The sequence below is a fragment of the Flavobacterium sp. 40-81 genome (genome assembly GCF_001898245.1).
GTDB classification, from domain to species: domain Bacteria; phylum Bacteroidota; class Bacteroidia; order Flavobacteriales; family Flavobacteriaceae; genus Flavobacterium; species Flavobacterium inviolabile.
Map to the genome: position 1 here is coordinate 57672 of NZ_MKTM01000028.1, position 55758 is coordinate 113429.

The following is a 55758-nucleotide window of genomic DNA, read 5'->3' on the forward strand; positions in this document are numbered from 1 at the left end:
CCGTGATGCTGAAAAGAAGATAGATTACAAGATAAATAGATTTCATGGCGTTGAATTTTGTTAACAATATACTGAAAATTTACCGCTTTTAAAGATTCTGGAAATGATAGTGATAATTTGTTCCGTTTCTTTATTTTTGAGTTATGAAGCAATTGGGTTATATTTTCTTTTTACTGCCGTTAGCGGTTTGGTCACAGGGGAATTTTGAAAAGGGAGAACAGCTTTTTAAACAGGAGCAATATGCTTTGGCAGCGCCTTATTTTGAAAGCTTTTTAAATGAAAACCCGAATAATCCCCAAACGATGGAGTATTTAGGAGATATTGCGGCACATCAGAAAAAATGGGACAAAGCCATTGCTAATTATAAGAAATTAAAAACACAGTTTCCTAAAAACACAGGCTACCAATACAAATATGGCGGTGCTTTGGGAATGAAAGCAAAAGAAAGCAGTAAATTCAAAGCTTTGGGAATGATTGGCGAAATTGAAGATTCTTTTAAGGCAGCAGCAAAACTGGATGCCAGACACATAGAATCCCGGTGGGCATTGGTAATATTGTACCTGGAATTACCCGGAATAGTAGGCGGTAGTGAAAAGAAGGCACAATATTATGCCGGCGAATTAATGGCCATTTCGCCGGTGGACGGAAACCTTTCCAAAGGACATATTGCCGAATATTTCAAACGTTATACCGAAGCGGAAAAATACTATCTGAAAGCAATAGCCATAGGACAGTCCAAAACAACCTACCAGCGATTGGCAGACTTGTATAAAAATAAAATGAATTTGCCGGAAAAAGCAAAACAAACCTTAGATTTGTATCAAAAGAAAAGAACATAAAAATGCGTACACATTTTATCGCAATAGGAGGCAGTGCCATGCACAATCTGGCATTAGCGCTACACAATAAAGGATACCACGTTACCGGAAGTGATGATGCTATTTTTGAACCTTCCAGAACCAGGTTAGAAAATAAAGGATTACTACCGGAAGAAATGGGCTGGTTTCCTGAAAAAATAACGGCCGATATTGAAGCGGTTATTTTGGGTATGCACGCCAAAGCGGACAATCCGGAATTATTAAAAGCGCAGGAATTGGGATTGAAGATCTATTCATATCCTGAATTTTTATACGAACAGTCCAAAAATAAAACCCGCGTGGTTATTGGCGGTTCTCATGGAAAAACAACCATAACCTCGATGATACTGCATGTTATGCATTACCACAATATTGAAGTGGATTATATGGTGGGCGCACAATTGGAAGGTTTTGATACGATGGTTCATCTAACGGAAGAAAACGATTTTATTGTTCTGGAAGGAGATGAATACCTGTCGTCACCAATGGACAGAAGACCGAAATTCCACCTGTATCAGCCCAATATCGCTTTGATCAGCGGAATAGCCTGGGATCATATTAACGTGTTTCCAACCTATGAAAATTATGTGGAGCAGTTTGAAATTTTTATTGAAAAAATAACAAACGGCGGTATCCTGGTCTATAATGAAAATGATGCTGAGGTAAAAAGAGTAGCGGAAGCGGCAACAAATCCGATCCGTAAAATTCCATACCACACTCCGGAATATACGGTAGATAATGGCGTTACTTTATTAGCAACACCGGAAGGCCCTATGCCGATTGAGGTTTTTGGCGCACACAACCTGAATAACCTTGCCGGAGCCAAATGGATCTGCCAGAATATGGGTGTTGATGAAGCCGATTTCTATGAAGCCATTGCCAGTTTTAAAGGAGCCTCCAAACGTTTGGAAAAAATAGCCGAGAGCAAGAGCAAAGTAGCCTATAAGGATTTTGCACACTCTCCAAGTAAGGTGGCGGCTACAACCAAAGCTGTAAAAGAACAATACCCGAACCGAAAACTGATTGCCTGCCTGGAACTGCACACCTACAGCAGCCTGAATGCGGAATTCCTGAAAGAATACCAGGGCGCTCTGGAGTATGCCGATGAAGCGGTTGTTTTCTATTCGCCTGATGCGGTTAAAATCAAACAGCTGGAAGAAGTTACCTACGAACAGATTGCAAAAGCATTTGAACGGGAAGACCTGATTATCTATACCAATCCGGAAGACTTTAAAAAATACCTCTTCGATCTGGATCTGGAAAATACAGCCTTATTGTTAATGAGTTCCGGAAATTATGGCGGACTTAATTTTGACGATGTAAAAGAGCTGGTAAAATAGCTTACAATAACAATAAAGGTTAGCATTGGCTAACCTTTTATTTTTTATACCGGTAATGACCGGTTATCGCATACTGAAACAAAAAATCTTCCAGCACCTGACCGGCGCCCACATTGTGGACAATCATGTTGCGTTTGCCATCTCTTGATTTCCGGTTTACCACTATCCCGATATGCGGAAGCGAACCCGGAAGCATCCACGTTACGATATCTCCGGTTTTATAATCGGAAGCCACTGCCGTTACCGGAATTGCTTCGCCATGGCGGGAAAAGAAAACCTCCAGATTAGGAACCCGGCGATGGTCGATGTTGGTATCCGGTTTTTTTAGTCCCCACCGGGTCGGGTATTTCGAAAAATGCTTTTTCATGTCAAGATGAACCTCCTGCTGTAAGTCTATGCCGAGCTTCCGGTAGGCTCTTATGACCACATCTGTACAAACACCTTTGTCTTTAGCCACATCGCCGTTTGGATAGGCTATTTTGGTATAGCCGGAATCGTAAGTCACCTTGTCTTTTGTTAAGGTCAGGGCTGCTTCTGACAATCTGGAATAAAAATTATCCGGAATCCAGGATGTTGAAAACGAACAGCTTAGTAGTAATAAGATTTGAAAAACTTTCATTATATTTAAGGTTTGCTAATAGGTATAACGGAGATCGGATAACTTTGTTATACATTTTATAATCAAATATATACGCCAAAATGAAAGTTATAAGCTACATCCCGATCAAAGGCTGGGCAACCGATGATAAACCCAGAGAAAAACTGATCCACAAAGGAGAATCGGTTTTGAGTGATACCGAACTGCTGACCATTTTAATACGTTCCGGAAGCAGGGAAGTGAGTGCTTTGGAAGTTGCCAAAAAAATCTTGTCAAGCCTGGACAACAATCTGAATAATTTAGGGAAACTTTCGGTGAAAAAGCTGATGTCTTTTAAAGGAATCGGCGAAGCCAAAGCGGTAACCATTGTTGCCGCTCTGGAACTCGGCCGCCGCAGGAGAGAAGAGGAATTTGTGCGCTGTGATAAAATTACTTCCAGTAAAGCTGTTTTTGAAATCATGAAGCCGTTAATCGGAGAATTGCAGCATGAAGAATTCTGGGTTATTTTTCTGAACAATTCCAATAAAGTAATCAGCAAATCCCAGATCAGCAAAGGCGGCATGGAAGGAACCATTGTTGATGCCCGTTTGATTTTTAAAACAGCTTTGGAAAACAATGCCACCGGAATTATTTTATGCCATAACCATCCTTCCGGTGTTTTAAAGGCCAGTGAGCCGGATAAAAAAATCACCTTAAAACTAAAAGAAGCCGGAAAGAGCCTGGATATTAAAGTGCTGGATCACGTGATCATTGCCGAACGGAATTATTATAGTTTTTTAGATGACGGGCTGTTATAGCAGTATGCTCAGGAATAAGTTATAAAAATCACAATAAAAATAAGAAGATATTTTTTTTTGTTATTTTTGAAAAAGATAGTGGAAAGCTCTTTTAAAGAGCTTTTTTTATGGCATGGCGTTTCGCCGGAATGTTTATTTATAACTGCTTATGATTAATACAAAAGATATCACTTTTTCGTATGGGAAAGAAACTGCGTTTGCTTTTCCCGATATTCAATGCCGGGATGGGGAAGCTATCCTGATTACAGGCGGTTCCGGAAAAGGAAAAACAACATTGCTGCATTTACTGGGAGGATTGTTACGGCCGCAAAGCGGAGCGATTCAGGTGAACAATACCGATATTGGTGCGCTTTCCGAAAAAAAGCTGGACCATTTCAGAGGGGAAAATATCGGACTGGTTTTACAGCAATCCCATTTTATTGAATCTTTTTCGGTTCTGGAAAATGTAGCCCTGGCCTCCTGGCTGGCAACCGGAAAACAGCGTATCGAAAAAGCAAAATCATTATTGAAACACCTGGATCTTGAAAAACAAATGCATAAACTGCCGTCACAGTTAAGTATCGGGCAGCAGCAGCGTGTTTCTATTGCAAGAGCACTTATTAATGAACCCAAAGTTTTATTAGCCGATGAGCCGACTTCGAGCCTGGATGATGAAAATGCCTTTAAGGTAGCCGATCTTTTGGATAACTTATCAAAAGAATTCCAATCGGCATTAGTGATCGTAACCCACGATTCCCGATTAAAACAACGTTTCACCAATCAAATTTCCTTATCATGATTACGAAATTAGCCTGGCGAAATACATGGTTTAAGCCGCTAAACACCACTTTAAGTATTATTTTGCTCACGGCGAGTGTGGCGATTATTACCGTTTTGATCTTATTGCAAAAACAGTTTGAAGACCAGTTTTCCAGTAATGCAGACGGGGTCGATTTAGTACTGGGAGCACAGGGAAGTCCGTTGCAGTTAATACTGTCTTCGGTGTATCAGGTGGATGCACCAACCGGAAACATCGACTATTCTGAAGCTAAAAAATGGATGGAAAACCCGTTTGTAAAAACCGCTATTCCATTAGCCTTTGGCGACAATTACCACGGATTTAAAATTGTAGGAACCACACCGGATTACCTGACAAAATATGACGCAAAGATTGTTTCCGGAAAAATATTCGAAAACAATTTTGAAGTCGTTATCGGAAGTGAAATTGCTAAAAAGCTAAACCTGAAAGCTGGCGATACATTTTTCGGTTCTCATGGTGATGCCGAAGAAGGCGAAGTACATGAGGAACATGCCTATAAAATTGTAGGTGTGGCATCAAAAACAGGAAAAGTGATCGATAACCTTATTCTGTCCAATATACAGAGTGTCTGGGCAATGCATGACAGTCACGAGCATGCTGAAGAAGCTGAGCATGATCACGGGCACGAAGAAGGACATGTACATGAAGAAGGAGAAGCGCATCATCACGATCACGATCATGACCACGAAATGCCGCAAATTAGCGAAGAAGGAAAAGAGATTACCGCAGTATTGTTAAAGTTCCGGAACAAAATGGGAATTGTAACCTGGCCGAGAATGATTCCGCAAAACACAAAAATGCAGGCGGCCTCGCCGGCTATTGAAATAAACCGCTTGTTCACCTTGTTTGGTATTGGATTGCAGGCATTGCAATACCTGGCTTACGGGATTATGCTGATTTCCGGGATCAGTATTTTTATAGCGCTGTACAATACGCTGAAAGAAAGAAAATACGAATTTGCCTTATTGCGGGTCAATGGTGCAACACGTTTTCAGCTGCTTTACCTTGTGGTTATTGAGAGTTTGATTTTATGTGTGCTCGGATTCCTTTTTGGAACAATTGTTGGAAGAATAGCCCTGACCTTTATCTCGGGATCATCGGAAGAAGAGTTTAAAATGTCCTTTAACCCTTTTGAGTTTGTTTGGGAAAAGGAAGGATTTTTATTTTTAGTAACTATATTTGTCGGGATTTTAGCGGCTGTTATTCCGGCGGTTAAAGCCTACCGACTTAATATTTCAAAAACATTAGCAAATGCGTAAAAAACATATTTTAGCAGTGGCTCTGATGGCAGTATTGCTGACATTGGAATACGTTTATCAGACAGATAAAAGCGAACAGCCTGAAGCACCGGTAAACCGGGTAGCGAAAGCCGGTTTTTTAGACTTTGACCATAATAGTCCGCTATTGGCAGCGAATCCGGATACACTTAGCTGGAAGCTGTTAGGCGATATAAAATATGTCAAAAAACAGGATAAAACCTATGGAGAAGTAATGTTTCCGCAGGTGAATACCAAACTGAAACTGACAAACAAAAGACGAATTGTGATGAGCGGGTTTATTATCCCGATCGATAATAAATCGTATGCCTTGAGCAAAAACGTATTCGCGTCTTGTTTTTTCTGTGGAAAATCAGGACCGGAAACCATCATGGGGATAAAATTTAAAGGAAGTACACCAAAATTAAAAACAGATCAGTATGTTACTATAGAAGGTAATTTCAGATACAATGATACAGATGTAGAGGATTGGGTTTACCATGTTGAAGATGCTGTTATTGTGAAAGGTGCTAAATAGAAGATTATTAAATGAGATTTACAGATAAAACGGATATTTTTTTTGATCTTGACCATACACTTTGGGATTTTGAGAAAAATTCAGCATTGGCTTTTCAGGCTATTTTTGAAAAACATGAAATTAAAATTCCGCTGGATGACTTTCTGAAACATTATGTTCCGGTTAATACAAAATACTGGAAATTATACCGTGAAGAAAAGATCAGCCAGAAGGATCTGCGTTACAACAGGTTTAAAGAGGTATTCGATTTGTTGGCTTTTCAGATTGATGATGAGAATATCAATTTCCTGGCACAGGAATACATCCTGTACCTGCCGCAGTTCAATTACCTTTTTGATGGAGCCATCGAGATTTTAGACTATCTGAAAGCGAAATATAATCTGCATATTATTACAAACGGTTTTCATGAGGTGCAGCAGGGAAAATTGCGGAATGCCAATATTGAACATTATTTTGTAACGATTACCAACTCGGAAAATGCAGGTGTTAAAAAACCGAATCCGAAAATATTTGAATATGCTTTGGATCTTGCCCGTACGGAAAAACATAAAAGCATTATGATTGGCGACAGCTTTGAAGCCGATATTGAAGGGGCGCTCAGCGTAGGACTGGATGCTATCTTTTTTAGTGACGGTAATATGGAAATTCAGAATACCGTACCGCAGGTCGGGCATTTACTGGAGCTTAAAAACATGCTCTAATCAAAAACAAAAGTTATACTAAACGAATACAAATGAAAAAGACCTTTATTTTACTGACGTTGCTGCTGTTGTCGATTACAGGATTCTCGCAAAAGCTAACAGAATATAAATATGTAATTGTACCGGCTAAATTTTCTTTTCTGAAAGATGCCAATAAATACAACCTGAATGCGTTGACCAAAATGGTTTTCGAAAAGAAAGGTTATGTGGTGTTGTATGATACCGATATACTGCCTGATGATCTGGCGAAAAACCGCTGCAAAGCTTTAAGTGCGGACATGTTAGAGGATAACACGCTTTTTTCTACGAAAATAAAGATCGAGCTGAAAGATTGTAAAAACCAGACCGTCTTTTTTTCGGAAGAGGGAACAAGCAGGCTGAAAGAGCTTGATAAAGCCTATATCCAGGCTTTCCGTATTGTTGGCAAGTCAATAGACGAAGGATTGGCAATGGCTAAACCTGCAACAAACCAAGAGGAAGAAGTGGCTGTTGTAAAAGAAGAGGCCGCGCCTAAAGCTGTCGAAACGGTAAAAGCTGTTGAAACAACAACACCTGTGGCTACAAAAACGGTAATTTTTTCAGGTGCGCTTTATGCTCAGCCTATTGCCGAAGGCTACCAGCTTGTTGATAGCACTCCGAAGATTGTAATGAAACTTTTAAAAACCGGAAATGCCGATATGTTCATCGCTAAAAAAGATGCCATTCAGGGTGTTCTGATTAAAAGAAATAACGCGTGGTATTTTGAATACTACCAAAATGAGAAATTGTTATCCGAAAAAATGGATATCAAATTCTAATAGTTGTATTTGTCTTTCCAGCGATTCTTTAAAAACTCCCGGGTCGAATTTTCACGGGAGTTATTTCCCGGTTCATAGAATATGGTATTTTGAAGGTCTTCAGGCAGAAATTCCTGATCTACAAAATTGTTGGCATAATCATGAGCATATTTATACTCTTCCCCATAACCAAGTTCCTTCATTAACCTGGTCGGCGCATTCCGCAAGTGGATCGGTACCGGTAAATCGCCGGTTTGTTTCACGAATTGCTGCGCTTTTCCAATAGCCATATAGCTGGCATTACTCTTAGGCGATGTAGCCAAGTAAATAGCACACTGGCTTAACAGTATCCGGCTTTCGGGATAACCGATAGTGGTTACCGCCTGAAAGGTATTGTTGGCCATGATTAATGCGGTAGGATTGGCATTTCCAATATCTTCCGAAGCTAAAATAAGCAAACGGCGGGCAATGAACTTCACGTCTTCACCACCTTCAATCATACGGGCTAACCAATATACGGCACCATTAGGGTCGCTGCCGCGGATGGATTTTATAAAAGCAGAAACAATATCATAATGCTGTTCGCCGGTTTTGTCATACAAAACGGTGTTTTTCTGAACCAGCTGCATTACCTTGTCGTTTGTAATCTCAATCGTATCGCCTTCGGATGCATTGATCACCAATTCGAAAATATTTAAAAGTTTTCTTCCGTCACCGCCGGAAAGTCTTAGCAGGGCTTCGGTTTCTTTCAGCGAGATGTTTTTGGCTTTTAAGATAGTGTCCTGTGCTATCGCGCGGTGCAATAATGCTTCCAGATCTTCTTTGGAAAACGCATTTAAGATATAAACCTGACATCTTGACAATAAAGCGGGAATAACTTCAAAACTCGGATTTTCGGTAGTTGCCCCAATGAGCGTTACCCAGCCTTTTTCGACAGCTGCTAGTAAGGAATCCTGCTGCGATTTGCTGAAACGGTGGATCTCATCAATAAATAAAATAGGGTTTTTAGCCGTAAACAAACCGCCGCTTTGTTTTGCCTTGTCGATCACTTCACGCACGTCTTTTACTCCCGAATTAATAGCACTCAAAACATAGAAAGGACGTTTGCTTTCCTGTGCCATGATTTGTGCCAGAGTTGTTTTTCCGGTACCCGGCGGTCCCCACAAAATAAGGGATGGAATGATCCCGCGGGAAATCTGAAGGGTTAAGGAACCTTGTGGTCCTACTAAATGCGACTGACTGATATATTCGGATAAATGCTGTGGACGTATACGTTCTGCTAAAGGTGCTTCCATGATGTAAAATTACAAAAAAGATTTTTTTATAAGGCGGGAATACCGGGCTTAATAGTGATGTGTTTTGTCGGAAATGCGGTGCGGAAAGTTTTTTTAACAACTGCTTGTAAAGAATGAACTGACAAAAAAGCATTAAAAAACTTTTGGTTATGTTTTTGTTGGTGTTTGTGTAGAAAAAAAGAATACATGAAAGATATTGACTTTAAATTTTCACCTTCTGTAATTGCCTGGCCGTTATATTTCGTCCTGAGTTTATGGCTGGTTTTCTGGGTTGAGGTGAAATTCAAAATAAGCCTTTCGGAATATGGTATTTATCCCAGAACCTTATCCGGTTTGAAAGGCGTGCTCTTTAGCCCTTTCCTGCATGGCGATCTCAAACATTTATACAATAACTCCATTCCGCTGTTAATGCTGATCGCTTCCCTGCGTTATTTTTACAGAAAGCAGGCATTGGAAGTGATGGTTTACGGTATCCTGCTTTCCGGATTCGGAACCTGGCTGATCGGGCGGGAGAGCTACCATATTGGTGCCAGCGGACTGATTTATGTACTGGTAAGTTTTATGTTCTTTAAAGGAATACAAACAAAGTATTACCGCCTGGTGGCGTTATCGCTTACCATCATTGTACTGTATGGCGGAATGATCTGGTATGTTTTCCCGAGTGCCGAACAGAATATTTCCTGGGAAGGGCATTTAGCTGGTTTTATTACAGGTTACCTGCTGTCCTTTTTCATGAAAACACCGGAATATCAAAAGTCTATTCGGTACGATTGGGAGCGGCCAGATTTTGATCCTTCAACCGATCCGTTTATGAAGCATTTTGATGAAAACGGCAATTTTGTAAACCTGCCGAAAGAGGAGGAAACAGCGATAGAACCTGCCGATGAAAGCCCGGGGCATTATGCCACTCCGAGTATGCCGGTGTATTACCGGATCATTTACCGAAGCAATGAGGAAAGTACAGGAGAAAATAAGGAATAAAAAAAGGATTGGGTACCCAATCCTTTTTTTGTGTTATATATGTTTTTATAAATTTCTCTGACGTACGGTTTCGTATAAAAAGGCACCGCAGGCAACGGATACATTTAAAGAGGAAATGGTTCCGAACATTGGCAGTTTGGCTTTCTCGTCTACAATTTTTAAAACTGAAGGATTCACACCACGGTCCTCACTACCCATGATAATGGCAAGGGGCTCATTCAGGCTAATGTCATAAATGTTGTGCTCTGTTTTTTCGGTAGCCGCTATGGTTTTAATACCGGAACCCTGTAAATAGAAGATCGCATCTTTAATATGGTCTACTTTACAGATAGGCACGTTAAAAACGGCACCAGCCGATGTTTTAACCGTATCACCGTTTACCGGAGCCGAACCTTGTTTCTGAACAATAATACCATCCACACCGGTACATTCTGCCGTACGGATAATCGCTCCGAAATTTCGGGCATCCGATAGCTGGTCCAAAATTAAGAATAATGGTTTTTTACCACTTTCAATTACTGATTCAACCAGGTTTTCCAAAGTGTAAAAAGAAATAGGAGCAATACTTGCCACCGCTCCCTGGTGGTTATTGTGGGTTAAGCGGTTTAGTTTTTCTACCGGGACATAAGAAAAATTAATGTTGTTTTTCTTAAGTGTTTTCATCAATTCCTGCATCAAATCACCTTGCGCATCTTTTTGAATAAAAACCTTGTCAATCTCTTTTCCTGCATGTACGGCTTCAATGATTGCCCTGATTCCGAATATCTGATGTTCTTTTTCCATGGGGCAAAGATAAAAAAACCATCACAAAAATACTGTGATGGTTTTTAAATAACTCAAATAAAAGACAGCGGGTTAAGTTAATTTGTATCCCAGATTAACTTCGTGTCTAATTTGTCTCCTCCGATGTTTTGGGAAGCTTCAAGGTATTTTGCCGGGTTGAGATCTTTCTGGTTTACCGGATAGGTGAGCCTTGAAGGCATTTCTGTTAATTGTTTCAGAGGTGTAAAGATATAGGTGTAAGATCCGTTGATAGGATTGATGAGCGTGCCGGTTCCGCCCGGCTGGATCAGGATGTTCGGAAAACCGGTTCTTCGCCATTCTGCCCAGGTTTCATAAGGCTGCATAAACAGGGCGATATATTTTTGTGTCAGTACCGTTTCCTGGGTTGCTGCCGGAAGTGCTGCAATATAGGCATCGATGGCTGTTTGCGTAACATTCCATTTTGCCATCGAGGCCCGAATGCCTTTTTCGTAGTGGCTCTGGTTCCAGCCGTTCACTTCGGATAACAGGAATTCAACTTCGGCATATTCCATTAGGTACTCGGTATAATCCGGTCTGAAAATGCTGTAACTGTAATGACAGACACCGCTAACCTGGCTGTTTGTCTGGCCGGAAGTGATTCCGTATGGCATTCCCTGGTATTTGCTCAGGTCGCTGGTTTCCGTATAATTATTGTTTAGCGAATTGATTTTTGAAGTACCTCTCGGTGCCAGTATTTTTTGTAATCTCGGGTCGGTGCTAAAAGGGCCGATCTGTCCTTTTAAAAGATCGGTAAAGGTTTTGGAAACGGTATAATCGGTTCTGTTGTCTACAAAAAAAGCACGGTAGGTGGGTGCCGGGTTTACAGAATTGGCTTCGAACCGGACACCTATATTGTCATTGGCAGAGAGCATTACTCCGGAAGCAATGGCTTCCTGAATATGGGCATTTGCCGATGGGATAACGTTTTTTACCCGGTTGGCGATTCGTAAGCGCAGGGAATTTCCAAAGCGTTTCAGCTTTACAGCGGTACCAAAAAAGTTATCCTGGTTGTTGTAAAAAACATTGTCGGTAAGGTCAATCATCGCTACAGCCTCCTTTAGTTCTTTTAGCAAATCGGCATAGATTTTTTGCTGTGAGGCAAATTTCGGCGTGAGGTTATTAATGTCCAAAGCCTGGAAATCGGGATCGTCACTCCCAAAAGAATAATAGGGAATGTCGCCGTAAGTATCCACGAGATTGTGAAAGATATACGCGAGCATGATCCGGGCGGCAGCTATCTGATTGTTGGTATTGCCATAAACAGACATTCCGGAAGCCGTAGCGGGATCGGTATTGAGTTCAAGTACCGATTTGAAATTTTTCGCCTGTAAATAGTAGCTGTTAAACAAAGAGGTGTTGGTGGTTTCCCTGAATTGAAAACGGTCTTCCTCGGTATAATTCCGCTGCGCAGAATATTGTACCCAGGGTAAGGTCATCCGGGCAGAACCAAACGATCCTCTCATGTTGACATCAACAATATTCCGGGTAGCGCTGTTAAACAAACCGGGAGTAGTAACATTCGTGGGATTGTTCGGGTTGGTGTTAATCTCGTCAAATCGGTCTGTACAACCGGTAAAGGTGAGAAGTGTGAGTAATAGTATTAATTTATTCATGATGTTTAATTTGAAAAGGTTAGATCTTAATTTCTATGTTCATACCGTAGGTTCTGGTTGAGGGTAATGAACCTCCTTCGATACCCTGAATGTTACCGCTTCCGTAACTGGTATTTTCAGGATCCATTCCTCTCCAGGCTAAGTTCCAGGCAAACAGGTTTCTTGCAAAAGCCGCAAAAGTGACACTGTTTATTTTCTTTCCAAGGAATTTTTTAGGCAGGCTGTACCCCAGAGTGGCTTCTCTTAATTTGATGTAACCGGCATCGAAGACGTTTTGGGCATCTACACCATTATAGTGTGCTCTTGCCCAGTTATACCCGGAAAGTACGGTGGTGTTCGGAGAACCGTCTGCCTTGACACCTTCCAGTACAATTCCGTTTTCGCGAATCCCGTTTGCAGCTGTGGCTTCTAAAAGCCCGGAATAGGAACCCCACATGTGTGAGGTGGAAAAATAGCTTCCTCCTTTTTGAATATCAATTAAAAATCCGAGGTTGATGCCTTTGTATTGGAAAGCATTTCGGATTCCCATATTGTAATCCGGAATTATGGAACCTAATGCTTTTCGTTCGCCAACTTTATAGGTTCCGTTTGCGTTGATTATTTTGTTGCCATTCTCATCATAAGCATAATCGTTGCCGTATATCTGTCCGTATTTTTCACCAACCACCGCTAATAATGAAACACTGAAAGGGGCATTTACCAGCGTTAAGGATTGGGTGTCTTCATATAAGGAAAGCAGTTTGTTGTTGTTTTTTGAAAAGTTCCAGGTTATGTCCCAGCTAAAGTCGTTTGTTTTTATGGGTGTAAGGTATATTGATGCTTCAATACCGCGGTTGCGCAGTTTACCGGCATTTATATATTTTGATGTAAACCCGGTGGAAGAAGTAATCTGTAAAGGGGTGATCAGATCCTTGGTGATGTCTTCATAAAGCGAAATGTCGAATCCGATCCGGTTGTTCAGCAGTTTCATTTCCAATCCTATTTCTTTGCTGGTTTTTATTTCCGGAACTAAATCGGGATTGTTTGCTGTTGACTGATTGGAATAGGAAGGGATGTCCTGAAACGGCGTGCCGATGTTGTAATAATTGGCAATTACATAAGGCGAAGCACCATTACTCACCCGTGCCCAGCCGCTTCGGATCTTTCCATAGGAAAGCCAGGAGGTGTCTTTTAGCAGTTCGGAGAAAATAAAGCTTCCGGTTACAGAAGGGTAGTTGGCTGCTTTTTTAACGGTTGAAAACCAGTCTTTCCTGTTGGTCGCTTCAAGAAACAGCATGTCTGCATATCCTAAGGATACCATGCCATACAGGCTGTTTACCCTTTCCTGTGAATCATAATTGGAAGAACGGGAAAGGTTTCTGGAATTGGAAAGGCTGTACAGGTTCGGGATAATCAATCCTCCGGAAGTAGTTCCGGATAAAGAGCTATAGCTTGAATGTCTCCGGTTTACCCCGACAAAAGTGTTCAGGCTTAATTTGTCCCAGCGTTTGTCAAAATGAAGGCGTCCTTCATAATTCATTTCGGAGACATTTCGCACTACCTGTGAATAGCCCGACTGAGCCTGTGAGTAAACGGCAACCCGTTCTCTGGTGGTAAGGTTGTACAGGTCGCCGTAAACATTTCCAACCACATAAAGGTTTGTTTGTTTGTTTGTTTGTTTGTTTGTTTGTTTGTTTGTTTGTTTGTTTGTTTGTTTGTTTGTTTGTTTGTGTTGTGTCCACTGGAAAAATTTCTGGGCTACAGAGTTGTCACCATATCCCTGCTCGGGTCGGTTAAAGCCTTTTGTTCCGGTATAGGTTAGCATACCGTCAAAGCGCAGCTGTTTGTTTAACTCTGCCCCGCCATTTATAGAAAATGTGTTTTTAGACAGCTTGGAATTGGGAACAATCCCTTCGGTAGTCTGGTTGCTGAAAGAAGTCCGGATGTTGTTTTTTTCGGTGGCATGACTCATCGCAATATTGGTTGTGGAGGTATAACCGGTATTGAAAAACGATTTGACCCCTTTTCTGGGGGCGACCCATGGTTTTGTGACCATATAATCGTTGGAAAACTCCGGATCGAATGCATTCCAGGGAAGATACATCAGGTTCGGATCATATCTTGGTCCCCAGCTTTCATCGGCACTATAATCCGCTAAGTTATAAAGCTGACCGTTAATGGTAGCAGTAGGTAAGGTGGTCGAAGAACCGCCGCCGTATTCGTTTTGCAGTACCGGCATTATATTAATGCTTTCCAGCGTTAATCCTGTTTTTAATGATACTTCCGACCGGCCTTTTTTACCGGATTTTGTGGTGTACATGATTACCCCGTTAGCCGCTCTCGATCCGTATAAAGCAGCGGCAGGACCTCCTTTCAGGACGGAAACGGATTCGATGTCGTCCGGATTGATATCGGCAGAAGCGTCACCGTAATCCCTTCCGCCGGCACCTCTCTGGGTTGCTGTGCTGTTGTAGTTTGAATTGTCCATCGGAATACCGTCAATAACAATGAGCGGGCGGTTGTTCTGGGTAACAGAGCCGATACCCCTGATGAGGATTCGTGCCGAGCCGCCCATAGAAGAAGGTGCCGTTACCTGAACTCCGGCAATATTTCCCGATAGCGCACTGAGGGCATTGGTTTGTCCGGCCTGATTGATGACATCACCTTTTACTTCCTGAGCCGAATAGCCAATGGCCTTCTTTTCCCTTTTTATGCCTAATGCCGTTACTATAATGTCCTGAAGTTCTGTAGTGTTTTCTTCCAGTGTGATGTTCAGGGTAGTGGAGGCCGCCCTGACTTCCTGCGTTTTCATTCCGATAAACGTAATGACTAATGTTGCGACCGGACTTACCCGGATAGAAAAATTCCCGTTAATGTCGGTTTGTGTACCGTTAGTTGTTCCTTTTTCCATAACACCGGCTCTTGGAATCGGGAAATTATTCAGATCGGTAATTTTACCGCTAACCAGTCGTTCCTGTGCAAAAAGATTTTGGAGGACTAATACAAAGATTAGTGTGACATAAAATTTAAACTGTGTTTTCATCGTAAATATGTTATGGTTTTATCGCTAACATAGTTAAAATGATTGTTGATTGTCAGTTGTTTAGCTACTCAAATATACACAGCTGTGTTTTTTTGGATATAATGGATTAAAGAATTGATTTTACTGCTGTAATTGTGATAATTTTCGATTTAAATGATGAAATAGCAATGAAAATTGAAATGGATATTGGTAGTTTTGTTTTTAAAATACTGATTGTTAGTTTGTTGAGTGTGATATGAGTGTTTTGTTGCGGCAGTATTGTGACAAAGCGGAATAAAACGGGGTATGTTTTTGTTTTTTTAATCAATGCATAAGGGATAAACATAAAAAAACCATCACAAAAATGCTGTGATGGTTTTTAAATAACTCAAATAAAAGAACTAAGTTTTAATTTACGTCCCAGAAAACTTTTGTGGTAAGCTTGTCGCCGCCAATAGCAGCACTTGCCGCCTGGTAGCTGTTACCGTTAACGGTTTGTTCGTTAACAGGGTACGTTAGCCTAACCGGTATTTTGCCTTCTGCAACAGGGAATGCACTGGGAGGAGCAGTAAGCCCGGGTGCATCTAATCTTCTGAAGGAGTTCCAGGATTCAAAGCCTCTGTTATACAGTGCTATCCATGCCTGTTTTCCTATTTTTTCTTTCCAGGTTCCGGCTGCCGTAGCATAGGCTACCGTACTTTGTCCAAGATAGGTCGAGATATCGCCGGTTGGGATGTTCCAGTAATTTAATGATGCGGTAATGGCCGCACTATAGTAAGTATCTGGTGTACCGCCCACGTTATAACCTCTGGCTGCTGCTTCTGCTAAGTAGAAGTTAACTTCTGCCGCATCGAATAGCACTCCTTTGGCATCTGCCTTTTTGATTTCGTTCCCTATGTGGGAATAAGACGTTTCATAAGGTTGTGTATTGGTATATCCGTATGCACCGCCCACATAGCTTCCGTCTGCCATTGGGGTGAAAAATACAGGTCTTCTGGGATCGTTTAGGGTGTTCAGCTCATCAACAAACACAGATGTGGGAACAAAGTCATTTCTGTTGCTGGCAACCAATTCTCCGAAAATCTGGTTGTAGTTTGGCGAAAAGGAATTGAACTGTACCAGAGCGTTGTCGCTATTTGCTGTGATCACACCGGCTGTATAAGCACTTTCAATGGTGGACTGAGCCAGGGAGTTGTTTACATCCGAAATGTTGATCGCTAGTTTTACTTTCAGGGAATTGGCAAACAGTTTCCATTTGGCAATGTTACCATTATATAGTAAATCGCCTTTGCTGAAAGAAGCAAAGTTGGCATCCAATTGTGCTGTGGCGGCATTCAGCCTGCTAAGCAAATCAAGATAGATTGCCTGGTCGTCGTCATATTTCGGTAAAACAATGTTAACCGGCTGTAAGGCTTCCGTGTAGGGAACATCTCCAAAGGAGTCTACCAGTATCTGGTAAGTGTACACATTTAAAATTTCTATAATAGCCGATTTGTTGATCTGTATTTTATCCCATGTGGCCTGATCGATGTTTTCCGGTTTTGCTTCGGCATCAACTACTTCCTTGGCTGTTTTTAAGTTTCCTAAAACACGGGTATATAAAACTCTCCAGTGGTTGTCCGGAATTCTTCTGCTGGTAAGATTGTATCGGGATTCGGCTCTGTATAAGGTTGCCGCCCAATATTGCGAAAAATAGCGGAATACGTTCAGGTTAACACTTGGTGTTGTCATCTGGTCGGTTAATTCTTTTTGCGAGTTCGATAATAACGCTTCGGCACTGGCGGTATAAGTCTTGCTGGTGTCGTCGTTAAAGTCGATATCATCATTAACACATCCTGTAAAGAATAATGATGCGATTGCTAGTATCGGGATTAATAACTTTTTCATCTTTTAGAAGTTTAATTTTACATTAAATGAATATACTTTAACCGAAGGCATTACACCAGACTGGTATCCTTGTATGTTTCCACCGGATGATCCGGCTTCCGGGTCTGAATATGGAGTGTTTTTATGAATGATCCATAAGTTGTTGCCCAGCAGGCTGAAAGAAGCTCCTTTGATAAAAGAACGACCCAGTAATTTTGCAGGCATGGTATAGGTTAAACCAACTTCTCTTAATTTTACAAAAGACGCATCATAAACATAGGCTTTTTCAGGAGTGGAATCTGCTCCGAAAACATTGGCAGATGCTGTCGCGTCTACACGGATGTCATTTGGCGTTCCGTCTTCTTTTACACCCGGAAGGATGATACCACCACCCTGGCTTAACGGGCTTCTGACAGGGTTTCCTAAATCGTTCAGCCCTGCTGTTTCCGGATATAAACCGGTTTCCTGTCCGTATGCCTGGTCAAGTGAGAAGATGCTACCGCCTTCTCTAACGTTAATCAGGAAGCTTAATGATAAATCTTTATAGGTTACTTTGTTGTACACACCGCCAATCCAGTCCGGTTGGATGTTACCCAATACCTGATCCTGTTTTTGAAGGTATAATCCATCATCGCCAACTACCGGATTTCCGCTGCCATCATATACATAGTCTGTACCTCTGATGGTTCCGTATGGTTCGCCTACCGTTGCGTTCAGGGAAGTACGCTGGAAAGTAGTCAGTAACAGGTTAGTTCTTCCGGCATCTAGCGATAACAGTTTGTTGACGTTTTTAGACCAGTTCACATTGATCTGCCATGAGAAGTCGTTTGTTTTGATAGGGGTAGCCGTTAAAGCAACCTCGATACCTTTGTTTTCCAATTCCCCGGCGTTGATCTGTTTGGAGATATATTGTGTTGCCGGCGATTGCGGAACAAAGAAAATCTGGTCTTTGGTATTGGTTTTGTATACCGAAGCATCCAGGCTCAATCGGTTTTTGAATATGGAAGCTTCCAGACCTAATTCCCATGAATGGGTGATTTCCGGTCTTAGTTTTTCAAATTCAATCAGCTGGTCGCTGTTTCCGAAAATCGGGTTGTTGTTAACGGAACCGTTGTTTTGTTTGGCACCAAGTCTTCCGTATAACGGGTCGTTACCCACTCTTGCATAGTTCAATCTTAGTTTTGCAAACGAAAGCCAGTCTGCTTTTATCATTTCTGATAGGATGATACTGGTTCCGGCTGAATAGTAGTCATAACCACGGCTTGATTTTGGTAACGCGGTTGATTCGTCATGACGGAATGAACCTTCCAGGTAAACCATTTTTTTGAAGTCGATATTGGCCTGTCCGTAAACACCTGCTTTTTCATATTTAATGGTCGATTCCACCGGCGGAATGAATACGCTCGAATTGGAAAGGCTGTAAATACCCGGAATTAATAATCCACCGGCAGTTGCTCCTTCAAAAGAGTAGGAGTCGGCCCGGATAAAGTTAAAACCTCCGATTATTTTTGCAGACAGGTCCGAAGACAGGCTTAAGTCGTAGGTACCAATGATGTCGTAGTTTTGTTGCAGGAAGTCCCGGGTGAACATTACATATCCTGATGATTCTGTTGCCTGGTTTGTAACCTGCGAGATTCCAAATTCTTCGGCGTGGCTGCCTATTGCTTTTCTTAATTCCTGTTTGTCATAAGAATAGTCAATACCTACACGGCCTAACAGGTTGAAGTTTTTGGTGACATCAAAACTGATACTGGCTCCGGTTAACAAACGTTTTCTGTTATCGGTCGTATAGTTTTCATATCTTTCAAAGTAGGGGTTGTTCCAGAAGTTAGGTCTTAAGTCGCCGTTTGTCGGGTCGATCATGTTCCAGGTTACGTTACGTCCGGTTCTGAAATATTCGGAACGCAATTCCTGTACATCTACGTTAACAGGCCACCATTGTCTGAAACCGGTTAAGAGGTTATCACCATATCCAACGCTGTTTCTACCGGTTACACTCTGATGGGAGAATGTCATAAAAGAGTTTATCTTGATTTTGTCATTCAGATCTCTGGAGTAGTTACCGCTAATAGCGTTTTTAATTAATTTACTGTTTGGCATAATCCCGGTTTCGGAATTATTGGTATAGCTCAGGTTGAAAGCACTGTTGCTGTCGCCGCCATTCAGGGAAACGTTGTTCACATAGGAGGTTGAATTCTGGAAGAAAGTGCCCGGATCGTTCTGTGCCGCTACCCATGGGGTTGCCTGTCCGTAGTGTGGATTACCGGGTACGAATGCATTCCAGTTATACACCATTAAGGAAGGATTGAACGCATTACCATAGGAGGCATCATCACCGGTTGAGGCTACTAAATCAGGAATCCCGTCTCCGTCTACATCAGCCGAATAGATACTGTCTTCTCCGGCATATCCCTGTCCGTATTCTTTCTGGTATTTCGGGAATGTGGATTTGTCATAATACCCTACCGATACTGTTGAGCTGACAGCGATACCAATATCGGAATTTTTTCTTCCTTTTTTAGTGGTAATCATGATCGCTCCCTGTTGGGCTAAACTTCCGTATAGCGCTGTAGCAGCAGCTCCTTTCAATACGTTTATCGACTCGATATTGTTCGGGTCAATATCGGCTGCAGCATTACCAAAGTCATAACCGTCTCTTCCGTTTACGGCATCTTTAGTGTTCAGGTTGGCATTACTGATCGGAATACCGTCTACGACTATTAATGCCTGGTTGTTACCGGTTATGGATTTCGATCCACGCAGTACAATGTTTGTGGATCCTCCAAAGTTGGAGTTGGTTTTTACATCCAGTCCGGCTACTTTACCGGCAAGATTGTTTACGAAATTTGTGGTTGGTGAGGAGTTTATCTGGCTTCCTTCTACTTTTTGAGAGGAATATCCTAAAGATTTTTTATCCCGGGTAATCCCTAAAGCGGTTACTACCACACCTTCTAATACTTTTGCTTCTTCATCTAATTTTACATTCATAACTGTAGATGCTGCCCTGATTTCTTGGGTCTTCATCCCAATAAATGAATAAACCAAAACTGCTGTAGGGCTTACTTTTATTTTATAGTTGCCATCAAAATCAGTTTGTGTTCCATTTGTGGTGCCTTTTACAATGACACTAACACCAGGTAGCGGTAAGCCACTTACATCTGTTACTTTACCGGAAACTGTTCTTTCTTGGGCAAAGAGATTTTGCACAAGTAACACCAATACAAGTGTTAAAAAAGCTTTGAATTTTGCTCTCATTTGTAGTTCTAATTACGGTTATGCGATCAAATTTCTTAAAAATCTCTTAAAAAAACAAGTGAAATGCAAATATTTTATTAAAATAATGAAATACTGATAATTTAAATCTTAACATTTGAGGGATTTTTCTTTCCTTTTAGATTTGGTTATAAAAAATAATCGACCCTTTATTTAAGTGTTAAATAGTAGTTAATTGTTATGAAATGTGTGTTTTTACTGATGTTTTGTTATGATGAAAAAAAACGCAACGGATTTGGTGTAATAATTTTGGAAGGGAATTTTAAGAGTTGTTAAAATCTTGTTTTGACACTGATGTGGATAATGGAGTTGGAAAGTTTTATTTCCTGGTTTTTTGTACTTCCGTTAGCATAAACGATATTGAAGAGTCCGTTTTTGGTTAGCAGTCCGAAGCCGAAACCAAGACCGAGTAAGTTGTCTTTTAAATTGGAGGTCTTGTCCTGGAAATAGGCGAAGTCGGTAATGGAATGAACGTAAATGTTGGAAGCCAGTACGTAGCGGTACTCGATGAGTAGTCCGGAGTATAAATTGGCCTGCAGGCTGTTTTCGTTAAATCCGCGGATGGAGTTGATTCCTCCGAAGCGGTATAATTCATTAATGATGTAGTTGTTGCTTTGCAGGTAAAAAGTCTGATTCCGCAGGTTAAAGATGTTTCTCCTGTTGAGGTAAATGTTGTGGGCGGCATTGATCTGGAAAAAATACTGATCGTTGCTTTCTATTTTTGATTTCCGGGAGCCGATACCGCCTTTTAACAGTAGGCTGGTTCTTTCCGGGAAAAGGAAATCGTCCGGGTTATAGGCGTAGTATTCGTAGGAGCTGGTAATAAAGGAATTGTTGTAGTTGCTCAGTGTGCTGGAATTTGCTTTTTGAATGTCTACAGATTCGGTTTCCTGGTAGCCAAGGAATACTTTTGAGTTGTAATTAAAGTAATAACCGAGATTGATGTCGGTTGAGGTGTTTTGAAAGGTGCTGTCCTGTTTGAATATTTTTAAATTCCCTTTGATCCCCAGCGGACTTTTAAAGAGGTACGGGATTTCTGCGCCCAGATTGAAGGTGGTTTGTTCTTTTCCGTCGTTTTTCCAGTACAGGTTGAATTTCTCTCCGGAGTTCAGGATGTTGTTCAGCAGCAGGTCAAGGTAACCGTTAAATTTTACAGCACCGTTGTCGTCATTGGAAAAGCCTACAAAACCGTCAAAGCGATTGGGTTTTGCTTTTTCCAGGTAAACGTAAACTTTGGTGCTGTCTTTTGTGAAAAGGATTTCCGGATATTTTGTCTGGTTAACAAAAGGCAGTGCATTAAAGCTGTTGTGGATTAGTTTCAGGTTTTCCTGATTAAAGGTTTTCTTCCGGTTTTGTTTTAAAATGTTTTTGCGGATGCCTTCCGGGAATTTGGTGTATCCGGCAATGACGATGTCGTTCAGGCTGCGCTTTTTTTCTGTGTGGATTTCCAGCTGTGCGGTTAACGCGTGATTTATTTTTTTATAGTCTGTTAATTGAAGTGAGCTAAGGGAGTATCCTTTTTTTTCGAGTGTCTGTATTCCCTGGTTCATAAAGGCTTCTGTTTCGGATAAAGGAATCTGCAGCGTATCGTTTTTGAAATGTAGCAGTTCTTTTTCTTCGGCGGTTATGTTACCTATATATATATGTATAAGGCTGGTTTTCTTTCCGATAGCATACGTGAAGGTAAAAGTACTGTCGTTTGTTTTGGATTGCTCCAGCAGTCTGCTTTCCAGGTAGCCTTTCTTAAAAAGGGAAGTGGCGAAGGTGTTGTTCTCGTCCAGTATGGATTTGGCATTGGCGTGCTTGTGTTGGTAGCCGATGCTGTCGATGGTTTTGTTTTCGGAGATGGCTGCTCCTTCAATTTTCAGGTACAGATTTTGGGCTTTACCGGAGTGGCAGAGGAGTATGAAAAATGAAAGTAGGAGTAGCTTTTTCAAAGACTAAATTGTTTTGGTAAAAATAACGTAAAAATTACAAAAAAGTATGCCGGAGTTATTTGTGTATTAATGTGGTTGAAAATTAATGTTTTATGATTTGATTTTTGAAAATTAATTTATACATTTGCAACCCCGTAAAAAGCGGGAATTTAATAACGTTAGAAATTTTATTAAAAAATTATGCCAACAATTCAACAATTAGTAAGAACAGGGAGAGCCCAGATAACTAAGAAGAGTAAATCGGCTGCTTTAGATTCTTGTCCTCAAAGAAGAGGGGTTTGTACGCGTGTTTACACTACTACGCCAAAGAAACCAAACTCTGCAATGCGTAAAGTTGCGCGTGTACGTTTGACAAATGGTAATGAAGTGAATGCTTACATCCCAGGAGAAGGACACAATCTACAAGAGCACTCGATAGTATTAGTTAGAGGCGGAAGGGTAAAAGATTTACCAGGTGTTAGATACCACATCGTTCGTGGTGCTTTGGATACTGCCGGAGTTAACGGTAGAACTCAAAGAAGATCTAAATATGGTGCTAAACGCCCTAAAGACAAAAAGTAATTTTTAAAAACTTTTAAAGAAAAGACATGAGAAAAAGACAGGCCAAAAAAAGACCTCTTTTACCAGATCCGAAATTTAACGATCAGTTAGTAACACGTTTTGTGAATAACTTAATGTGGGACGGTAAAAAATCGACTGCTTTCAAAGTATTCTATGATGCTTTAGAGATCGTTGAGACTAAAAAGCAAGATGCAGAAAAATCTTCATTGGAAATCTGGAAAGATGCATTAACAAATGTTATGCCTCACGTAGAAGTAAGAAGCCGCAGAGTTGGTGGAGCTACATTCCAAATCCCAATGCAAATTCGTCCGGATAGAAAAATTTCTATGGCGATGAAATGGATGATTCTTTATGCCAGAAGAAGAAATGAGAAATCTATGGCAGGGAAACTTGCTTCTGAAATTTTAGCTGCTGCAAAAGAAGAAGGTGCTGCTGTTAAAAAGAGAATGGATACTCACAAAATGGCAGAAGCGAACAAAGCATTCTCTCACTTTAGATTTTAATTCATAAGAAACATTAGAAATGGCTAGAGATTTAAAATATACTAGAAATATTGGGATTGCTGCTCACATTGATGCTGGTAAAACAACAACAACAGAGCGTATCTTATTCTATACGGGAAAAACACACAAAATTGGTGAGGTGCACGAAGGTGCTGCAACAATGGACTGGATGGAGCAAGAAGCAGAAAGAGGTATTACTATTACTTCTGCTGCAACAACTTGTACCTGGAATTTCCCTACAAATCAAGGAGCTTCTACTCCTGATACCAAAGACTACCACTTTAATATTATCGATACTCCGGGACACGTTGACTTTACAGTTGAGGTAAACCGTTCGTTACGTGTATTAGATGGATTAGTTTTCTTGTTTAGTGCTGTTGATGGTGTTGAGCCACAGTCAGAAACTAACTGGAGACTTGCTGACAACTATAAAGTTCCTCGTATGGGGTTTGTTAACAAGATGGACCGTCAGGGTTCAAACTTCTTAGCAGTTTGTCAACAAGTAAAAGATATGTTGAAATCAAACGCTGTTCCATTGGTATTGCCAATTGGTGATGAGGCTGATTTCAGAGGAGTTGTTGATTTGATCAAAAATCAGGCTATTGTTTGGCATGATGAGACTCAAGGAGCTACTTTTGATATCGTTCCTATCCCTGAGGATATGGTTGCTGATGCAAAACAATACAGAGCACAGTTAATTGAAGAAGTTGCTGCGTATGACGAAAACCTTTTAGAGAAATTCATGGAAGATGAAAGCTCTATTACTGAGGAAGAAATCAATAATGCATTAAGAAGAGCAACTATCGATATGGCTATCATCCCGATGTTGTGTGGTTCTTCATTTAAAAACAAAGGAGTTCAGTTCATGTTGGATTCAGTTTGTAAATTCTTGCCTTCTCCATTGGATAAAGAGGCAATTGAAGGAACAAATCCTGATACCGAGGAGCCAATTTCTCGTAAGCCATCTGTTACAGAGCCTTTCGCTGCTTTAGCATTTAAAATCGCTACTGACCCTTATGTTGGTCGTTTAGCATTCTTCAGAGCTTATTCCGGACGTTTGGACGCAGGTTCTTATGTGTTGAATAACCGTTCTGGAAATAAAGAGCGTATTTCCCGTATCTACCAAATGCACGCTAACAAACAAAATCCTATCGAATATATTGAGGCAGGAGATATTGGAGCTGCTGTTGGATTTAAAGATATCAAAACGGGTGATACCTTATCTGATGAGAAACACCCTATCGTATTAGAATCTATGGATTTCCCTGATCCGGTAATTGGTATTGCTGTTGAGCCTAAAACTAAGGCAGACGTTGATAAAATGGGTATGGCTTTAGCTAAATTAGCTGAAGAGGATCCTACGTTTACAGTGAGAACTGACCATGCTTCAGGACAAACTATTATTTCTGGTATGGGTGAGCTTCACTTAGACATTATCGTGGATCGTATGAGACGTGAGTTTAAAGTAGAAGTAAACCAAGGTGAGCCTCAGGTTGAGTACAAAGAAGCTTTCACAAGATCTGCTCAACACAGAGAAACTTACAAAAAACAGTCTGGTGGACGTGGTAAATTCGGTGATATCGTATTTAGAATTGAGCCTGCTGATGAAGTTGACGGAAAAGTGCCGGTTGGATTACAGTTCGTTAACGAAGTTAAAGGTGGTAACGTTCCTAAGGAATATATCCCGGCTGTAGAAAAAGGATTTAGAGAAGCTATGAAATCAGGTCCGTTAGCTGGATATGAAGTTGATAGTTTAAAAGTTACTTTATTGGATGGATCTTTCCACCCGGTGGATTCCGATGCACTATCTTTCGAATTGGCTGCTAAAATGGGATATAAAGAGTCTGCTAAAGCTGCAGGAGCTGTTATCCTTGAGCCAATCATGAAATTAGAGGTATTAACTCCGGAAGAAAATATGGGTGATATTGTTGGGGATTTGAACCGTCGTAGAGGTCAGATCAACAACATGGATGATAGAAATGGTGCTAAAGTTGTTAAAGCTAGTGTGCCGCTTTCTGAAATGTTCGGATATGTAACAACATTGAGAACATTATCTTCAGGTAGAGCAACTTCTACAATGGAGTTCTCTCACTATGCTGAAACGCCAAACAATATTTCTGAGGAAGTAATTAAAAAAGCAAAAGGTAACGCTTAATTTTTAGGAAAATGAGTCAAAAAATCAGAATAAAATTAAAGTCTTACGATCACAGCTTAGTAGACAAATCTGCTGAGAAAATCGTAAAAACTGTAAAGAGTACAGGTGCTGTGGTAACAGGTCCAATTCCGTTGCCAACACACAAAAAGATTTTCACTGTATTGCGTTCTCCGCACGTAAACAAAAAATCTAGAGAACAATTCGAAGTGAGTTCATACAAAAGATTATTAGATATCTACTCTTCATCTTCAAAAACAATTGATGCTCTAATGAAGTTAGAGTTACCAAGTGGAGTAGAGGTAGAGATCAAAGTGTGATAAAAATCGCATTTTAAAGTATTTAAGCATTAAGTTTTTTTATTTAAAACTTAATGCTTACTTTTGCGCACTCAAAAAATAAATATTTCAATAAGTAATTAATAATTAGTTTTATATGTCTGGGTTAATTGGTAGAAAAATCGGCATGACTAGTATTTTCGATGAAAACGGGAAAAACATTCCTTGTACAGTAATCGAAGCTGGACCATGCGTTGTTACCCAAGTCAGAACCAATGAGGTTGACGGGTATGAAGCGTTACAACTTGGTTTCGATGACAAAACAGAAAAACACGCTACTAAAGCGGACTTAGGTCACTTTAAAAAAGCGGGTACTGTTGCGAAAAAGAAAGTCGTTGAATTCCAAGATTTTGTAACTGAACACAAATTAGGTGATGTGATCACTGTAGATTTGTTTGAAGAAGGTGAGTTTGTAGACGTACTAGGTGTGTCAAAAGGTAAAGGTTTCCAGGGGGTTGTTAAACGTCACGGTTTTGGTGGTGTCGGACAAGCTACTCATGGTCAGCACAACCGTTTGAGAGCGCCAGGTTCTGTTGGAGCATCATCTTATCCATCTAGAGTATTCAAAGGAATGCGTATGGCTGGAAGAACAGGAGGAGAAAATGTAACAGTTCAAAACCTTAGAGTTTTAAAAGTGGTTGCTGAAAAGAACTTACTTTTGGTTAAAGGAGCTATTCCTGGACACAAAAACTCTTACGTAATCATTCAAAAGTAATGGAAGTAAAAGTATTAGATATCAACGGAAAAGATACTGGAAGAAAAGTTCAACTTTCTGATTCAGTATTCGCAATTGAGCCTAATAATCACGCAGTATATCTTGATGTTAAACAATATTTAGCAAATCAAAGACAAGGTACTCATAAAGCTAAAGAAAGAGCTGAGGTTACTGGAAGTACGCGTAAGATTAAAAAACAAAAAGGAACCGGTACTGCTCGTGCAGGAAGTGTTAAGTCTCCTTTGTTTAAAGGTGGAGGTACAGTTTTTGGACCAAGACAAAGAAGTTATTCTTTCAAATTGAACAAAACTTTAAAGAGATTAGCTAGAAAATCTGCTTTCTCTATCAAAGCAAGTGAGTCCAATTTAGTAGTTCTTGAAGACTTTACTTTTGAAGCTCCAAACACTAAAAATTTCATTAATGTATTGAAAGCTTTAGGGTTAGAAAATAAAAAATCTTTATTTGTGTTGGGTGAATCAAATAAAAATGTATATTTGTCGTCACGCAATTTAAAGGCTTCTAGCGTTGTAACTACTTCAGAATTAAGTACTTATGCTATTTTAAATGCAAATAGTTTAGTGCTTTTGGAGGGTTCTTTAGAAGGAATTGAAGAAAATTTAAGCAAATAATAGGGTATGAGTATCATAATTAAACCTATCATTACTGAAAAAATTACCAAAGAGGGTGAAGTATTCAACCGCTTTGGTTTCGTTGTTGATAAGAAAGCAAACAAAATTCAGATCAAAAATGCAGTTGAGGCTGCTTACGGAGTGAATGTAGTTGCTGTAAACACAATGAATTACAGAGCTGATAGAACGGTTAAATTTACTAAGAGTGGTTTAATCAGTGGAAAGACTAATGCTTACAAAAAAGCAATTGTTCAAGTACAAGAAGGAGAAACAATAGATTTTTATAATAATATCTAATAGAACATGTCAGTTAGAAAATTAAAACCTATTACCCCGGGTCAGCGTTTTAGAGTTGTTAATAGCTTTGACACTATTACAACTGATAAGCCGGAGCGTTCTTTGATCGCACCGAAAAAAAACTCTGGAGGTAGAAATAGTCAAGGAAAGATGACCATGCGCTACACAGGTGGTGGTCACAAACAAAAGTATCGTATTGTTGATTTCAAAAGAACTAAAGTTGGAATTCCGGCTACAGTGAAAACAATCGAATACGATCCGAATCGTTCAGCGTTCATTTCGTTATTGTACTATGCAGATGGTGCTAAAACGTATATCATCGCTCAAAATGGTTTACAAGTGGGACAAACTGTAGTTTCTGGTCCTGAAGCGGCTCCAGAAATTGGTAATACTTTACCTTTAAGTAAAATTCCTCTAGGAACTGTTATTTCTTGTATTGAGTTAAGACCTGGTCAGGGAGCTGTAATCGCTCGTTCTGCTGGTACTTTTGCTCAATTAATGGCGAGAGACGGTAAATATGCTACAATTAAAATGCCTTCAGGTGAAACAAGATTAATCTTGTTAACTTGTTCTGCAACTATTGGAGCAGTATCTAACTCAGATCATCAATTAGTTGTATCAGGAAAAGCTGGTAGATCTAGATGGTTAGGAAGAAGACCGAGAACAAGACCGGTTGCAATGAACCCAGTAGATCACCCGATGGGTGGTGGTGAAGGACGTTCTTCTGGAGGTCACCCACGTTCTAGAAAAGGTTTACCTGCTAAAGGTTATAGAACTCGTTCTAAAGTTAATCCGAGTAATAAGTATATCGTAGAACGTAGAAAGAAATAATAAGTAAGATATGGCACGTTCATTAAAAAAAGGACCTTTTGTACACTATAAATTAGATAAGAAAGTTCAGGAAAATATCGAAAAAGGTAATAAAGGAGTTGTTAAGACTTGGTCTAGAGCTTCAATGATTACTCCGGATTTTGTTGGACAAACTATCGCAGTTCACAACGGTCGTCAATTTGTACCTGTTTACGTAACAGAAAACATGGTAGGTCATAAATTAGGAGAGTTTTCACCAACAAGATCTTTTAGAGGTCATGCTGGAGCAAAAAATAAAGGTAAAAAATAATAAGAAGCTATGGGAGTTCGTAAAAGAGAAAGAGCCGAGCAGATTAAAGAAGCTAACAAGCAAATTGCATTTGCTAAGCTGAATAACTGCCCTACTTCACCTAGAAAAATGCGCTTAGTGGCAGATTTAGTTAGAGGTCAGAAGGTAGAAAAAGCTCTTAATATATTAAGATTTAGTTCAAAAGAAGCTTCTCGCAAATTAGAGAAATTGTTGTTATCGGCTATTGCTAACTGGCAAGCTAAAAACGCAGACGCTAATATGGAAGAAGCAGGCTTATTTGTAAAAGAGATCCGTGTTGATGGTGGTATGATGTTGAAAAGACTTCGTCCGGCTCCACAAGGTCGCGCACACAGAATCAGAAAACGTTCTAACCACGTTACAATCGTGATTGGAGATATTAATAACACACAAAGCAATTAATAAAGATGGGACAAAAGACAAATCCAATCGGAAATCGCCTTGGTATCATCAGAGGATGGGATTCTAACTGGTATGGTGGAAATGACTACGGTGATAAACTTGCCGAAGATCACAAAATCAGAAAGTACATTCATGCTCGTTTATCAAAAGCTAGTGTATCTAAAGTAATCATCGAGAGAACTTTGAAACTTGTAACCGTTACTATCACTACTGCCAGACCTGGTATCATTATCGGAAAAGGTGGTCAAGAGGTAGACAAGTTAAAAGAAGAACTTAAGAAAATTACTGACAAAGAGGTTCAAATTAACATCTTTGAAATTAAAAGACCTGAACTTGATGCTTATTTAGTAGGTACAAGTATCGCTCGTCAGATTGAAAGTCGTATTTCTTACAGACGTGCAATTAAAATGGCTATTGCTGCTGCTATGCGTATGAACGCTGAAGGTATCAAAGTTATGATTTCTGGTCGTTTGAACGGTGCTGAAATGGCACGTTCAGAAATGTTCAAAGAAGGACGTATTCCTCTATCAACTTTCAGAGCTGACATCGATTACTCACTAGCTGAAGCACATACTACTTATGGTAGAATGGGTATCAAAGTGTGGATCATGAAAGGTGAAGTTTACGGAAAAAGAGATCTTTCCCCGTTAGTAGGTATGGACAAAAAACAGTCTAAATCTACAGGATCTTCTTCTTCTCCAAAAGGAAATGGTAGACCTAACCAACGCAAAAGAAAGTAATTTTTAAACTAAAGAAAAATGTTACAGCCTAAAAGAACAAAATACCGTAAGGTACAGAAAGGTAAAATGAAAGGCATTTCTCAAAGAGGACATGAACTTTCTAATGGAATGTTTGGTATCAAATCTTTAGATTCGTCATTTATTACTTCTCGTCAAATCGAAGCTGCGCGTATTGCTGCAACTCGTTACATGAAAAGAGAGGGACAATTATGGATTAAAATTTTCCCAGATAAACCTATCACCAAGAAACCTCTTGAAGTACGTATGGGTAAAGGTAAAGGTGCAGTTGAATACTGGGCTGCAGTTGTGAAACCTGGAAGAATTATGTTTGAAGTTGGAGGAGTTCCTCTTTCTGTTGCAAAAGAGGCTTTACGTCTTGCTGCACAAAAACTTCCTGTTAAAACTAAGTTTATCGTTGCTAGAGATTTCGAAGCATAATCAATTTTTATTATGAAACAATCAGAAATTAAGAATCTATCTGCAGCTGAGTTACAAGGACAACTTAGTCAGTTAAAGAAGACATATGCCGACCTAAAAACAGCTCACGCTATTTCTCCAATTGAAAACCCGTTACAGTTAAGAACTGTAAGAAGATCGATTGCTAGAGTTGCCTCTGAGCTAAGCAAAAGAGAGTTACAATAATTGTATTCTGCTGAAAGATGGAAAAAAGAAATTTAAGAAAAGAAAGAATAGGTGTAGTTACAAGCAACAAAATGGAAAAATCTATTGTTGTTTCTGAAACAAGAAGAGTAAAACACCCGTTATATGGTAAGTTCGTGTTAAAGACTAAAAAATATGTTGCGCACGACGAAACAAACGATTGCAATATTGGAGATACTGTAAGAATTATGGAGACACGTCCATTAAGTAAATCTAAATGTTGGAGATTAGTTGAAATCATTGAAAGAGCGAAGTAATTATGGTACAACAAGAATCTAGATTAAAAGTAGCAGATAACACGGGAGCTAAAGAAGTTTTAACTATCCGTGTTTTAGGAGGAACGAAACGTCGTTATGCCTCTGTTGGAGATAAAATTGTAGTGTCAATTAAAGATGCAACACCAAACGGAAACGTTAAGAAAGGTGCTGTATCCACTGCAGTTGTTGTACGTACCAAAAAAGAAGTGAGAAGAGCCGACGGTTCATACATCAGATTTGACGATAACGCTTGCGTATTGTTAAATGCTGCTGGTGAAATGAGAGGAACTCGTGTTTTTGGTCCTGTAGCAAGAGAACTTCGTGAAAAACAATTCATGAAAATTGTATCATTAGCACCAGAAGTGCTTTAATTCGTTGTAAAAATGATAAAGCTAAAAATTAAATCAGGAGATATCGTAAAAGTAATCGCTGGAGACCATAAAGGTGCTGAAGGTAAAGTTTTACGTGTACTTCGCGAGAAAAATAAAGCGGTAGTTGAAGGTGTTAACATGGTTTCGAAACATACTAAACCAAGTGCAAAAAACCCTCAAGGTGGTATCGTTAAAAAAGAAGCTCCAATTCATATCTCTAATATCGCTCTAGTTGATCCTAAAACTAAGGAAGCAACAAGAGTAGGAGTTAAAGTAGAAGGAGATAAGAAAGTGAGATTTTCAAAAAAATCTAATCAAGTATTATAGTGATGGCTTATATACCTAGACTAAAAGAAGAATATAAGAGCAGAGTAATTGCTGCTCTTACAGAAGAGTACGGTTACAAAAACGTTATGCAGGTTCCTAAACTTGAAAAAATCGTTGTAAGCCGTGGTGTTGGTGCAGCTGTATCAGATAAGAAATTAGTTGATCATGCAGTTGAAGAATTAACAAAAATTACAGGTCAAAAAGCAGTATCTACCATTTCTAAAAAAGACGTTGCGTCTTTCAAATTAAGAAAAGGTATGCCAATTGGTGCTAAAGTAACTTTACGTGGAGAAAGAATGTATGAATTCTTAGATCGTTTGATCACTTCTGCATTACCACGTGTAAGAGATTTCGGTGGTATCAAAGCAACTGGATTTGATGGTAGAGGTAATTATAACCTAGGAGTTTTGGAGCAAATCATTTTCCCTGAAATTGATATTGACAAAGTAAACAAAATTGCTGGTTTCGATATTACTTTTGTAACTTCAGCATCAACAGATAAAGAAGCGAAGTCATTATTAGTACAATTAGGATTACCTTTTAAAAAGAATTAAGTTATGGCTAAAGAATCAATGAAAGCCCGCGAGGTAAAAAGACAAGCGTTGGTAGACAAGTATGCTGAAAAAAGAAAAGCTTTGTTAGAAGCTGGAGATTATGAAGGTTTACAAAAGTTACCAAAAAATGCTTCTCCTGTTCGTTTACACAATCGTTGTAAATTAACCGGAAGACCAAGAGGGTATATGCGTCAATTCGGTATTTCACGTGTAACTTTCCGTGAAATGGCTAATAATGGATTGATTCCAGGGGTTAGAAAAGCTAGCTGGTAATATAAAAGAATTATAAATTGATTAAAGGTTCGGTAAATGAGTATTTACCGAAAACCATAATCGCAAATTAATACATATGTATACAGATCCTATTGCAGATTTTTTGACAAGAGTTAGAAATGCGGTACGTGCTAACCACAAAGTGGTTGAAATTCCTGCTTCTAATTTGAAAAAAGAAATCACAAAGATTTTATTTGATCAAGGCTATATTTTAAGCTACAAATTTGATGACAGTACTGTTCAAGGTACCATCAAAATCGCTCTTAAGTATGATAAAGAAACTAAAGAGTCTGTAATTAAAGATATCCAAAGAATTAGTAAACCAGGTTTACGTAAGTACGCTGGTGCTGCTAACCTACCGAGAATCTTAAACGGTTTAGGTATTGCTATCGTTTCTACATCAAAAGGTTTGATGACTGGAAAACAAGCGAAGCAATTAAATGTTGGTGGTGAAGTAATTTGTTACGTATACTAATTAAAAGACTTACACATGTCAAGAATAGGTAAAAATCCAATTGTAATTCCAGCTGGCGTAACTGTAGAAGTTAAAGAAGGTGTAGTTACAGTAAAAGGAAAATTAGGTGAACTTACTCAGGAATTTTCAGATGTATCTGTTAAAATTGAGGATGGTCAAGTAATCGTTGAGAGATCTTCTGATCATAAAGATCAAAGAGCAAAGCACGGTTTATACAGAGCTTTAATCAGCAATATGATTGTTGGTGTTGCTGAAGGATTTACAAAACAATTAGAATTAGTTGGAGTTGGATATAGAGCATCAAATCAAGGTCAAAGACTTGATGTTGCTTTAGGTTTCTCTCACAACATCGTTCTTGAAGTAGTTCCAGAAGTAATTGTAGAAACAGTTTCTGAGAAAGGTAAAAACCCAATCATTAAGTTAGCTTCACACGACAAACAACTTTTAGGTCAAGTTGCGGCAAAGATTCGTTCTTTCCGTAAGCCTGAACCATACAAAGGAAAAGGTGTTAAATTTGTGGGTGAAGTATTAAGAAGAAAAGCAGGTAAATCAGCTTAAAAATTAAGACTATGTCATTAACAAAATCTGAAAGAAGACAAAGAATACAGTTCAGAATCAGAAAGATTGTAAGCGGAACTGCTGCTAAACCAAGACTTTCTGTTTTTAGATCTAATAAAGAAATCTATGCGCAAATCATAGATGACGTTAACGGTGTAACCTTAGTTGCAGCTTCTTCAAGAGAGAACGGAGTAACTAAAGGAACGAACGTAGAAACAGCTGCTGCAGTTGGAAAACTAATTGCAGAGAAAGCTTTGAAAGCAGGTATTGATACCATCACTTTCGATAGAGGTGGTTATTTATACCATGGACGTGTTAAATCATTAGCCGAAGGAGCTAGAGAAGCTGGACTTAAATTCTAAGAATTATGTATCATAATTATAAAAATGTAGAACTAGTAAAACCAAGTGGTCTTGAATTAAAAGACCGTTTGGTAAGTGTTAATCGTGTTACTAAAGTTACAAAAGGTGGTAGAGCTTTCGGTTTTTCTGCTATTGTAGTTGTAGGAGACGAAAACGGTGTAGTAGGTCATGGTCTAGGTAAATCTAAAGATGTGTCTGAAGCTATTGCTAAAGCAGTAGAAGATGCAAAGAAGAATCTGGTTAGAATTCCTTTGGCAAGTCATACTATTCCTCACGAACAAAAAGGTAAATTTGGTGGAGCACGTGTATTCTTGATGCCTGCATCACATGGTACCGGAGTTATTGCTGGTGGTTCTGTAAGAGCCGTAGTAGAATCTTTAGGTATTCATGATGTATTGTCAAAATCACAAGGTTCATCAAACCCACACAATGTTGTTAAAGCTACTTTTGATGCTTTATTACAATTGAGAAGTGCTCACACTGTTGCAAAACAAAGAGGTATTTCTTTAGAGAAAGTATTCAAAGGTTAATTCAAGGAAATTATGGCAAAAATTAAAGTAAAACAAGTAAAAAGTCAAATCAACTGTCCTCTTACACAAAAGAGAACATTAGAAGCTTTAGGTCTTCGTAGATTAGGACAAGTTGTTGAGCATGAAGCAACTTCTGCTATCCTTGGAATGGTAAATAAAGTTCAACACTTAGTTTCTGTAGAAGAAACTAAATAATAACAGTATTCGTTATGAATTTAAGTAATTTACAACCAGCTGAAGGGTCAACACACAATCAAAATAAAAGATTAGGTAGAGGAGAAGGTTCTGGTAAAGGTGGTACTGCTGCACGTGGTCACAAAGGAGCTAAATCTCGTTCTGGTTATTCTAAAAAGATTGGTTTTGAAGGAGGTCAAATGCCTTTACAAAGACGTGTACCTAAGTTTGGTTTCAAAAACATCAACCGAGTAGAGTACCAGGGTGTTAATTTAGACACACTTCAATTATTAGTTGATAATGGAGTTGTTACTGATACTGTTGATTTTTCAGTTTTAGTAGACAATCGTTTAGCAACAAAAAATAGCTTAGTAAAGATTTTAGGAAGAGGAGAGCTTAAAGCAAAACTAAAAGTAACTGCTCACAAATTTACTGCTACTGCAAAAGCGGCTATCGAGGCTGCAGGTGGAGAAGTAGTAACTTTATAATCTTTATAGACAGATGAAGAAATTTATAGAATCATTAGTAAATGTTTGGAAGATAGAAGAACTAAAAAATAAAATTTTAGTTACTCTAGGATTGTTATTAGTTTATCGTTTAGGTGCGCAAGTAACACTTCCAGGTATTGATGCTACTAAATTGCAAAGTTTATCTAGTCAAACAGATCAAGGTATTGGTTGGTTAATCAATGTATTTACAGGTGGTGCGTTCTCGCAGGCATCTGTATTTGCATTGGGTATCATGCCGTATATTTCAGCGTCAATTGTAGTTCAGTTAATGGGAATCGCGGTTCCTTATTTACAGAAACTACAAAAAGACGGTGAGAGCGGAAGAAAAAAGATCAACCAAATCACAAGATGGTTAACTATTGGTATTACCCTATTGCAAGGTCCAGGTTATATTTATAACTTGTATAAACAATTGCCTGCTGATGCCTTTTTATTAGGATTTAGTTCATTCTCATTCTTATTCTCATCTGTAATCATCTTAGTTACAGGTACGATTTTTGCAATGTGGTTAGGTGAAAAAATTACTGATAAAGGTATTGGAAACGGTATTTCTTTGTTGATCATGGTGGGTATTCTTGCCCGATTGCCTCAGGCTTTCATTCAGGAATTCTCTTCCCGTGTAACAGAAAATAACGGAGGGCCTATGCTTATCGTTTTAGAAGTAATTATTTGGTTATTAATCATAATTGCTTGTATTTTATTAACCATGGCTGTTAGAAAAATACCGGTACAATACGCTCGTCGTACAACAGCCGGAGATTTCGAACAGGACATGATGGGAGGTAACAGACAATGGATTCCTTTAAAGCTTAATGCTTCAGGAGTTATGCCGATTATCTTCGCACAAGCAATTATGTTTATTCCTGCTGCAGTTGCTGGTTTGTCAACTTCAGATGCGGCTCAAACTATCACTACGAGCTTCCAAAATATCTTTGGATGGCAGTATAATTTAGTTTTTGCCTTATTAATCATAATTTTTACTTACTTTTACACCGCAATTACAGTACCTACAAATAAAATGGCAGATGATCTGAAGCGTAGCGGAGGTTTCATCCCTGGGATTCGTCCGGGTGTTGAAACAGGAGACTACCTGGATAAAATCATGTCACTTATAACTTTTCCAGGTTCGTTATTCTTGGCTTTAATAGCTGTGTTCCCAGCTATTGCAGTAAGCCTTTTAGGAGTACAACAAGGGTGGGCAATGTTTTATGGCGGAACATCGTTACTTATTATGGTGGGTGTTGCAATTGATACTATTCAACAAATAAATTCTTATTTATTGAATAAACATTATGATGGTTTGATGAAAAGTGGTAAAAATAGAAAAGCAGTAGCTTAATTTTTATGGCAAAACAATCAGCAATAGAACAAGACGGATCAATCATTGAAGCATTATCAAATGCGATGTTCCGTGTAGAATTAGAAAATGGACACATAGTAATTGCTCATATCTCTGGTAAAATGCGTATGCATTATATCAAATTATTACCTGGTGATAAAGTGAAGTTAGAGATGAGCCCTTACGATTTGTCTAAAGCAAGAATTACTTATAGATACTAAAGGCTATTAAAATGAAAGTAAGAGCATCAGTTAAAAAAAGAAGTGCCGAGTGCATTATTGTGCGTAGAAAAGGAAGATTATACGTTATTAATAAAAAGAATCCTAGATTTAAACAAAGACAAGGATAGTTATGGCAAGAATTGCAGGGGTAGATATACCTAAAAACAAAAGAGGAATCATCGCTTTAACCTATATCTTCGGAATTGGGAATAGTAGAGCTAAAGAGATTTTAGAAAAAGCTAACGTAAGCGAAGATAAAAAAGTTCAAGACTGGAATGATGACGAGATCGGAGCGATCCGTGAAGCCGTTTCTTATTTCAAGATTGAAGGTGAACTACGTTCTGAGATTTCATTAAACATCAAACGTTTAATGGATATCGGATGTTATAGAGGAATTCGTCACAGAGCTGGACTTCCATTAAGAGGTCAAAGAACTAAGAACAACTCTAGAACAAGAAAAGGTAAAAGAAAAACTGTTGCTAACAAGAAAAAAGCAACTAAATAATAAGTAGTAGTATGGCTAAGGCAAGTACAAAAAAACGTAAAGTTATCGTTGAATCAACAGGCGAAGCTCATATTAATGCTACCTTTAACAACATCATCATCTCGTTAACAAACAAGAAAGGTGAAGTTATTTCTTGGTCTTCAGCTGGTAAAATGGGCTTTAGAGGTTCTAAAAAGAACACTCCTTATGCAGCTCAAATGGCAGCAGAAGATTGTAGCAAAGTAGCGTTAGAAGCAGGTCTTAAAAAAGTAAAAGTTTACGTAAAAGGTCCTGGAAATGGTAGAGAATCTGCCATCAGATCTCTTCATAACGGAGGAATAGAAGTTACAGAAATTATTGATGTAACTCCAATGCCACACAATGGTTGTCGTCCTCCAAAAAGAAGAAGAGTTTAATTATAATAGTATAACCTAAGGTAGGAATAAGATTATCGGAGGAAAGACCTGAATTCATAATCCCTACCTTTTTTTAATTTTTAGCAATGGCAAGATATACTGGTCCACAAACTAAAATTGCTCGTAAATTTGGCGAAGCAATCTTCGGAGATGATAAAGCCTTCGAAAAAAGAAATTACCCTCCAGGGCAACATGGTTTAGCGAAAAAAAGAGGTAAAAAATCTGAGTACGCTATTCAGTTAATGGAAAAGCAAAAAGCTAAGTACACTTACGGAATTTTAGAACGTCAGTTCAGAAGTTTGTTTGAAAAAGCATCTGCATCAAGAGGTGTTACAGGTGAAGTTTTAATCCAATTATGTGAGTCAAGACTTGATAACGTAGTATACAGAATGGGTATCGCTCCTTCTCGTCGTGCTGCACGTCAAATCGTTTCTCACAGACATATCACGGTTAATGGAGAAGTAGTAAACATTCCTTCTTATCACTTAAAACCTGGTGACAAAGTTGCAGTTCGTGAAAAATCAAAATCTCTTGAAGCTATCGAACGTTCGTTATCTAATTCTAGCACTGTTTACGAATGGATTACTTGGAACAATGAAACTAAAGAAGGTACTTTCGTTTCTGTACCTGCTAGACTTCAGATTCCAGAAAACATTAAGGAGCAGTTAATCGTAGAGTTGTACAACAAATAATAATTAGACATCAGTCGAAATAAATATGGCAATATTTAATTTTCAAAAGCCCGATAAAGTTATCATGATCGATTCAACCGATTTTGAAGGTAAATTTGAATTTAGACCTTTAGAACCGGGATATGGATTGACTGTTGGTAACGCATTAAGACGTGTTTTGCTTTCTTCTTTAGAAGGATATGCAATCACTTCGGTTCGTATTGAAGGAGTGGATCACGAATTCTCTACAATATCAGGAGTGGTTGAAGATGTAACAGAAATTATATTGAATCTTAAACAAGTACGTTTCAAACGTCAGATCGAAGATATCGATAACGAATCTGTTTCTATCTCTTTTTCAGGTAAGGATCAATTGACAGCTGGAGATTTTCAAAAGTTTATCTCTGGTTTTCAGGTACTAAACCCGGATTTGGTTATCTGCAACCTTGATAGCAAAATTACCATAAACATGGAATTAACTATTGAGAAAGGTCGTGGTTACGTTCCTGCAGAAGAAAACAAAAAACAAAACGCACCTATAGGAACTATTTTTACAGATTCTATTTACACACCAGTAAAGAACGTAAAATATTCAATAGAAAATTTCCGTGTTGAGCAAAAAACTGACTACGAAAAATTAGTTTTTGAAATCATTACAGATGGTTCTATTCACCCTAAAGATGCATTAACAGAAGCAGCTAAAACGTTGATTCATCACTTTATGTTGTTCTCTGACGAAAGAATTACACTTGAGGCTGATGAAATTGCACAAACAGAGTCGTATGATGAAGAGTCATTACATATGAGACAATTGCTTAAAACTAAGCTTGTTGATATGGACTTATCTGTAAGAGCATTAAATTGTTTAAAAGCGGCTGAAGTTGATACACTTGGCGATTTAGTATCATTTAATAAAAATGATCTGATGAAGTTCCGTAATTTCGGTAAAAAATCATTAACAGAACTTGATGAATTAGTTGCTGTTAAAGGTCTTACTTTCGGGATGGATTTAACTAAATATAAATTAGATAAAGAATAATCTAGTCCGCTTTATGCGCGATTAAATTGTATAGCAATGAGACACGGAAAAAAAATAAATCATTTAAGCAGACAGTCAGGACATAGAAAATCTATGTTGGCTAATATGGCTTGTTCTCTAATCGAGCACAAGCGTATCAATACTACTGTTGCTAAAGCTAAAGCTTTAAAGCAATTTGTAGAACCATTGGTAACGAAATCTAAAGAAGATACTACTCACAATCGTCGTGTTGTTTTCTCTTATTTGAGAAACAAATATGCGGTTACTGAATTGTTCAGAGAAGTTGCAGCAAAAGTTGGAGATCGTCCGGGTGGATATACTCGTATTATTAAATTGGGTAACCGTCTTGGAGATAACGCTGATATGGCAATGATCGAACTTGTAGATTTCAACGAATTGTACAACGGAGGTAAAAAAGAAGTTAAGAAAGCAACTACCCGTCGTGGTAGAGCAAAAAAAGCTGAAACAACTGCTGAAGCTCCCGCTGCTGATACTACTGAAAATACAGAAGTTACTGAATAATCATGAAACAATTGATTCTTCAATAAAAAATAAGGATGAACTTTTTAAGTTTGTCCTTTTTTTTTGCCCTTTTGAAACCGTTTGAGCCACTAGCACGCATAATTATAAAATCTTTTTTACTTGTTTTAATCGAATCGTTTCAGAAAGAAATAATTTAGATTAAATTTGCAAAATTTTACAACACAACAAAAAATGAAATATTCAAATCGAAATCAAGCCATCCTTTTATTAAGCGACGGAACTGTTTTTTATGGTAAATCCATAGGAATCGAAGGAACTACCTTCGGCGAAGTCTGTTTTAATACCGGAATGACGGGATATCAGGAAATTTTTACAGACCCTTCTTATTTTGGTCAATTAATGGTAGCTACCAATGCTCATATCGGTAACTACGGAGTTCATGAAGACGAAGTTGATTCAGACGGGATCAAAATTGCCGGACTGGTATGCAAAAACTTTAGTTTTAATTATTCAAGACCTGATGCTTCTGAAAGTCTTTTCGATTATTTCGATAAAGTAAAACTGGTTGCCATTTCCGATGTCGATACCAGAGCTTTAGTGAGCTATATCCGTGACAACGGTGCCATGAATGCAGTGATCTGTACAGACGGTACACCGCTTGAAGATTTGAAAAAACAACTGGCTGGAGTTCCGAATATGAAAGGTCTGGAACTGGCTTCTACCGTTTCTACTAAAGAAGCATATTACTTTGGTGACGAAAAGGCAACCTACAAAATTGCCGCACTCGACCTTGGAATCAAAACCAATATCCTGCGATGCCTGGCAGAAAGAGATGCTTATATTAAAGTATTCCCTTATAATGCTTCTTTTGAAGAGCTGAAAGCATTTAACCCTGATGGTTACTTTTTGTCGAACGGACCTGGTGATCCGGATCCGTTAAAAGATGTACAGGAAGTGGCACGCCAGATTTTAGCAACCGATACACCTGTTTTCGGAATTTGTTTGGGACACCAGATCATTGCCCTGGCAAATGGTATCTCAACCTATAAAATGTTTAACGGTCACAGAGGGATTAACCACCCTGTAATGAATGTTATTACCAATAAAGGGGAAATTACCTCACAGAACCATGGTTTTGCAGTGGTGCGTGAAGAATTGGAAAAACACCCGGATTTTGAAATAACACATGTTCACCTGAACGACGGCACTGTTGCGGGTATGCGTATGAAAAACAAAAGCTGTTTCTCGGTACAATACCACCCGGAAGCAAGTCCCGGACCTCACGATGCACGTTATTTATTTGACCAATTCATCGAAAACATTAAATTAGCTAAAAAATAAATTCGTTACACACCTAACGAAAGAAGTTAACCAAATTAAAGTATCAGATTATGAGCATGATTATAAAAGTTCACGCAAGACAAATATTAGATTCAAGAGGTAATCCTACCGTAGAAGTAGATGTATATACAGAAAATGGTGTTTTAGGAAGAGCAGCAGTGCCATCCGGAGCATCAACCGGAGAACATGAGGCTGTAGAGTTGCGCGATGGCGGAAAAGCCTACATGGGAAAAGGAGTTTTAAAAGCAGTTGAAAATGTAAATACAACTATTGCTTCGGAAATTGTTGGGATGTCGGTTTTTGAGCAAAATGCGATTGATAAAATGATGATTGAATTGGATGGAACACCAAATAAATCCAATTTAGGAGCAAACGCTATTTTAGGAGTATCGCTGGCAGTGGCAAAAGCAGCCGCTAACGAATTGGGAATGCCGTTGTATCGTTATGTTGGTGGTGTATCTGCCAATACCTTGCCGGTACCGATGATGAACATTATTAACGGAGGATCACATTCTGATGCGCCTATCGCTTTTCAGGAATTTATGATCATGCCGGTAAAAGCTCAGAACTTTACACATGCTATGCAAATGGGTACGGAAATATTCCATAATCTTAAAAAAGTATTACACGACAGAAAATTAAGTACTGCTGTTGGCGATGAAGGTGGTTTTGCACCAAATTTAGCCGGAGGTACCGAAGATGCTCTGGATTCTATCAAATTAGCGGTAGAAAATGCAGGGTATACTTTCGGGGAAGATATTAAAATTGCATTGGACTGTGCCGCTTCTGAATTTTATGTAGACGGAAAATACGATTACACTAAATTTGAAGGCGCCACCGGGAAAATCAGAACCTCAGAAGAGCAGGCGGCTTATTTGGCTGAATTAGCGGCTAAATACCCGATTATTTCAATCGAAGACGGGATGTATGAAGACGACTGGAACGGCTGGAAACTGTTAACAGAGAAAATCGGTGATAAAGTACAATTGGTAGGGGACGATTTGTTTGTAACAAACGTACAACGCCTGTCAAGAGGAATTGAAGAGAATATTGCCAATTCCATTTTAATTAAAGTAAACCAGATCGGAACCTTAACCGAAACGATAGCAGCGGTAAATATGGCACATAATGCCGGATATACTTCTGTAATGTCACACCGCTCCGGAGAAACGGAAGACAATACCATTGCCGACCTGGCTGTGGCGTTAAATTGCGGTCAGATCAAAACCGGATCGGCTTCCCGTTCAGATCGTATGGCAAAATACAATCAATTGCTTAGAATAGAAGAAGAATTAGCCGAAGTGGCTTATTTCCCTCAGGAAAGAGCTTTTAAAGTGAAATAAAGCAATTAAAACGATATTTGAAAAAACCTGATAGTTATTATCAGGTTTTTTTGTTTGTAAAAGGGGATTCCTGTGATAAAGCTAACTTTTTTAAGGGATAAATAACGGTTTGAAAGAGCCTGTATTTTGAGGCCGGTTTTCCGGTGGTTAAAAATGTGAAAAATGTAATTTTTACCCCCAATTTTTACGGAATAATTAACGATTTCCTTATGTGATTTTCTTGAGATATCCGTTGGAATTTCTTAAATTCGCAGATAACAAAAATATTTTACATTTAATTCCTAATACAAACATGTCAAAAACTGCAATATTAGAAATTGATGGCAACAAATATGAATTTCCGGTAATCGAAGGAAGTGAGAAAGAGGTTGCTATCGATATTGAGAAATTACGTGCTGCAACTGGCGCGATTACGCTTGATCCGGGGTATAAAAATTCAGGATCTTGTAAGAGTGAAATTACTTTCCTTGACGGAGAAGAAGGTATCCTTCGTTACAGAGGTTATGCTATTGAAGATTTAGCTGAGAAAGCCAACTTTTTAGAAGTTTCTTATTTGGTTATTTTCGGTGAATTGCCAACAGCTGCTCAGTTAGAAAAATTCGAAAACGATATTCGAAAATATACTTTGGTAAATGAAGAAATGAAAAACATCATTGATGGTTTTCCTAAAACGGCTCATCCAATGGGTGTTTTATCTTCATTGACAAGTGCTTTAACCGCATTTAATCCGAAAGTTGTCAATGTAGAAAACGAAGACGAAATGTACACTGCTGTTTGTAAAACAATGGGTAAATTTTTAGTTTTAGCTACATGGACTTTCAGAAAAACATCTGGTTTCCCATTAAACTACTACGATAACACCAAAGGTTATGTAGAGAACTTTTTACGTTTAATGTTCGAATTGCCAACAAGTCCTTATACAATTAACCCGGTTATCGTGGATGCATTGGATAAATTGTTTATTCTACATGCTGATCACGAACAAAACTGTTCTACTTCAACTGTGAGAATGGTTGGATCTTCACATGCAGGTTTATTCGCTTCCATTTCGGCAGGAGTTTCCGCTTTATGGGGACCACTTCACGGAGGAGCAAACCAGGCAGTATTGGAAATGCTGGAAGAAATCCAGAAAGATGGTGGTGATGCAGATAAATACCTTGCAAAAGCGAAAGATAAGAACGATCCTTTCCGTTTAATGGGATTTGGTCACCGTGTGTACAAAAACTTCGATCCGCGTGCTAAAATCATTAAAAAAGCTGCAGATGAAGTATTGGCAACATTAGGTGTTAATGACCCAATCTTGAACATCGCTAAAAAACTTGAAGAATCTGCTTTACAGGATGAGTATTTCAAATCAAGAAACCTGTATCCAAACGTAGATTTCTATTCCGGAATTATCTACCGTGCTTTAGGAATCCCTACGGATATGTTTACGGTACTTTTTGCTATCGGACGTCTTCCGGGATGGATTGCACAATGGAGAGAAATGCGTGTTAACAAAGAACCTATCGGTCGTCCGCGTCAGGTATATGTTGGACACCCGTTGCGTTCTTTTAAACCAATGAACGAAAGATAGTAAGCTGTCAATATTGAATAAAAAAAGCCCCGAAGTACTTCAGGGCTTTTTTATTGCTTTATTCTGCCGGTTTTTCCGCCTCTTCAGCGGCATCACCGGTTACCTCTTCAATTTTGTTTTCCGTCTTCTCGATCACGTCCGATAAAGCTTCTTTAGCATCCGTAGCCTTGTCTTCGATCCACTCGCCGGCATCGGCTATTTTTTCTTTGGCAGTATCGATAAAATCATTGACTTTTTCCGAAACACCCATTTCCTCCAGTTTTTGAGAAGCGCTGTCGGCTACTTCCGAAACTTTTTCTACTACATCCTCCGTGAAGGATTCTACCTTGTCAACCGCGGTATCGGCTGTGCTGCTGACCTTATCTCCTAAATCTTCCGTACTCTGCTTTGCTTTTCCGAAAAGTGAACTAAAAAAACTCGATAATCCCATAATTTTATATTTTTAAAAGTAAATGTATTAAAAAAAATAATATTTGTCAGCTTTTTAAAAGTATACTTGACGATTATTTAGTATTGAAACAGAGCGGATTAAGGATAAATTAACACTGTAATGCTTAGATTTCAAGGGGAGTTTTTCGTTTATCAAAGCCCTTTGTTTATATTTGCCAAAAGCCAAAAGCTATGTTGAATTTAAATGTAAAAAACGAAACGTCACGGCTTAGAGCCGTAGTTTTAGGAACAGCCGTAAACAATGGACCAACGCCCTCGATAGAGGAAGCGTATGATCCGAAATCATTAGAGCATATAAAAGCAGGGACCTATCCGGTTGAAGCAGATATGGTAAAAGAAATGCAGGCTCTTGATGAAGTTTTTCAGAAATATGAAGTAAAAGTCTTCCGCCCGGAAATAATTGAAAACTACAACCAGATTTTTTCCAGAGATATTGGATTCGTTATTGACGATGTTTTTGTAAAAGCAAACATTTTACCCGACAGAGAAAGAGAATTGGATGCTATCCAGTATGTAATAGATCAGATTGATCCCAAAAAAGTTGTTCGCCCGCCGGAAGAAGTACACATTGAAGGTGGCGATGTAATGGTTTGGAACGACTATGTTTTTATAGGAACTTATAAAGGAAGCGATTATAAAGACTATATCACGGCAAGAACCAATATGGCCGGTGTGGACTATATTAAAAAACTATTCCCGCATAAAATCGTAAAAGAATTTGATCTGGTAAAATCGAAGATTGAACCAAGAGATAATGCACTGCACCTGGATTGTTGTTTCCAGCCGGTAGGAACAGATAAAGGAATCATTTATAAAAGCGGATTCAGAGAAGAAGCCGACTATATGTTTTTAGTGAACCTTTTTGGTAAAGAAAACCTGTTCCACATTGAGCGGGAGGAAATGTATTATATGTTTTCAAATGTGTTTTCTATTGCGCCGGATGTTGTGGTTTCGGAAAGAAATTTTACAAGATTGAATAATTGGCTGAGAAATAAGGGAATTACCGTTGAAGAAGTTCCTTATGCCGAAATTGCAAAACAGGAAGGGCTTTTGAGATGTTCTACATTGCCTTTAATCAGGGACTAATAAAAGGAAAAAATAAAAAGTATGAAACAGACTACTAACACGATATTGATGATTCGTCCTGTTGCGTTCAGGATGAATGAGCAGACAGCAGTAAATAACTATTACCAAAAAGTACTGGACAATTTATTGCCGGCTACGGTAAACGCAAAAGCACAGGAAGAGTTTGATAATTTTGTTGAAAAACTAAAAAATGCAGGCGTTAATGTTATTGTTGTTGAAGATACGGTAAGTCCGGACACTCCGGACAGTATTTTCCCGAATAACTGGATTTCTTTCCATGAAAACGGTGATGTGGCCTTGTATCCGATGTTTGCCGAAAACAGACGTATGGAGAGAAGAGAGGATGTACTGGATATCCTGGAAGATCACGGTTTTGAAATTAACAACATTGTGGACTATACCTCTGCAGAAGAAGATGAATTGTTCCTGGAAGGAACGGGAAGTTTGCTGTTAGACCGTGAAAACGGGAAAGCGTACTGTGCGTTATCACCAAGAGCGAATGAAGAGCTGATGATTGAATTTTGTGAAGACTTCGAAATGAACCCGGTTATTTTTGAAGCTTTTCAAACGGTGGACGGAGAGCGAAAACCGATTTATCATACCAATGTCATGATGTGTCTGGGAGAAACTTTTGCGGTAATCTGTGCAGATAGTATTGATGATGCCAAAGAACGCAAAATGGTTTTAGACTGTTTAAAATCGGATGGCAAAGAGATTGTCTTGATTACAGAAGATCAGGTTAACAATTTTGCCGGAAATATGCTTCAGGTAAGAGGAGCGGAGGATAAGCGTTATTTGATTATGAGTGCTGCTGCACATCAGAGTTTAACGAAAGATCAGCTGGCAAAACTGGAAAAACACTGTGAGATCTTAAGTTCGAGCCTGGATACTATTGAAGCTTGCGGCGGTGGAAGTGCCCGTTGTATGATGGCGGAAGTATTTTTGCCGAAAGCAGAGTAGTACGTTAAAAAAGAAAATAAAAAAAACCGCTTATTAAGCGGTTTTTTTATTGTTTAATCAATGCTTAGTTTTTTACAAAACTGTCAATAATTTTATCGGTTTCAGCTTTAGGAGTGTCCCCTTTCAGGTCGAACAAATAACCGAATAATGATTTACGGTTTACTTTGTCTTCTAAATTAAGATCTTTGTTTCTGTCGAAAATAGATTGCCATTTGTCACGAACGTTTTTCCACATAGCTTTGTTCTCTTTCCAGTATTTTTGTGCAGCAATACATTTTGAATCGGCTACTTTTTTGTAAAGGTCAAGTCCTTTTTCCTGAGAAAGTACAACGTCTTTTCCGTTTTCTCTTAAAACTTTTTCGTTGTCTTGTTCATGTAACCAGCCGTATTTTGTGATTTCATGAATATTTCTTCTTTTTAAAACATTGTAATCATTTCTGATAGTGTGCTCTCTTCTTGGAAGTGGAGCATCAGCGAAATTTCTCCAATAAGATGTTCCATCTACGTGAACCCATGTAGCAGTTCCTTCATATCTCGGGCTGTCGTCTACCTGGTATACACGTTGCGTCCATTGTCCTTTTACTGCAGCTTTTGGTAATGTTGTAAATTTCCATGAAGTTCCTTTGTCAAACAGGTACAGGTTTGTGTTTTCAAATTCCCAATCCTGTCTCCAGTGCTTTACAATCATCGTATCGCCCACAATCAATAAATGCTGCATTACGATTTTGTTTGATTTATCTTCAACCAGTTCTACCCATTCCAATCCTTTGTCATACTTTGTTGGTGATGGCTTGTAGTTCTCGTCTTTAGTTGTTTTAAACGTCTCTGCAAAGTTGAATTCTACTTCATAACAGCCACACATTGACTTGATCGCATCCGTGTCCTGTTTCTTTTTATTGCCCTGAGCATTACCTAACATTACTGCAAATAAAAAAGCAAGAGTTGCCTTTTGTTTTAGATTTCTCATTATGTATTGATTAAAATTTCTTGTGCAAAAATATTAAATTTATTTAGAACGAATAAAAATAAAACATACATTTGCAAAAAAATATATTATTAAGATTAATTCTAAATTGATTTTAATGCTGTTTTTGCCAATAAGCTGAAATTTAGAATACTAAATGTTTTTTGGGAAATAATTCAAAAAGAAAAGCTTGTTTGCCGGGGGATTGGGAAGTTCCAGAAATTGATTTTTTTGGATGTTGAGTGTCTTTGCGGGATTGCTGCAGACGGTCAATAATTTCTTTTTCCGGTTTTTCCGGAGGCAAATAAAACCGGAAAAACAGAAATGATCTTATTACAACTGTTGGTAAACCCAGGGATTCAGGAACAGCTGGAATAACAATAATTATAAAGAGAGTAAAATAAAATAAAGAATGAATTTTAAATCAAAAATATACGGCGGTCTGTTTTTATTTAATGCCTTTGTTGGTGTAGCACAGGAAAAAGACAGTATTCCTGGTAAAGTGAACCATCTGGAGGAAGTAGTAGTAACGGGACAGTATAATCCTCAGTCGGTAAAAAAATCAGTATTTGAAGTTAAAGTGATTACCCGTGCTGATATAGACAGACAGGCAGGAAACAATTTAGCCGATTTGTTGAATCAGACGTTAAATATCAATATTATCCCAAATGCTTCCACCGGAAAATCAGGAGTACAGCTGTTTGGTTTGGATTCACAATATTTTAAAATTCTTGTCGATAATATTCCAGTCATCAATGACGAAGGTTTGGGGAACAATACCGATTTAACCCAGATCAATTTAGATGATATTCAGCAGATCGAAATTGTTGAAGGATCTATGGGAGTTGATTATGGTGCAAATGCCGTATCGGGAATTATCAACATTATTACCAAGAAATCGTCGGAACACAAATGGGAAGTCACCCCATACATCCAGGAAGAAACCGTTGGTAAAGAATACAACTTTAAAGACAAAGGAAGACATATTCAGTCCATTAAAATCGGACATAATTTTTCCGATAAGTTTTATGCCAATGCCTTATTTACCCGTAATGACTTTAAAGGTTTCTGGAACAACAGAATGGGTGAAAACTACTTGTTTAATGATGGTTTAAGAGGGTACGAATGGTTACCGAAACAGCAAATCAATGCCAAATCATTATTAGCTTACACTACTAAAAACTACAGACTTTTCTATAAGTTCGAATTTTTCCGGGAAACTACAGATCGTTTTAGTGCCGATGTACAAATGAATGAGAATCCGGCAACGCAAACGAACAACCCGGTTGCAAAAGATGAAATCTATACATCAACACGTTATTACCACCATTTAAACGCTTCCGGAAAACTGAGCGACAACGGATTGAACTATGATGTGTCTTTCTCGTACCAGCAACAAAACAGAGATTTAGAAAAATACAATTACAGAATCCGTTCACAGGAACATTTCGGAACGGAAAATTTAGAATACGAATACCGAAAAGCATTTTATTCTAAAGGGAATTTCTCAAATTTCCTGAAAAATGATACTTATAATGTTCAGTTAGGGTATGAAATAAACAGCATTAACGGTTATGTTACCAGCCTGGCAGGTTTCTTTAACGGAGAGAATATTAAAAGAGAATTGAATTCGTATGACTTTTTTACGTCATCTGAAATAAACCTGAATAAAAGATTTTCTATCCGCCCGGGTATCCGTTTGTTATTATCATCACAGTTTGACCAGCAGGCAGCATTGTCTTTAAGTTCTAAATATGTTTTTGATAACGGTTATGAATTGAGAGGTATCGTAGGAACCGCTCCTAAATTGCCAACATACGAAGAGTTGTACACCTATATGGTTGACGTAAACCACAATATTCAGGGAAATCCGAACCTTAATCCGGAACAGGGAAAATCTGTTTTCCTTCACCTGAAAAAAGATTCAAAACTAAACGAATCGTTTACAATGCAGAATAAATTATCGGCCTGGTATCTTGATGTAAAGGACAGAATTGAAATGATCATCATACAAAACTCACCGTTAGTTTACCAGTATAACAATATTGATGTGTATAAAACCTGGGGACTTTCCCTGACCAACACGGCAAAATATAAAAACTTTACCGGAAACTTTGGGGTAACGTTTGCCGGAACAGCAAAAGTTTTAGACAGCTCAACAGATTCTAATGATGATTTTCTATATGCGGTTCAGCTAAATGCCAATGCTTCTTATTTGGTGCCAAAATGGGAAACGGTTTTCTCGGCTTACGTTAAATATAACGGACCTCAGTATCAGTTTGTAGGAAGAACCAATGACCAAAATCAAACGGTGACCGAAAGAGGAAAACAAAACCCTTTCACCTGGCTGGATGCTACGGTTAAAAAATCGTTTTTGAATAAATCGTTGGAAGCAACAATCGGAGCCAGAAATATTTTAGACATCACAACGATCAATACGACCGCAGCCGAAGGTGGAGCACATACCGGAGCTGCTACGAATATCCTGATGGGATACGGAAGATCATACTTTTTAAAACTTTTATATAAATTAAATTTCTAATAATATGAAATCAAAAATATATCAAATAGCCTTTTTTCTTTCTTTGTTCATACTAGGTTCCTGTGAGAAAAACGAGCAGGTGGCTCAACAGCCTTTTGTGGTATCTTTTGAAAAACAATCAATCGATTTCTCGTTAATTCATGACGAAAGAGAAATGAAAATGATTTTCTCGGAACCGGCAAAAAATGATGGAAAAGTTTCGGTAAAAGTATCGCCTACGAATGCCAGTTACGGAGTGGATTTCAGTACTGTCCCGGCAGCTGGAAACGGTGTGATGGAACTACCTTTTACAAAAGGACAAAGCGAACTGAACTTTACATTCAAAAACTTAATTTACCCTTTTGATACGGATGATAAATCTATTTTGTTAGAAGTTATCGCGATCAACTATGTAGGGGAAACATCCATTCAGGGTTATACAACATCATTGGTTTCTTTCCAGAGATCATTAGGAGCGACACTTTTACCGGAAGTAGGCGGACCAAATGAAGGCGATCAGGTTTTTGTGGATTTAAGCAAAGACTTTATGTCGAAAGCGAGAAGAGACAGCTGGGATCTTGGATTTTATTCCGGGAACCAATTTAGAGTGACCATAAACGGATCGGTCTATATGGCAGTGAAAAAATTAGAGGAAACAAATATTGATGCGGTTACGGAAGCCAGTGTAAGTGCTTTTAAACCTTTGGTTGCTGTGGGAACTTTTGAGCAGTCCAATATGAATTATGTAGATGCGCCAAACGGAGATATTAACCAAACGGCAATTGCTGCAATCTCGGCTAATAATGCCGAAAACCATGTGTATTTGGTAAACATGGGATATGAAGTTGGAACAACTGCTCCGGCACCGGGAAGCGTTGCTATTGCAGGAAATCCAAGAGGCTGGAAAAAAATTAAAATTCTTAGAGACGGCGATAGCTATGTATTGCAATATGCCGATTTGAACAGTACAACACACCAACAGGTTACGATTGCTAAAAACCAGGATTATAACTTCACGTTTTTTAGCCTGAAAACTCAAAACATTGTAAATGTAGAGCCGCAAAAAGCATTATGGGATCTGAGCTTTACCGTATTTACAAATGAGATTGCCGGTTCCGGTTCTTATGGTTATTCTGATTTTGTTGTGAATAACCTTAAAGGTGGTGTAAAAGGTTACCGGGTGAATGTATCGGGCAGTGTTAACTATAACAATTTCGGTATGAACAATATCGTTGAGAGCAATTTCTCTGACGATCAGCGTGTAATCGGAGCGGAATGGAGAGATGTATTCAACGGAAGTGCTTTTACAGACCGATTCTATGTAATAAAAGATATTGACGGAAACTACTATAAAATCAGAATGCTGGAGTTCTTAAATGAAAGCGGAGTGAGAGGGTATCCGAAATTTGAATATAAACTTGTACAATAATCATAAATTTTTTTACCATGAAAAAAAGAATACTATTTTTAGCAGCAATACTGGTCAGTTCATTTGCAAGTGCTCAGGCTGTTCAACAGGGTACTGTGACAATGGGACCTGCTTATGCTAATCAGGCATTTTTTAAGTTCTCCAATCCTACAGCAAACAATGTTTACCCTCACAGTTCCTGGGATCTTGCTTTTTACAGAAAAAGCTCTTTCTCTTTTGCTACGAGAATAAATGATGCTAAAGGAATTGAGATCTACCAGGTTTCCAATAATATCAGTAACTGGGCTACAGTTGATGTAAGTACAGCAGCTCAGTCAAGCTGGACAAGACTTTACAACAGTGATACTGTATGGACAGAAGGAGCTTTAGAACAAGGTACAGCTACTTACGGATGGGGAGAATACAACCCGGCGAATCACCATGTAACAGGAAGTATCATTTTTGTTTTGAAATATCCTAACGGAACATACAAAAAGTTCAAAATGGATGATTTCTTTGCTGGATATACTTTTACATATTCTACATGGAACGGTACGGCTTGGGGTGCAGATCAGACTCAGGTGGTATCCAATACTTCAAACCCGAATAACATCTTTAACTATTTCTCTTTAGAGACAAATGCACCGGTTATTGCTGAGCCTGCAAGTGCAGATTGGGATTTGATCTTTACAAAATTCACAACAGATTATCCAATGGGTGGAAGTACTACAAAGTACCAGGTAACAGGTGCTTTACACCATCCGGATGTTAAAGTTGCAAAAAATAATGAGCCGGGAGGAGTAATGAATACTGCTAACCTGAATTTTGCTACAGCAATCAATACTATCGGGTACGACTGGAAAACATTCACAGGAAGTACTTATACTATTGACGGGAATAAAGCCTATTATGTGAAACTGGCTAACGGAAGTGTTTACAGAGTAGTATTTACAAGCTTTGTAGGTTCCAGTACAGGTGTTATTACATTCAACTACCAGGATGTTACCGCTTCTTTAGGAACAGAATCATTTGAAGATAAAATAGCTTTCGGAATTTATCCAAATCCGTCATTAGACAAAAAAATCAACTTGATTTACGATTTAAAAGAAAATATGGATACCAAGAATAAAGTGAGTATTTACTCGATGACTGGAGCAAAAGTTTTTGAAACAGCAATCGATAATACACAAGGCTTCTACAATAAAGAGATTAATTTATCTTCTTTAGGAAGCGGTATTTATATATTGAATCTTGAGGCGGGAAATAATGTTATTACTAAAAAAGTAATACTTAAATAGTTTCCCTATTGAGTAGTTAGTTTAAATGTTTGTTTTTGTTTTTAGAAAGAGATTTCAATTATTTGAAATCTCTTTCTTTCGTTTATGAAGCAACCGTTTTCAGGATGTTCACAATGGAACTGCTAATGTATTGTATTCCGATAGCGATAACAATAAAACCAATTATCCTTGAAATGGCAACAATTCCGGATGCTCCCAGGATCCGGGATAAATAATGGGCACTTCTCAGAATAATAAAGATAGACAGCGCAACAGCTAAGATCGCAGAGCAGACAATAGCTTTCTCATATACTTCCTGAAAGTCCTGGTAAAAGGCAATTAATAAAGAAATAGAGCCCGGTCCGGCAAGCATGGGTATTGCCAGTGGCGTTAAAGCGATATCGCTTCTTTTTTGGGCATCGTTAGCCACTTTTTTATTAACTCCTCTGGTTTTACTGAATTTTCCCGATAACAGGGCAAATCCGGAGTTTACAATGATCAGTCCTCCTGCTATTCGTAAGGCATCGATACTGATGCCGAAAAATTTCAATACATATTCTCCGATAAAGAACGAGATAATTAAGATTATAAAAACATTTACGGCAGTCCATAAAGACGTTCTGGAACGTTCGGCTTTTGTGTCGTTATGAGTTAGTCCCACAAAGATAGGAACGGCACCCAAAGGATTCAATACAGAAAATACAGCTGCAAAAATGTAAATAAATAATTCCATAGTTTTTGTTGCAAAATAAAAGGTTAATATCTCAAACTACTTTAGGTGAGTGTTATCTCAAAGTTATGATAAATCAATGTTATATTGTATTGGTAATGTAAGAAAATCAGCGATAATTATGTAATTTTAGGGTAATAAATCGCAGCAGCATGAAAACATTGGTAATAGGGGCTTCCTCAAATCCGGAGCGTTATGCTTATATGGCAGTAAATAGTTTGCTGAAACACCAGCATGAAGTAGTGGCAATCGGGCAAAGAAAAGATGTGGTTGCCGGTGTGGCAATCGAAACGGAAAAAGTTCCGTTCGAAGCGGTACATACCGTGACCTTATACCTCAATCCGCAACGGCAGAAAGAATATTATGAGTATATCATCAGTCTGCATCCGAAGCGTGTTATCTTCAATCCGGGAACAGAAAACCCGGAATTTTACAGTTTGCTGAAAGCGAATAATATCGAAACGGAAGTAGCCTGTACTTTGGTACTGCTGGCTACAAATCAGTTTTAAGCAGTTTTACCGGCAGCCGGTTTGCTGATGCACAACAATAAGATAAAAGTGATCAGTCCGTTTATAATGATCAATTCGTTGTCGAAAACATAATCTCCGAAAAACAATTTGGAATTCTGGCTTAATAAAAAGGTTAAGGCCGGTGAAAGGATACAGACAAAAGGAACTAATTTGTCGTGTACGGTCTTGTTTTTCATAAACAGCCCGAAGCTGTATAGTCCTAATAACGGACCGTAAGTATAGGAAGCTATCCTGAAAATCATACTCACTACCGAAGCATCATTGATCTGATTGAAAATGATAATCACAAGGAACATCAGCAGGGAAAAAGAGATATGCACCAAATGACGGGTTCTGACAATATTCGGCTTATTGGCATTTTCGGCCTTGTCCATTCCCAGGAAATCCACACAGAAAGAAGTTGTTAAGGCGGTCAATGCCGAATCGGTTGTGGCAAATGTAGCGGCAGTAAGTCCTAACAGGAAAACAATCGACGGGATAAGCGTTAAGTGATTGAACGCGATTTCCGGAAATAGTAAATCCGTTCTCGGTTTCCCGGTTATTGCATCCAGAGGAACGGAAATACCGTTTTTAGAAGCATAAATGTATAAAAGGGCACCCACACTAAGGAAAAACAAATTGATGATCACAAAGATCCCGGTGAAGGTAAACATGTTTTTTTGTGCTTCGCCAATATTTTTACAGCTCAGGTTCTTCTGCATTAAATCCTGATCCAGACCAACCATGGCAATGGTCACAAAGATCCCGCCTAAAATCTGTTTGATAAAATGGTATTTGCTGCCGATAAAGTCGTCAAAGAAAAAGATTTTGGAATAGTTGCTCTCCTTGATGGCTTCAAAAGCCTGAACAGCGTTGTAATCCAGACTGTCGCAAATAAAATAGATGGTAAAAAATACCGAGGATACCAGGAATAAGGTTTGTAAAGTATCGGTGATGATAATCGTTTTTAGTCCGCCTTTATAGGTGTACGCAAAAATTAAAGCTAACGAGATCAAAACGGTAAACGAAAACGGCACATTATAAAAATCGAATACAAAACGCTGTAATACTATCACGACCAGGTACAGCCGGAATGCCGATCCGATAGTCCGGCTCAACAGGAAAATCGAGGCAGCGGCCTTGTAACTGTAATGCCCCAGCCGGTTTTCAATATACCCGTAAATCGAAGTAAGATTCATTCGGTAATACAGCGGCAACAGTACTTTTGCAACGATAATAAACCCGATGGCATTTCCTAAAACAAACTGAAAGTATTTGAATTGCTCTCCGTTTGGCGAACCTACTTCACCCGGAACCGATATAAACGTAACTCCCGAAAGGGCCGTTCCAATCATACCAAAGGCTACCAGATACCATTTGGAGTTTTTATTTGCTTTAAAGAAAGCATCATTACTATGGTCTTTTTTGCTTACCAGATTGGAGATTAAAATCAACAAACCGAAATAAACAATAATAATGGAAAGTATGGTAAATGGTGTCATTCCTTAAATTTTAGAGTGAGCCAAAATACAAAAAAATGTTGTTGTGGAATCATCTTTTTCAAATTAGCAACGACTTAAAAAAATCAAATTAAAAGAGTATTTTTGTACCTATGGAATTCTCTTCGAAATTATTGGAAAAAGCGGTTAATGAAATGTCGCAATTACCGGGAATCGGTAAACGCACAGCCTTGCGTTTGGTACTGCATTTACTGAAACAGCCAAAGGAACAGACGGCATTACTCACAACGGCTTTATTGCAAATGCGGGAGCAGATTAATTTTTGTGCGCAATGTCATAATATATCCGATGAAGAAGTCTGTCACATTTGTGCTAATCCGTTGCGGGATCAGTCCGTTATTTGTGTTGTTGAAGACATAAGAGACGTAATGGCTCTGGAGAATACCGGTCTTTTTAAAGGATTGTACCATGTACTGGGCGGGAAAATTTCACCTATAGACGGTGTTGGACCCAGCCAGTTGAA

At 38.7% G+C, this 55758-nt stretch carries 64 protein-coding genes (2 of these 64 running past the window's edge); 51 read left to right on the plus strand and 13 right to left on the minus strand.

What is annotated here, in order from left to right; translation table 11 throughout:
• Positions 1-46: the 5' portion of a carboxypeptidase-like regulatory domain-containing protein gene (locus BGO42_RS10635; protein WP_273246409.1), read on the minus strand. Its footprint begins 1163 nt before the window's first position; 46 of the gene's 1209 nt are visible here — the first part of the coding sequence; it begins with the start codon at positions 44-46; its stop codon lies beyond the left edge, outside the window.
• A 97-nt stretch (positions 47-143) separates the two neighbouring features.
• On the opposite strand from BGO42_RS10635, the gene BGO42_RS10640 reads away from it, so the two are divergent.
• Together BGO42_RS10640 and BGO42_RS10645 are read left to right on the plus strand one after the other, a co-directional pair.
• Positions 144-839, plus strand: a complete 696-nt coding sequence (locus BGO42_RS10640) for a tetratricopeptide repeat protein (protein ID WP_273246408.1) — start codon at positions 144-146, stop codon at positions 837-839.
• Between the two features lie 2 nt (positions 840-841).
• The gene (locus BGO42_RS10645) at positions 842-2197 is read left to right on the plus strand and encodes a UDP-N-acetylmuramate--L-alanine ligase (protein WP_273246407.1); all 1356 of its coding nucleotides are present in this window, start codon (positions 842-844) and stop codon (positions 2195-2197) included.
• A gap of 37 nt (positions 2198-2234) precedes the next feature.
• Here BGO42_RS10645 and BGO42_RS10650 read toward each other — a convergent pair whose 3' ends face one another.
• Positions 2235-2816: a DUF1287 domain-containing protein gene (locus tag BGO42_RS10650; protein ID WP_273246406.1), complete on the minus strand. Its 582-nt coding sequence runs from the start codon at positions 2814-2816 to the stop codon at positions 2235-2237.
• Between the two features lie 80 nt (positions 2817-2896).
• Between BGO42_RS10650 and radC the strand changes: the two genes are divergently transcribed.
• From radC to BGO42_RS10680, 6 genes are all read left to right on the plus strand, one after another.
• Positions 2897-3592 (plus strand): RadC family protein, encoded by a 696-nt coding sequence (radC, locus tag BGO42_RS10655; protein ID WP_177732396.1) that lies wholly within the window; start codon positions 2897-2899, stop codon positions 3590-3592.
• Positions 3593-3740: 148 nt separating this feature from the next.
• Positions 3741-4370: an ABC transporter ATP-binding protein gene (locus tag BGO42_RS10660; protein ID WP_177732399.1), complete on the plus strand. Its 630-nt coding sequence runs from the start codon at positions 3741-3743 to the stop codon at positions 4368-4370.
• Positions 4367-5650, plus strand: a complete 1284-nt coding sequence (locus BGO42_RS10665; protein WP_273246405.1) for an ABC transporter permease — start codon at positions 4367-4369, stop codon at positions 5648-5650. Before BGO42_RS10660 ends, BGO42_RS10665 begins: the two co-directional genes overlap by 4 nt.
• A complete protein-coding gene (locus BGO42_RS10670) occupies positions 5643-6185 on the plus strand; it encodes a hypothetical protein (RefSeq protein ID WP_273246404.1) in 543 nt (180 codons plus the stop codon). Before BGO42_RS10665 ends, BGO42_RS10670 begins: the two co-directional genes overlap by 8 nt.
• A gap of 11 nt (positions 6186-6196) precedes the next feature.
• Complete coding sequence (locus BGO42_RS10675) at positions 6197-6886, plus strand: YjjG family noncanonical pyrimidine nucleotidase (protein ID WP_177732406.1); 690 nt, start codon at positions 6197-6199, stop codon at positions 6884-6886.
• A gap of 32 nt (positions 6887-6918) precedes the next feature.
• On the plus strand, positions 6919-7683 hold the full coding sequence (locus BGO42_RS10680) for a hypothetical protein (RefSeq protein WP_273246403.1): 765 nt from the start codon (positions 6919-6921) through the stop codon (positions 7681-7683).
• On the opposite strand, the gene BGO42_RS10685 is transcribed toward BGO42_RS10680, so the two are convergent.
• Complete coding sequence (locus BGO42_RS10685; protein ID WP_177732411.1) at positions 7680-8957, minus strand: replication-associated recombination protein A; 1278 nt, start codon at positions 8955-8957, stop codon at positions 7680-7682. The genes BGO42_RS10680 and BGO42_RS10685 overlap by 4 nt on opposite strands.
• Before the next feature lie 186 nt (positions 8958-9143).
• On the opposite strand from BGO42_RS10685, the gene BGO42_RS10690 reads away from it, so the two are divergent.
• Positions 9144-9938 (plus strand): rhomboid family intramembrane serine protease, encoded by a 795-nt coding sequence (locus tag BGO42_RS10690; RefSeq protein ID WP_177732414.1) that lies wholly within the window; start codon positions 9144-9146, stop codon positions 9936-9938.
• A gap of 45 nt (positions 9939-9983) precedes the next feature.
• On the opposite strand, the gene rlmB is transcribed toward BGO42_RS10690, so the two are convergent.
• The 6 genes from rlmB to BGO42_RS10720 all read right to left on the minus strand — a co-directional run bounded on the left by rlmB (position 9984) and on the right by BGO42_RS10720 (position 22432).
• Positions 9984-10721 carry a 23S rRNA (guanosine(2251)-2'-O)-methyltransferase RlmB gene (gene rlmB, locus BGO42_RS10695; protein ID WP_273246402.1) on the minus strand — a complete coding sequence of 246 codons (738 nt, stop codon included), beginning with the start codon at positions 10719-10721 and terminating at the stop codon, positions 9984-9986.
• 77 nt (positions 10722-10798) lie between these two features.
• On the minus strand, positions 10799-12355 hold the full coding sequence (locus BGO42_RS10700; RefSeq protein ID WP_273246401.1) for a SusD/RagB family nutrient-binding outer membrane lipoprotein: 1557 nt from the start codon (positions 12353-12355) through the stop codon (positions 10799-10801).
• A 19-nt stretch (positions 12356-12374) separates the two neighbouring features.
• Positions 12375-15377 (minus strand): TonB-dependent receptor plug domain-containing protein, encoded by a 3003-nt coding sequence (locus tag BGO42_RS10705; protein ID WP_286749260.1) that lies wholly within the window; start codon positions 15375-15377, stop codon positions 12375-12377.
• Positions 15378-15764: 387 nt separating this feature from the next.
• Positions 15765-17243: a SusD/RagB family nutrient-binding outer membrane lipoprotein gene (locus tag BGO42_RS10710; RefSeq protein WP_273246400.1), complete on the minus strand. Its 1479-nt coding sequence runs from the start codon at positions 17241-17243 to the stop codon at positions 15765-15767.
• A gap of 3 nt (positions 17244-17246) precedes the next feature.
• Entirely contained in the window at positions 17247-20477 is a 3231-nt protein-coding gene (locus BGO42_RS10715) for a SusC/RagA family TonB-linked outer membrane protein (RefSeq protein ID WP_177732426.1), read from the minus strand.
• Between the two features lie 290 nt (positions 20478-20767).
• Positions 20768-22432, minus strand: a complete 1665-nt coding sequence (locus tag BGO42_RS10720; RefSeq protein ID WP_273246399.1) for a BamA/TamA family outer membrane protein — start codon at positions 22430-22432, stop codon at positions 20768-20770.
• 180 nt (positions 22433-22612) lie between these two features.
• Between BGO42_RS10720 and rpsL the strand changes: the two genes are divergently transcribed.
• The 35 genes from rpsL (at position 22613) to BGO42_RS10895 (ending at position 43870) form a co-directional block, all read left to right on the plus strand.
• Positions 22613-22993 carry a 30S ribosomal protein S12 gene (rpsL, locus tag BGO42_RS10725; RefSeq protein WP_114757561.1) on the plus strand — a complete coding sequence of 127 codons (381 nt, stop codon included), beginning with the start codon at positions 22613-22615 and terminating at the stop codon, positions 22991-22993.
• Positions 22994-23019: 26 nt separating this feature from the next.
• Positions 23020-23496, plus strand: a complete 477-nt coding sequence (gene rpsG / locus BGO42_RS10730; RefSeq protein ID WP_177732432.1) for a 30S ribosomal protein S7 — start codon at positions 23020-23022, stop codon at positions 23494-23496.
• Between the two features lie 19 nt (positions 23497-23515).
• Complete coding sequence (gene fusA, locus BGO42_RS10735) at positions 23516-25651, plus strand: elongation factor G (protein ID WP_177732435.1); 2136 nt, start codon at positions 23516-23518, stop codon at positions 25649-25651.
• Between the two features lie 11 nt (positions 25652-25662).
• On the plus strand, positions 25663-25968 hold the full coding sequence (gene rpsJ, locus BGO42_RS10740; RefSeq protein WP_020213633.1) for a 30S ribosomal protein S10: 306 nt from the start codon (positions 25663-25665) through the stop codon (positions 25966-25968).
• Positions 25969-26083: 115 nt separating this feature from the next.
• Positions 26084-26701, plus strand: a complete 618-nt coding sequence (rplC, locus tag BGO42_RS10745) for a 50S ribosomal protein L3 (RefSeq protein WP_177732437.1) — start codon at positions 26084-26086, stop codon at positions 26699-26701.
• Complete coding sequence (gene rplD / locus BGO42_RS10750; RefSeq protein WP_177732439.1) at positions 26701-27330, plus strand: 50S ribosomal protein L4; 630 nt, start codon at positions 26701-26703, stop codon at positions 27328-27330. Before rplC ends, rplD begins: the two co-directional genes overlap by 1 nt.
• A 6-nt stretch (positions 27331-27336) precedes the next feature.
• Positions 27337-27627 (plus strand): 50S ribosomal protein L23, encoded by a 291-nt coding sequence (gene rplW / locus BGO42_RS10755; RefSeq protein ID WP_177732442.1) that lies wholly within the window; start codon positions 27337-27339, stop codon positions 27625-27627.
• Positions 27628-27633: 6 nt separating this feature from the next.
• Entirely contained in the window at positions 27634-28458 is an 825-nt protein-coding gene (gene rplB, locus BGO42_RS10760) for a 50S ribosomal protein L2 (RefSeq protein WP_177732445.1), read from the plus strand.
• Between the two features lie 10 nt (positions 28459-28468).
• Complete coding sequence (rpsS, locus tag BGO42_RS10765; RefSeq protein WP_014085019.1) at positions 28469-28747, plus strand: 30S ribosomal protein S19; 279 nt, start codon at positions 28469-28471, stop codon at positions 28745-28747.
• Between the two features lie 9 nt (positions 28748-28756).
• Positions 28757-29167, plus strand: a complete 411-nt coding sequence (rplV, locus tag BGO42_RS10770; protein WP_136403049.1) for a 50S ribosomal protein L22 — start codon at positions 28757-28759, stop codon at positions 29165-29167.
• A gap of 5 nt (positions 29168-29172) precedes the next feature.
• Positions 29173-29907 carry a 30S ribosomal protein S3 gene (rpsC, locus tag BGO42_RS10775; RefSeq protein WP_177732448.1) on the plus strand — a complete coding sequence of 245 codons (735 nt, stop codon included), beginning with the start codon at positions 29173-29175 and terminating at the stop codon, positions 29905-29907.
• An 18-nt stretch (positions 29908-29925) separates the two neighbouring features.
• On the plus strand, positions 29926-30345 hold the full coding sequence (gene rplP / locus BGO42_RS10780) for a 50S ribosomal protein L16 (protein WP_177732451.1): 420 nt from the start codon (positions 29926-29928) through the stop codon (positions 30343-30345).
• Between the two features lie 12 nt (positions 30346-30357).
• A complete protein-coding gene (gene rpmC / locus BGO42_RS10785; RefSeq protein WP_177732454.1) occupies positions 30358-30549 on the plus strand; it encodes a 50S ribosomal protein L29 in 192 nt (63 codons plus the stop codon).
• 17 nt (positions 30550-30566) lie between these two features.
• Complete coding sequence (gene rpsQ / locus BGO42_RS10790) at positions 30567-30824, plus strand: 30S ribosomal protein S17 (protein WP_177732457.1); 258 nt, start codon at positions 30567-30569, stop codon at positions 30822-30824.
• 2 nt (positions 30825-30826) lie between these two features.
• Entirely contained in the window at positions 30827-31195 is a 369-nt protein-coding gene (rplN, locus tag BGO42_RS10795) for a 50S ribosomal protein L14 (RefSeq protein WP_007803649.1), read from the plus strand.
• Positions 31196-31207: 12 nt separating this feature from the next.
• Positions 31208-31522 (plus strand): 50S ribosomal protein L24, encoded by a 315-nt coding sequence (gene rplX / locus BGO42_RS10800; protein WP_177732459.1) that lies wholly within the window; start codon positions 31208-31210, stop codon positions 31520-31522.
• Between the two features lie 2 nt (positions 31523-31524).
• Positions 31525-32076: a 50S ribosomal protein L5 gene (gene rplE, locus BGO42_RS10805; protein ID WP_177732462.1), complete on the plus strand. Its 552-nt coding sequence runs from the start codon at positions 31525-31527 to the stop codon at positions 32074-32076.
• 3 nt (positions 32077-32079) lie between these two features.
• The gene (gene rpsN, locus BGO42_RS10810; RefSeq protein ID WP_177732466.1) at positions 32080-32349 is read left to right on the plus strand and encodes a 30S ribosomal protein S14; all 270 of its coding nucleotides are present in this window, start codon (positions 32080-32082) and stop codon (positions 32347-32349) included.
• Between the two features lie 76 nt (positions 32350-32425).
• Positions 32426-32824 (plus strand): 30S ribosomal protein S8, encoded by a 399-nt coding sequence (rpsH, locus tag BGO42_RS10815; protein WP_177732469.1) that lies wholly within the window; start codon positions 32426-32428, stop codon positions 32822-32824.
• Positions 32825-32839: 15 nt separating this feature from the next.
• Complete coding sequence (gene rplF, locus BGO42_RS10820) at positions 32840-33382, plus strand: 50S ribosomal protein L6 (RefSeq protein ID WP_177732471.1); 543 nt, start codon at positions 32840-32842, stop codon at positions 33380-33382.
• Positions 33383-33393: 11 nt separating this feature from the next.
• Positions 33394-33744 (plus strand): 50S ribosomal protein L18, encoded by a 351-nt coding sequence (gene rplR, locus BGO42_RS10825; protein WP_177732474.1) that lies wholly within the window; start codon positions 33394-33396, stop codon positions 33742-33744.
• 5 nt (positions 33745-33749) lie between these two features.
• Entirely contained in the window at positions 33750-34274 is a 525-nt protein-coding gene (gene rpsE, locus BGO42_RS10830; RefSeq protein WP_177732477.1) for a 30S ribosomal protein S5, read from the plus strand.
• A gap of 12 nt (positions 34275-34286) precedes the next feature.
• Positions 34287-34469, plus strand: a complete 183-nt coding sequence (gene rpmD / locus BGO42_RS10835; RefSeq protein WP_177732479.1) for a 50S ribosomal protein L30 — start codon at positions 34287-34289, stop codon at positions 34467-34469.
• A gap of 14 nt (positions 34470-34483) precedes the next feature.
• The gene (rplO, locus tag BGO42_RS10840; RefSeq protein WP_177732481.1) at positions 34484-34936 is read left to right on the plus strand and encodes a 50S ribosomal protein L15; all 453 of its coding nucleotides are present in this window, start codon (positions 34484-34486) and stop codon (positions 34934-34936) included.
• 13 nt (positions 34937-34949) lie between these two features.
• The gene (gene secY / locus BGO42_RS10845; protein ID WP_177732484.1) at positions 34950-36296 is read left to right on the plus strand and encodes a preprotein translocase subunit SecY; all 1347 of its coding nucleotides are present in this window, start codon (positions 34950-34952) and stop codon (positions 36294-36296) included.
• A gap of 5 nt (positions 36297-36301) precedes the next feature.
• Complete coding sequence (infA, locus tag BGO42_RS10850; protein ID WP_007136545.1) at positions 36302-36517, plus strand: translation initiation factor IF-1; 216 nt, start codon at positions 36302-36304, stop codon at positions 36515-36517.
• 11 nt (positions 36518-36528) lie between these two features.
• Positions 36529-36645 carry a type B 50S ribosomal protein L36 gene (ykgO, locus tag BGO42_RS10855; RefSeq protein WP_002987490.1) on the plus strand — a complete coding sequence of 39 codons (117 nt, stop codon included), beginning with the start codon at positions 36529-36531 and terminating at the stop codon, positions 36643-36645.
• A gap of 2 nt (positions 36646-36647) precedes the next feature.
• Positions 36648-37022 (plus strand): 30S ribosomal protein S13, encoded by a 375-nt coding sequence (gene rpsM / locus BGO42_RS10860; protein ID WP_177732487.1) that lies wholly within the window; start codon positions 36648-36650, stop codon positions 37020-37022.
• A gap of 11 nt (positions 37023-37033) precedes the next feature.
• The gene (gene rpsK / locus BGO42_RS10865) at positions 37034-37417 is read left to right on the plus strand and encodes a 30S ribosomal protein S11 (protein ID WP_023570324.1); all 384 of its coding nucleotides are present in this window, start codon (positions 37034-37036) and stop codon (positions 37415-37417) included.
• 86 nt (positions 37418-37503) lie between these two features.
• Positions 37504-38109 (plus strand): 30S ribosomal protein S4, encoded by a 606-nt coding sequence (rpsD, locus tag BGO42_RS10870; RefSeq protein WP_177732490.1) that lies wholly within the window; start codon positions 37504-37506, stop codon positions 38107-38109.
• Between the two features lie 25 nt (positions 38110-38134).
• The gene (locus tag BGO42_RS10875; protein WP_177732494.1) at positions 38135-39127 is read left to right on the plus strand and encodes a DNA-directed RNA polymerase subunit alpha; all 993 of its coding nucleotides are present in this window, start codon (positions 38135-38137) and stop codon (positions 39125-39127) included.
• 36 nt (positions 39128-39163) lie between these two features.
• Complete coding sequence (gene rplQ / locus BGO42_RS10880) at positions 39164-39649, plus strand: 50S ribosomal protein L17 (RefSeq protein ID WP_177732498.1); 486 nt, start codon at positions 39164-39166, stop codon at positions 39647-39649.
• Positions 39650-39841: 192 nt separating this feature from the next.
• Entirely contained in the window at positions 39842-40951 is a 1110-nt protein-coding gene (gene carA, locus BGO42_RS10885) for a glutamine-hydrolyzing carbamoyl-phosphate synthase small subunit (RefSeq protein ID WP_273246398.1), read from the plus strand.
• Between the two features lie 50 nt (positions 40952-41001).
• Positions 41002-42294, plus strand: coding sequence for a phosphopyruvate hydratase (gene eno, locus BGO42_RS10890; RefSeq protein ID WP_177732504.1), 1293 nt, complete (start codon positions 41002-41004; stop codon positions 42292-42294).
• A gap of 292 nt (positions 42295-42586) precedes the next feature.
• Positions 42587-43870 (plus strand): citrate synthase, encoded by a 1284-nt coding sequence (locus BGO42_RS10895; protein WP_177732507.1) that lies wholly within the window; start codon positions 42587-42589, stop codon positions 43868-43870.
• Between the two features lie 58 nt (positions 43871-43928).
• Here BGO42_RS10895 and BGO42_RS10900 read toward each other — a convergent pair whose 3' ends face one another.
• The gene (locus tag BGO42_RS10900) at positions 43929-44300 is read right to left on the minus strand and encodes a hypothetical protein (RefSeq protein ID WP_273246397.1); all 372 of its coding nucleotides are present in this window, start codon (positions 44298-44300) and stop codon (positions 43929-43931) included.
• A gap of 191 nt (positions 44301-44491) precedes the next feature.
• Between BGO42_RS10900 and BGO42_RS10905 the strand changes: the two genes are divergently transcribed.
• Positions 44492-45406, plus strand: a complete 915-nt coding sequence (locus BGO42_RS10905; RefSeq protein ID WP_273246396.1) for a dimethylarginine dimethylaminohydrolase family protein — start codon at positions 44492-44494, stop codon at positions 45404-45406.
• 21 nt (positions 45407-45427) lie between these two features.
• Positions 45428-46366 (plus strand): citrulline utilization hydrolase CtlX, encoded by a 939-nt coding sequence (gene ctlX, locus BGO42_RS10910; RefSeq protein ID WP_177732516.1) that lies wholly within the window; start codon positions 45428-45430, stop codon positions 46364-46366.
• A gap of 64 nt (positions 46367-46430) precedes the next feature.
• Here ctlX and BGO42_RS10915 read toward each other — a convergent pair whose 3' ends face one another.
• On the minus strand, positions 46431-47333 hold the full coding sequence (locus BGO42_RS10915) for a DUF6607 family protein (protein WP_177732518.1): 903 nt from the start codon (positions 47331-47333) through the stop codon (positions 46431-46433).
• 409 nt (positions 47334-47742) lie between these two features.
• On the opposite strand from BGO42_RS10915, the gene BGO42_RS10920 reads away from it, so the two are divergent.
• From BGO42_RS10920 to BGO42_RS10930, 3 genes are read left to right on the plus strand one after another with little or no spacing between them, the layout of a single operon-like run.
• Positions 47743-49872 (plus strand): TonB-dependent receptor plug domain-containing protein, encoded by a 2130-nt coding sequence (locus tag BGO42_RS10920; protein WP_273246395.1) that lies wholly within the window; start codon positions 47743-47745, stop codon positions 49870-49872.
• 4 nt (positions 49873-49876) lie between these two features.
• Positions 49877-51280, plus strand: a complete 1404-nt coding sequence (locus BGO42_RS10925) for an HmuY family protein (RefSeq protein WP_273246394.1) — start codon at positions 49877-49879, stop codon at positions 51278-51280.
• Positions 51281-51297: 17 nt separating this feature from the next.
• On the plus strand, positions 51298-52557 hold the full coding sequence (locus tag BGO42_RS10930) for a T9SS type A sorting domain-containing protein (protein WP_177732526.1): 1260 nt from the start codon (positions 51298-51300) through the stop codon (positions 52555-52557).
• Positions 52558-52639: 82 nt separating this feature from the next.
• Here the strand turns inward: BGO42_RS10930 and BGO42_RS10935 are convergent, their stop codons facing one another.
• Positions 52640-53269, minus strand: coding sequence for a MarC family NAAT transporter (locus tag BGO42_RS10935; RefSeq protein ID WP_273246393.1), 630 nt, complete (start codon positions 53267-53269; stop codon positions 52640-52642).
• A gap of 149 nt (positions 53270-53418) precedes the next feature.
• On the opposite strand from BGO42_RS10935, the gene BGO42_RS10940 reads away from it, so the two are divergent.
• On the plus strand, positions 53419-53775 hold the full coding sequence (locus BGO42_RS10940) for a CoA-binding protein (RefSeq protein ID WP_273246392.1): 357 nt from the start codon (positions 53419-53421) through the stop codon (positions 53773-53775).
• Here the strand turns inward: BGO42_RS10940 and BGO42_RS10945 are convergent.
• The gene (locus BGO42_RS10945; RefSeq protein WP_273246391.1) at positions 53772-55277 is read right to left on the minus strand and encodes a sodium:solute symporter; all 1506 of its coding nucleotides are present in this window, start codon (positions 55275-55277) and stop codon (positions 53772-53774) included. The two genes, BGO42_RS10940 and BGO42_RS10945, sit on opposite strands and share 4 nt — an antisense overlap.
• A gap of 110 nt (positions 55278-55387) precedes the next feature.
• Between BGO42_RS10945 and recR the strand changes: the two genes are divergently transcribed.
• Positions 55388-55758, plus strand: the 5' portion of a protein-coding gene (gene recR, locus BGO42_RS10950) for a recombination mediator RecR (protein ID WP_177732538.1). Its footprint extends 250 nt past the window's final position; 371 of the gene's 621 nt are visible here — the first part of the coding sequence; the start codon lies at positions 55388-55390; the stop codon falls past the right edge of the window.

Excerpts from the sequence above, each read along its gene's own strand:
- rpsQ (WP_177732457.1), top strand. The coding sequence starts at position 30,567 with ATGGAAAAAAGAAATTTAAGAAAAGAAAGAATAGGTGTAGTTACAAGC.
- eno (WP_177732504.1), top strand. The coding sequence starts at position 41,002 with ATGAGCATGATTATAAAAGTTCACGCAAGACAAATATTAGATTCAAGA.
- BGO42_RS10710 (WP_273246400.1), bottom strand. The coding sequence starts at position 17,243 with ATGAAAAAGTTATTAATCCCGATACTAGCAATCGCATCATTATTCTTT.
- rpsG (WP_177732432.1), top strand. The coding sequence starts at position 23,020 with ATGAGAAAAAGACAGGCCAAAAAAAGACCTCTTTTACCAGATCCGAAA.
- rplO (WP_177732481.1), top strand. The coding sequence starts at position 34,484 with ATGAATTTAAGTAATTTACAACCAGCTGAAGGGTCAACACACAATCAA.
- rplW (WP_177732442.1), top strand. The coding sequence starts at position 27,337 with ATGAGTATCATAATTAAACCTATCATTACTGAAAAAATTACCAAAGAG.
- fusA (WP_177732435.1), top strand. The coding sequence starts at position 23,516 with ATGGCTAGAGATTTAAAATATACTAGAAATATTGGGATTGCTGCTCAC.
- BGO42_RS10690 (WP_177732414.1), top strand. The coding sequence starts at position 9,144 with ATGAAAGATATTGACTTTAAATTTTCACCTTCTGTAATTGCCTGGCCG.
- rpsM (WP_177732487.1), top strand. The coding sequence starts at position 36,648 with ATGGCAAGAATTGCAGGGGTAGATATACCTAAAAACAAAAGAGGAATC.
- BGO42_RS10675 (WP_177732406.1), top strand. The coding sequence starts at position 6,197 with ATGAGATTTACAGATAAAACGGATATTTTTTTTGATCTTGACCATACA.
- ctlX (WP_177732516.1), top strand. The coding sequence starts at position 45,428 with ATGAAACAGACTACTAACACGATATTGATGATTCGTCCTGTTGCGTTC.
- BGO42_RS10945 (WP_273246391.1), bottom strand. The coding sequence starts at position 55,277 with ATGACACCATTTACCATACTTTCCATTATTATTGTTTATTTCGGTTTG.
- BGO42_RS10875 (WP_177732494.1), top strand. The coding sequence starts at position 38,135 with ATGGCAATATTTAATTTTCAAAAGCCCGATAAAGTTATCATGATCGAT.
- BGO42_RS10650 (WP_273246406.1), bottom strand. The coding sequence starts at position 2,816 with ATGAAAGTTTTTCAAATCTTATTACTACTAAGCTGTTCGTTTTCAACA.
- ykgO (WP_002987490.1), top strand. The coding sequence starts at position 36,529 with ATGAAAGTAAGAGCATCAGTTAAAAAAAGAAGTGCCGAGTGCATTATT.
- rpsD (WP_177732490.1), top strand. The coding sequence starts at position 37,504 with ATGGCAAGATATACTGGTCCACAAACTAAAATTGCTCGTAAATTTGGC.
- rplD (WP_177732439.1), top strand. The coding sequence starts at position 26,701 with ATGGAAGTAAAAGTATTAGATATCAACGGAAAAGATACTGGAAGAAAA.
- BGO42_RS10905 (WP_273246396.1), top strand. The coding sequence starts at position 44,492 with ATGTTGAATTTAAATGTAAAAAACGAAACGTCACGGCTTAGAGCCGTA.
- radC (WP_177732396.1), top strand. The coding sequence starts at position 2,897 with ATGAAAGTTATAAGCTACATCCCGATCAAAGGCTGGGCAACCGATGAT.
- rpsN (WP_177732466.1), top strand. The coding sequence starts at position 32,080 with ATGGCTAAAGAATCAATGAAAGCCCGCGAGGTAAAAAGACAAGCGTTG.
- BGO42_RS10660 (WP_177732399.1), top strand. The coding sequence starts at position 3,741 with ATGATTAATACAAAAGATATCACTTTTTCGTATGGGAAAGAAACTGCG.
- BGO42_RS10665 (WP_273246405.1), top strand. The coding sequence starts at position 4,367 with ATGATTACGAAATTAGCCTGGCGAAATACATGGTTTAAGCCGCTAAAC.
- rpmD (WP_177732479.1), top strand. The coding sequence starts at position 34,287 with ATGGCAAAAATTAAAGTAAAACAAGTAAAAAGTCAAATCAACTGTCCT.
- rlmB (WP_273246402.1), bottom strand. The coding sequence starts at position 10,721 with ATGGAAAAAGAACATCAGATATTCGGAATCAGGGCAATCATTGAAGCC.
- BGO42_RS10670 (WP_273246404.1), top strand. The coding sequence starts at position 5,643 with ATGCGTAAAAAACATATTTTAGCAGTGGCTCTGATGGCAGTATTGCTG.
- BGO42_RS10640 (WP_273246408.1), top strand. The coding sequence starts at position 144 with ATGAAGCAATTGGGTTATATTTTCTTTTTACTGCCGTTAGCGGTTTGG.
- rpmC (WP_177732454.1), top strand. The coding sequence starts at position 30,358 with ATGAAACAATCAGAAATTAAGAATCTATCTGCAGCTGAGTTACAAGGA.
- secY (WP_177732484.1), top strand. The coding sequence starts at position 34,950 with ATGAAGAAATTTATAGAATCATTAGTAAATGTTTGGAAGATAGAAGAA.
- BGO42_RS10925 (WP_273246394.1), top strand. The coding sequence starts at position 49,877 with ATGAAATCAAAAATATATCAAATAGCCTTTTTTCTTTCTTTGTTCATA.
- BGO42_RS10715 (WP_177732426.1), bottom strand. The coding sequence starts at position 20,477 with ATGAGAGCAAAATTCAAAGCTTTTTTAACACTTGTATTGGTGTTACTT.
- infA (WP_007136545.1), top strand. The coding sequence starts at position 36,302 with ATGGCAAAACAATCAGCAATAGAACAAGACGGATCAATCATTGAAGCA.
- rpsK (WP_023570324.1), top strand. The coding sequence starts at position 37,034 with ATGGCTAAGGCAAGTACAAAAAAACGTAAAGTTATCGTTGAATCAACA.
- BGO42_RS10645 (WP_273246407.1), top strand. The coding sequence starts at position 842 with ATGCGTACACATTTTATCGCAATAGGAGGCAGTGCCATGCACAATCTG.
- BGO42_RS10700 (WP_273246401.1), bottom strand. The coding sequence starts at position 12,355 with ATGAATAAATTAATACTATTACTCACACTTCTCACCTTTACCGGTTGT.
- BGO42_RS10920 (WP_273246395.1), top strand. The coding sequence starts at position 47,743 with ATGAATTTTAAATCAAAAATATACGGCGGTCTGTTTTTATTTAATGCC.
- rplB (WP_177732445.1), top strand. The coding sequence starts at position 27,634 with ATGTCAGTTAGAAAATTAAAACCTATTACCCCGGGTCAGCGTTTTAGA.
- rplV (WP_136403049.1), top strand. The coding sequence starts at position 28,757 with ATGGGAGTTCGTAAAAGAGAAAGAGCCGAGCAGATTAAAGAAGCTAAC.
- BGO42_RS10895 (WP_177732507.1), top strand. The coding sequence starts at position 42,587 with ATGTCAAAAACTGCAATATTAGAAATTGATGGCAACAAATATGAATTT.
- BGO42_RS10900 (WP_273246397.1), bottom strand. The coding sequence starts at position 44,300 with ATGGGATTATCGAGTTTTTTTAGTTCACTTTTCGGAAAAGCAAAGCAG.
- BGO42_RS10935 (WP_273246393.1), bottom strand. The coding sequence starts at position 53,269 with ATGGAATTATTTATTTACATTTTTGCAGCTGTATTTTCTGTATTGAAT.
- rpsH (WP_177732469.1), top strand. The coding sequence starts at position 32,426 with ATGTATACAGATCCTATTGCAGATTTTTTGACAAGAGTTAGAAATGCG.
- rplN (WP_007803649.1), top strand. The coding sequence starts at position 30,827 with ATGGTACAACAAGAATCTAGATTAAAAGTAGCAGATAACACGGGAGCT.
- BGO42_RS10685 (WP_177732411.1), bottom strand. The coding sequence starts at position 8,957 with ATGGAAGCACCTTTAGCAGAACGTATACGTCCACAGCATTTATCCGAA.
- BGO42_RS10705 (WP_286749260.1), bottom strand. The coding sequence starts at position 15,377 with ATGAAAACACAGTTTAAATTTTATGTCACACTAATCTTTGTATTAGTC.
- rplX (WP_177732459.1), top strand. The coding sequence starts at position 31,208 with ATGATAAAGCTAAAAATTAAATCAGGAGATATCGTAAAAGTAATCGCT.
- rpsL (WP_114757561.1), top strand. The coding sequence starts at position 22,613 with ATGCCAACAATTCAACAATTAGTAAGAACAGGGAGAGCCCAGATAACT.
- rplR (WP_177732474.1), top strand. The coding sequence starts at position 33,394 with ATGTCATTAACAAAATCTGAAAGAAGACAAAGAATACAGTTCAGAATC.
- rplF (WP_177732471.1), top strand. The coding sequence starts at position 32,840 with ATGTCAAGAATAGGTAAAAATCCAATTGTAATTCCAGCTGGCGTAACT.
- rpsS (WP_014085019.1), top strand. The coding sequence starts at position 28,469 with ATGGCACGTTCATTAAAAAAAGGACCTTTTGTACACTATAAATTAGAT.
- BGO42_RS10940 (WP_273246392.1), top strand. The coding sequence starts at position 53,419 with ATGAAAACATTGGTAATAGGGGCTTCCTCAAATCCGGAGCGTTATGCT.
- BGO42_RS10930 (WP_177732526.1), top strand. The coding sequence starts at position 51,298 with ATGAAAAAAAGAATACTATTTTTAGCAGCAATACTGGTCAGTTCATTT.
- BGO42_RS10680 (WP_273246403.1), top strand. The coding sequence starts at position 6,919 with ATGAAAAAGACCTTTATTTTACTGACGTTGCTGCTGTTGTCGATTACA.
- rpsC (WP_177732448.1), top strand. The coding sequence starts at position 29,173 with ATGGGACAAAAGACAAATCCAATCGGAAATCGCCTTGGTATCATCAGA.
- BGO42_RS10915 (WP_177732518.1), bottom strand. The coding sequence starts at position 47,333 with ATGAGAAATCTAAAACAAAAGGCAACTCTTGCTTTTTTATTTGCAGTA.
- rpsE (WP_177732477.1), top strand. The coding sequence starts at position 33,750 with ATGTATCATAATTATAAAAATGTAGAACTAGTAAAACCAAGTGGTCTT.
- rpsJ (WP_020213633.1), top strand. The coding sequence starts at position 25,663 with ATGAGTCAAAAAATCAGAATAAAATTAAAGTCTTACGATCACAGCTTA.
- rplE (WP_177732462.1), top strand. The coding sequence starts at position 31,525 with ATGGCTTATATACCTAGACTAAAAGAAGAATATAAGAGCAGAGTAATT.
- carA (WP_273246398.1), top strand. The coding sequence starts at position 39,842 with ATGAAATATTCAAATCGAAATCAAGCCATCCTTTTATTAAGCGACGGA.
- rplP (WP_177732451.1), top strand. The coding sequence starts at position 29,926 with ATGTTACAGCCTAAAAGAACAAAATACCGTAAGGTACAGAAAGGTAAA.
- rplQ (WP_177732498.1), top strand. The coding sequence starts at position 39,164 with ATGAGACACGGAAAAAAAATAAATCATTTAAGCAGACAGTCAGGACAT.
- rplC (WP_177732437.1), top strand. The coding sequence starts at position 26,084 with ATGTCTGGGTTAATTGGTAGAAAAATCGGCATGACTAGTATTTTCGAT.